Source organism: Oceanobacillus salinisoli (genome assembly GCF_009733865.1).
GTDB classification, from domain to species: domain Bacteria; phylum Bacillota; class Bacilli; order Bacillales; family Amphibacillaceae; genus Oceanobacillus; species Oceanobacillus salinisoli.
The window spans coordinates 115,344-173,014 of sequence record NZ_WOFB01000012.1 but is presented as its reverse complement, the minus strand read 5'-3'; the positions used below and the strand labels follow the sequence as shown (position 1 = coordinate 173,014).

The window sequence follows — 57,671 nt, the reverse complement described above, 5'->3', positions numbered from 1 at the left end:
TAAGTACAAATATCACATCTTAAACCTAAAATTACCTTTAGTTTACGTATATTCCTTCTCAAAGTTACTTATACATTAAAACTTCTGTTGCGTAGTAATTGTCTACTATGCATTAAGCAAATGGCGATTTTCTTGTCCACATAACTGTCTCTGGAATCAAAGAGAGCGAATGCCCTTGTTAAGCATTCGCACCCGTTAATTTAAGTACAATACTTCACAATCTTTTCCTTATCCTGATTAATATCTAATCTCTTAAATGTGCTGAGGCATTACCAAAAGACGCAGACGCTCTCTTATTAAAGAAAAGCGCTCGATTACAGAACTAATCATCAATGTATTTCCCATCTTTTTTATTTGTTATTTCTTCACCTTTTTTATTATTATACCTTATTACATAAACATTGTCCGAATCAGTAAGTCCAATTATAATTACTCTTATGAGAACATTCTCAAGTTTTTATACTAATACCAACATCTTACCTCTTCAACTAGATAATCATTTTATAATAATTTATTATGTTAATCCTAAATGTTCACGGAAGGTATGACCTTCATATTTCTTTCTGAAAATACCTCTTTTTTGCATTTCAGGAACAATTAGTTCAACAAAGTCTTCTAAACTACCGGGTAATGTAGGAGGCATAAGATTAAATCCGTCAGCCACACCAGCTTCAAACCAGACTTCCATCTGATCCACAATTTCGTCGGGGGTACCGATCAGCGTGTGATGTCCACCGCCTGCATTAAGATATCCTAATAATTCTCTTACTGTAGGTTGTGTATCATTAATAATTTCTAGTATCGTTTCGTAACGTCCAACTGGACCAGTAAATTCTTCTACTGGGGGTAATTGAGGTACTTCTTTATCAATTTCCCAATTAGAACAGTCTTGTTGAATAAAGAAACTCAACCGTTTTAAAGCTGTTTCAAGAGGTAATTGCTCATCTAATGCTGCTTTTTTGGCTAAAGCTTCTTCATGAGTATGACCTACATAGGTTACTAAGCCTGGAAATACTTTAATATGTCTATTGCTGCCTTCGCTTCGTTTAACTTGATCATCTAATTTTTCACGGAATTTTTTTGCTTGCTTTAAGTTCCACGACACTGAATAGACTGCATCGGCATATTTTGCTGCTAATGCAATGCCTTGTTTAGATGCCCCTGCTTGCATTGATACTGGTTTGCCTTGCGGACTTTGTGGCGTAGTGGACGGGCCATACACTTTAAAATAGGTACCTTCGTGATTAAAAGGCTGAATGTTTGAAGGATTTATCAATTTTCTTTCTTCACGATGATGTAGAAACTCATTACTGTCCCAAGAAAGAAATAACTTATTCATTAAAGCAGCGAATTCATCTGCCTTCTCATAGCGTTTGTCATGAGAAGGTAGTTCTTCCATGCTATGATTTAACGCCTCTAAATCAGTCATTGACGTAACGAGGTTCCAACCAACACGTCCTTTTGTAATGTGGTCTAAACTTAATAGTTGTCGTGAAGCTGTGAAAGGATTAGAAAAAGTACTTGAAATTGTTGGAACTAATCCCACATGATTTGTCACTTGAGAAATAGCAGTTAAATTGACTACTGGATCAAACCAAAATGCTGGCATATCACTAGAATCTTTACCTTGAAATGATTGATTATCAGCAAAGAATACTGCGTCAAAGTAACCTTTTTCTGCTAACCGCGCTAAAGATTGGTAATAAGAAATGTCTCCAATACGTTCAACGCTTGAGTCAGGCATTAACCAAGCAGCTTGATGGTGTCCACAACCATACAGCAAAACACCTAAGTGTAGTTGTTTTTCTTTAGTTTTTGTCATTTGTTTACACCTCAAAATACATCATTATTAATTGTCTTGTATACTCCTTTTTTTTGAAGGATTATCTATGGTAATTTAAGCTATTAGTTCATTGTCAAACCGCCATCTACTGTGAAATTTTGACCTGTAATACCGTTCGCATTTTCCGAAGATAAATAAGCGACCATATTGGCTACATCTTGAGGTGTGGTCACCTTCTTCAATGGCGTTGATTGAGCAATTAAATCGAATACTTCTGGTGTTGTAACAGCACTGGCGTCAGTCGTTTTTAATAATCCACCTGAAACTACATTCGCTTTTATACCATATAGTCCTAATTCAGAAGCGATATTACGTGTAAAACCTATTAATCCAGCTTTAGCTGTTGTATATTCGTGGTAGGGTACAACAGGATTTTGATATAAATTAGTACCTATACTTATAATACTTCCATTTTGTCGTTCAATAAATTGAGGTATGACGCTTTGAACTACATTAAATGCTGCTTTTAAAGTACCATCCAGTTGTTTTTGATAATCATCCCAAGTGAGTTCTGTAAAGGTTTTCTGTTTGTTTGGATCAAATTTGAAGTCTACTAATGCATTGTTGACTACAACATCTATTTGACCAAAATATTCCGTTGCTTTTTTTATCAATTTATCTACTTCTTTACGATTTGTTACATCAGCCTGAATTGCAATAGCATTCTCTTCACCAATCTCAGAAGCGAGCTTCTCAGCAGCATCTTTGCTTTTAAAGTAATTTATAACCACTTGAAATCCTTGTTGTGCCAATGTCTTTACAATAGTTGCCCCTAAACCTCTACTACTACCTGTTACTAATACTGTTCTAGTCATCATAACAACTCCTATATTTTTAATTTTGATGAAACTTAAATAATAAAATGATAGATAAAATAAAAAATACGCAACCTTCCCATAGGAAAATTGCGTAAAAACAAATAACTACATATTAAGAATAAGGCACAATCACTCTTTAAGTATGTATTAGAGTTACACTTTCCTACGCTAGTTTCAGCTAGTTCAGGTTCAAAGGGTTTGAGGTAATACTCATCTCAGTTAAATAACACCCCTAGTGCATATATTTAAGTTATATTCAATGTTATGGTTTTAAGAGATTTATGTCAAGGAAATATGGCTAGTCAAAGTATTTCTATAACTTTGTTATTCTAAAAATAACATGTTATATCTGCTTTTATAACTAATCTATTGAATCTGCTTCCCCATCGGCTGTTAAGGAATGGTTTCATATTGCCTAACCATTACCTTTTTCTTAATCTGATAGATCTCACGCATTTCTTTCACATATGTTCTGACAGTACTTTCCCCAATCACCAAGTCAGGATAACGCTCCAGGAGTCAATCTCTGATTTGTGCTTCACTAAGGTGCGGATACTCTTCCAGTCAGGCAATAATCCAGTCTCGATAAGGTGCTAACCTTCTAGGTTTTCGATGAGGGCCTTCTAAAAGTTTTTTTAGCCTATTCTAGAAAATGCCCGTTTATTAAATAAGAGCTAAAGAAGATTCTTCAACTAAACTGCCTTTTTAACACAATAGGTTCTGACCGCCATCGACAACTCCTTGTTGAGCAATCGCACCCGTTTGTTGAATAATAAGTTTAATATTCGACTGTTTTTATATCGAATTTCATATTGTCTAAATCCCAGATATCAGCATCAGTATTAGAAAAGACAGTTATTTCAAGTTTCTGCCCAATGCTATATTTCTCCACATCATCAACAGGTATTTCATATACATTTCCGTCTTTTCTACCTTCATCAACCCCACCATATTCTTTAATAACTAACATTTCTTCTTCAACAAGTATCTCCTTTACTACTCCTGTGAAAGTAAATTGTTCCTGATAATCAGAACAGCCCGCAAATAAAAGAATCAATAACAAAAAACTTATTGTAATCTTATTTTTCAACAGAAACACCCCCTTGAAAAATTTGAAGCATAAACGGCTTAAAGTATCCAATTGATTTTCAACTAACCTGCCCCTTTAGTACAATAATTTTGACGTAAAATAGCGTTTATCCTTCTAGAATTAATGCACCCGTTAGTGAAAAATCACCTTTTAACTACTCTCCAAATTTGTTTAGCGATTGGCAAACACTCTTCTTTTGTGAAATTCCAATCCAAAGCCTTTGTAAAAATCATTCCAATACCATCTGAAAGTGCTTCAACTGTATCTACCTTATTAAGTAAAGCAACAATTTTAGCTATCTCAAACTCATATTCATCATCAGGGGCATAAGGCAAAACACCGATAGGGTCCCATTCATTTACTACTTTTTTAACCACATTAAATATTTCATTGTATTTATCTTTAGACAATGAAAGTCACCCCTTTTTCATTCCGTTGTTCAACTCTTGCACCCTTTAGTTTAAGAAAAAACATCTTTGTTATTTCAGTCATGCTGCCATCCTACAAATAAAAAATTTTAATTTGTAATTTTCAAAGCTAATAATTTGAGAGTTTTTCCAAATAATAAACATAAAGGCAAATTTAAAAGGAGATATACTATGAAACAAGAAGAAAAATTGAAAACGGCTGCTATCTCAATGGCGAGCGATATAAAAGTACAAACCTTTGGCGGTGCTGAAAAAACAACTGAAACTGTTGCGGATATGGAAATGGTTCAAACGATTATTAATAATTGGAATGCGATGTCCAAGAAATCGGCAGAGCTTACAATTGAACAATATGGCCCCCCAAACGAAGCGATTCCAAGCAGATTAATCTGGTACAACAATGGACCATGGAAGCGAACCATTGTTTATCGTGATGAAATCCCACACGATTTTCCACAACCCCACACGGATGTAATTGAGCAGGTTATTGATTATAGGGTTCCTCCAGAGATGTTCAATGAGCTTGCGAAGTTTGACGGAAGTTTAATTGTTGAGAAGACAAGGGGTGAGGTATCTTCCCGCTGTGATATGGAAGCTGCTAACTTTACAGCCATTAATGTAATGAATGATATTTGCACAGGAAAGTTAACCGCCGAAAAAGGGCGCAATCTCCTCTGTGAAGTGATGTCTGCTTATATGATGAATAGACCAGCACCATATGCAGAAACGTTCCAATTCAAAGTATCAACAGGAGAAACATTCGATACTGACAAAGTAATCATTGCCGATGAAATGTTACATCAAGCAACCGAAAAAGTTGAGGATATTATCGAAAGTGATTCGAGTAATCGTACTATATAATTAGGTTCATCCTTCTAAGCTGTCGAACCCCTCGGCAGTTTTTTTGTTAAATTACATATTTTATTGTTTCTTATTCAACTATACTGCCCATTAGTTTAAGTGCATTTCTTCACAAATTCTATATTTATTCTAACACCTGTAAGATTTCAAAAAATCCATTGTAAACGTTACGATTATGCTGTTATTTTGTATGCGAAAAGGAGTGCTATTTGCCCCCCTTATAACGATGTTTATTTACCTTTTGCACTCCAAAACCGAACCCGTTAGAATCACTCTGAACTTTTTTTGCTATAAGTATTTCACTGTTGTTCAGCTAAACTCATAAACAACCGAAGATCCTACAACATGATAGCCAATTTTTTGATAAATGTTATTGGACGTAGTATTGTCACGATCCGTATATAGACTGCAAAATTGATAGCCTTCATCGAGCAGTTTTTGGCTCAATGCAGCAACTGCACTCGTTGCATATCCATTTCTTTTAAACTCATTTGGTGTAAACACCGCATTAATCGTTGCACCATGTTTTGTTTTCCTCGATTGATTGACCATAGAAACCGGTTTGCCGTTTACTTTCCATAAATAGATCGTACTATTTTCAATATATTTTGTCGCCATTTGGCTTGCTTTTATTTCGGAAATAGCCTCCCTCGCCTCTTTACCGAATTGAATTAACCAGCCTTTAATTAACGAGTGGTCCTTCTTCAAACCTTTGACCAACTCACCTTCAGCCTCTGGTTTAATTTTGACTTCATCCAATTGATAGATTAATTGATTCATATGTATAGAGGCATTCGTTTTCTTAAGTTTCTTCCACTCGTTCACAAAGGCTTCTACATAGGAAATCGGACCCAACACCCCTGGAACTTTCAATGCTTTTTTATAAAGAAAATTTGCAACACTCGTAATCACCTGTTCATCTATACCATCAACGTCTGCCAGAATCCAATTGTTAGGAGGCGTTTGCATAAAGGCAAATATAATTTCTCCGTTATCTTCCAAATACCCAAAATGAACATCTTTCGTAATGGTCGTTTTAAAATGATCCAATAGTCCAAGCATGAGGTTATTGGAAGCCTCTTTTCTTAATAACAATGCTTCCACCTTTTCCATATAATCTGTTATGGAAGAGGAAAATGCGATTTTCATTGGTAAACCTCCATTAATAATCATTGTTGTCCTGCCATTATTATAACGGATTTTCTTGTTTTATAGGATAGAAAAGGATAAAATTTTAACAAGGAAGGATTTGACGTACTAAAATTTTAACATACCGAAATTACGAGTGGCTCTTTTCGTAGTTCTGGAGTTTTATCTACCGCTACGGAAATACACTTCGTTAGTTTTGTGCTTGTGCTTTTATTCCCTACATTTAATTTAGCTAAAGAAATTCTTAGATTATCGAACCACTATTAAGGTGGTTGATTGGAGCGGAGGGAAGGCGACTACTACTAAGGGATCACACGTGTCTAAAGACCTTACAACGAGGTTTTTTCTTGATTAAGCACCTTTGTTTCCTTGCACCGAGAAATTATTACTCCATAACGAAATCGGGTATCAATATTTTATGTCGGAGTTTATGAGTATTGAGGGAAAACAACATTTTTTAGAAAACAGCCTTACCATTCCATGAAAGAGATTTTAAGCTAGACTATATATAAAGGAGGATGTAAAACATGTCGAAAAAAGAATTGGAAGCAAAATTAACTGAATTAAAATCCGATTATGTCCGCATTCAGAGTGACTTAGATAAACTGGAGTATGTGAAAGGTCGAGTATCTTCCGCACAGGAGCAATTAGTACGCCTGGAAAAAGAAATTGCTGAAGTGAACAGGCAGCTTGATGAGTTGGAAGAATAATCCTATTTCGATCATACTGTATTTCCGGAGCGGTAGAACCTGGTCCAACAGTAATTTTTCCAGCCCCTATCTGTTTAGAAAACCTCGCATACGCTAGTTTTTTGTACTTAGAAGAAAAAGAGTGAAATCGATTTGATTTCACTCTTAATTCATGGATTTTACACGTTCCTTGTCCAATCTAGCTTGAATTTTTTCCTTTTCTTTAAGTGGAGGGGTTAAACTGACAATTACATCCCCTGTTGCCGGAATCGTCCGCATCTCCTCTGAGAAAAATTTTAAAACACCATTTGGTTTAATTAAATAGAGGAATACAGTCGATTCATCCTTATCATCCAGGTATTGTTTCAGTCCAAATTGTTCCGTCAGTGTCGTCTTTCGGAAAACATAACCACTTTCAATTTTTTCATTTAAGTCATCCCATGAGAATTTCCTGTCAAACAGGATTCTTCCTCCGACCTTTGAAACAACTCCACTGGAATAGCCATCCTCAAAATGGGTATACGGACTAATCTTAAAGACATTGGTTCTTCCGTATTCAGGCAGAAAGGTTGTACATGTTAATGCATTATAGGAATGGTCATCCGTAACCGCGAGCAAATAATCGTACGGAATCGTGTCCAGCATATGCTCGGTTTGTTCGGAGAGCATGTCTCCAAGGTAAAACGGTACACCTGCTTTACGTGCAAGACTTAGATTTCCCCAAGATGAGTCTACAATAATCACAGGGATATTCGAATTCTTTAATGATTCTGCCAGCCGGACCGTAAATGGATTGCTTCCAATAATCAATGCACCAGGATGTCCTCTCTGTGACAGGTTCAGCTTTTTTGCTAACCAGCCAATGGTAAACCCATGGGCAAGTACCGTTGAAAAAACGAGAGCAAAAGTTAAAGTAGTTAGAATTCGTGCATCCTCATAACCTTGCGAAAGTAAAACAGAAGCAAAGTAACTGGAGACCGTTAAAGCAACAATTCCCCTTGGTGCAATCCAGCCAAGCAGTAATTTCTCATTTAATGATAAACCAGTTCCAATCGTAGACAAAAAGATGGACAATGGTCGTACTATAAACATCATTAACAAAACATAGCCAATAATGTTCGGACTAAAGATATGAAGCAGTGTTTCTATCTCTAGAGAAGCGGTTAACATAATAAAAATTGTAGAAATAAGGAGCACGGAGATATTTTCTTTAAAATGCCTCATATCGGAAATGGAGCTTATCCCCATATTAGCTAACGTAATCCCCATTGCTGTTACGGATAACAATCCTGTTTCATGCATGACTAAATCAGCCGCTGTAAAGCAGAAAATGACCACAACAACTACAGCAGGTGATTTTAGGAATTCCGGGATATGACCAGTTTCAAACATCCAACCTAGTCCTTTTCCTAACGCCCAGCCTAAGATGACAGCAAAAATCGAAGCCACAAAGAACATAATAAGCTGATCACCATTTGGATTTTCTGCTGTAAGTACGGCAATGATTTCAAAAGCAAAAACTGCGACTAAAGCACCAATAGGGTCAACGATAATCCCTTCCCATTTTAATACCTTAGCTGGTCTTGGGTTTAATTTTGCCTGTCGAAGTAATGGCATAATAACGGTTGGTCCAGTTACAATGAATAGCCCCCCAATGACAAAGGCAACTGCCCATGATAATCCAGCTATGTAATGAGCCGTCAATGATCCTAAAATCCAGGCAATAAATGCCCCTAACGTGGAAATTCGAAAAACAGGTTTTCCTATACCCTTTAATTCCTTAAAACTTAAATTTAAACTACCTTCAAATAGGATAATGGCAACCGCAGCTGAAATAACCGGGCTGAACAAATCGCCAAAATCTCTTTCCGGATTGATTATTCCCAAGATTGGTCCTACTAATAAACCGGTAATCGACATAATGACAATCGCCGGCATACGATAGCGCCAGGCAATCCATTGCGATCCGATACCTAACATACCAATAAGAGCAATCTCAAATAGTAATGAAGGAACCATCTCATCCCTCCTTAGTTAAAAGTGTATAGGGTTATTTTATAGATGTAGACGAGGTATGTAAATGAATTAGGCTCTGTTGTAATAAGAAGTAAAGATACTTGTAGTTCTAGTTCCATTACAGTATGGCTCTATTAGTTTATACCTATTAGTGTGTCCTATTATCAAAATTCTAAATTTCGATATAAGGGGCCAATTTATATAAATTTATGGTAGGATTAATCTATTGTAAGTTATAAAATGGGCTCCAAAAATAATACAAAGGAGGATTGTATTCATGATTACAAAAGAGGAGAAAATTCTGCAAACCTATTTTGGTTATGAGTCTTTTCGTCCAGGCCAGAAAGATACGATTGAGCAGATTTTGCATTTGAACAATACACTTGCTGTCATGCCTACAGGTGGCGGGAAGTCCCTATGCTACCAAATCCCCGGTTTATCCATGGATGGAACAGCGATCATTATTTCCCCATTAATCTCATTAATGAAGGACCAGGTGGATGCACTGAATTCTTATGGTATCCCTGCTACATATATTAATAGCTCCCTCAGCCCATCGGAACAGCAAACGAGATTAAATGACGTTTCATCTGGCCGTTATAAGTTTGTCTACGTAGCTCCAGAACGATTTGAATCAGGGATTTTTGTGAATGTAATAAAACGTATTCAAATTGCCCTGGTTGCTTTTGATGAAGCACATTGTATTTCTCAATGGGGACATGACTTTCGGCCAAGCTATCGTTCCATTGTTACGAATTTAAAAGGATTTCAAAACATCCCTGTCTTTGTAGCCTTAACCGCTACGGCAACAGAAGAGGTCATTTCCGATATCCAGCAACTACTGAACATCCACCATGTAGTGAACACCGGGTTCGAACGGGAAAACTTAGCTTTTCATGTCGTCAAAGGGAAGGATAAGGCAAGTTATATCCGCTCCTTTTTAAACGAACATACGGATGAGTCAGGAATTATATATACGGCAACCCGGAAACAGGCAGACACCCTTCACGACCAATTGACCCGACGTGGTGTATCCGTTGCAAAGTACCATGCTGGAATGTCCGAAGTGGATCGGAAACAAGCACAAAGTTCTTTTATTCATGATGAAACAACAATCATGATAGCGACCAATGCATTTGGTATGGGTATTGACAAATCCAATGTGCGATATGTCATTCATTATGCGATGCCAATGAATATTGAATCCTATTATCAGGAAGCTGGGAGGGCCGGCCGTGACGGGGAGCCAAGTGATTGTATCCTATTGTTCTCCGCACAGGATGTCCAACTGCAAAAGTTTCTCATTGAACAATCGATGATGGACGAGTCTTCTAAGCAAGATGAATACCGAAAACTTCAGGAAATGATCAATTACTGTCACACCCACAGTTGTCTGCAGGCTTTTATTTTGGATTATTTTGATGATACGAAGCCAGTAAATGGATGCGGACGCTGCAGCAATTGTGTCGAGCGACAGGAGAAAAGCGATATTACGGAAGAGGCGCAAAAAATCCTATCATGCGTAAAAAGGATGGGAGAACGATTCGGCGTTACGATGACTGCCAAAGTTTTAAAGGGGTCAAGGGACAAGAAAGTGAAGGAATTTGGGCTAAATAAACTGACCACATACGGCATCATGTCCGCCTACACCGAAAAGGAACTTACCGAACAGATTCAATTTCTCATAGCCGAAAGACTGCTTGCAACCGAAGAAGGTAAATATCCAACATTAAAGCTGAATCAAAAATCTGTGGATGTTTTAAAGGGAAATCAGCGGGTTGAAATGTTTACCACCACCATTCCGGCCAGTGAGGAAGCAGATTATTTTGAAGACCTGTTCTCCGATCTTCGTGCATTACGTAAAGAAATTGCTGATGAGAAAGGCGTTCCACCATACGTCTTATTTTCCGATGCCACATTAAAGGAACTAAGCCGCTACTTCCCTACTGAAAAAGAGGACATGCTTGAGATTAAAGGTGTCGGAGAGAAGAAGTACGAACAATATGGGGAAGCCTTTTTAGATGTTATTCGAAAGTGGCGGTCTGACCATCCGGATGTAAAGAAGCGGGTTCGTATCACCGATTCTTCCACCCCTAAACCTAAGCCAGGGAATCCCGATGATGATCGGCCCAGCCATTTGATTAGTTATCAAATGTTTCGGTCCGGCAAATCGTTAAAAGAGATTGCAGCTGTCCGCGATATGTCGAAGCAAACAATTGAGAGTCATATATTCAAAGCTTACAAGGATGGACACCCCCTCGCATGGGAAATCTTTTTTAATAAAGAAGAGGAAGCAGCCGTTTTAGCAGCCAGAGAGGAAATAACCGAACAAAGGCTGAAACCTTTGAAAGAAGCTTTGCCGGAAGAATATGATTATACAAAAATAAAAGCTGTACTAATTAAAAATGAATTCATGTAGGGTTTTATCCGCTCCTTGGGATGGAGCGGATTTTTTGTTTTTAAGAGATTGGATAGGGCCATTGTTTCACAGCCAAAATTCGACAAAAACCGGGAAGTGACAGGCACCTCTTAGGTCCAGGTTCCGTTGCGGAAGACTGGTTCGGTTGTGCCGTCCTGTTTAATGCCGTCGATATCCAGTTTTTCTGAGCCAATCATGAAGTCAACGTGGATAAGGCTATCATTGACACCATGCTGGTCCAGTTCCTCATCTGACATTGCTGAACCATCCTTCACGTTAGTTGGATACGCTTTCCCGAGAGCGATATGGCATGAAGCATTTTCGTCAAATAACGTGTTGTAAAAAATGAGACCAGATTGTGAAACCGGTGATTCATGCGGAACAAGGGCAACTTCTCCCAATCTACGTGCACCTTCGTCAGAATCAAGCAGATGTTTTAACACTTCTTCTCCCTTTTCCGCTTTGAAATCAACCACTTTCCCATCTTTAAACGTTAGGCTGAAGTTATCTATGACACTTCCCCCATAGTTCAGTGGCTTCGTACTGGAAACCGTTCCATTGACACCATATTTATGCGGCATGGAGAATACTTCTTCTGTTGGCATATTCGGATTAAATACAACTCCCGATTCCGCTACTGCAGAACCACCTTTCCAAACATGACCCTCAGGAAGCTCCAATTCCAAATCGGTACCCGGCGCTTTAAAAATTAATTTCTTATAATTCTTCTCGTTTAATTCTTCACGCTTGGATTTTAATGTGGCATTATGCTCATCCCAAGCAGCAACAGGATCATCCTTATCCACACGGACAATTTTCAGAATGGCCTCCCAAAGACTTTGCACCGCCTCTTCCTTTGATTGATCCGGAAAGATTTTCTGTGCCCAGTCCCCAGAAGGAATGGAAATAATCGACCAAGGGATTTTGTCGTTCATCGTATATTTGCGGAAGTTCTTCATTGCTTCCGCTGATGCTTTGTTTGCCATCGCTACCCGTTTAGGATCAATATCCTGCAGTAAATCCGGGTTAGTAGAACGAATGCTCAACACAGCTGCTCCATCCTCTGCATACATGTCATAAAGCTTGACTCTCCAATCCGGGAACGAACCAATCACTTCATCTGGTGCATTCTCATATTTCAACAATGTCAATTCATCATCTGACCAGTTGATATGTACGTCTTTTGCACCTAATTCATATGCTTTTCTTGCAACAATTCTTGTGAAATCAGCACCCTCTATCGGCGCATTAATCATTAAAGCCTGATTCGGTTGCAAACTAACCCCCGTTTTTAAGGCTAATTCTGCATATTTTTCAAGGGTTTTCTCATCTACCATCCTATTTACCTCCAACCATTTATTTCGTATACCGTTATTATTCCACAAATATATATAAATTACCAAACATACTCACACAACTTGAAGTACCGGAAAATACTGGTAACCCCGGTAAGATTCACCTTTTACTTTGGATTTCAGCATCGATAACGCGCTGTTATAAGAGAGTCCTATCTAGGGCAAATTTCTATTACTATTTACTCAAAGAAAAGAATTTGATAATATAATATTAAGTTACTTTTTGTAATTAGCATGAATTTAGTATAGATGAACCTAGTAGAGTGAGGTGATCAGAATGGAGAATTTATGTCCACGATTTGAAAAAGCAATGGGACTTCTAAGCACACGCTGGGTTGGACTCATTTTATTTGACTTATTGGAAGGAACGAAGCGCTTTTCTGAGATGGAAGCAGATTTGCCAATTAGTGGGAGATTACTCTCTGATCGTTTAAAAATGCTAGAAAAAGAAGGTATTGTTGAACGGAATATTTATTCAGAATTTCCTGTACGGATTGAGTATTCTTTATCAGAAAAAGGCAAAGCGTTAGAACCCGTCATAAAAGAAATTCAAAACTGGGCCACTGACCATGTTACACATGAAGAAGTAGAAAAATCACATGAATCATAAAGGACTGTGAACTCCCGCAGTCCTCTTTCTTGTTCTTCATTGTAAAAATAATTCGAAATCATTAAATAAAAGCGGCTATTATGAGAGCAATAATTGCCATTAAAACAGCAAACACTATTTTTAAAATCGACATAACCGCTTTATACCCTTTTTTATCTGCTAACCGATTGAATGTATCCTTTAGGTTTTTGAACATCATCCATATACTCCTTCCCCTTTAAGTATACCGATAAATGCCCTTCCACTTCTACAAAATCCAGCAAATTTCTTCACTTACTTTTTTCACTCCATTCCAAATTCCTCTGCAAATTCTTTGGAACGCTGTCTTCTTTCTTTTCGTTGCTGTGCCCGTTTTGGTCCGCTTTCATGAAGTCTTTTTTCATGTTCTGTTTCTGGATAAACCGGTGGTACTGGTACAGGTCTGCCACTTTCATCAATAGACACAAACGTTAAGAAAGCTGTATTGCATACTTTCTCCTCTCCGGTCAATAAATTCTCGGTTACAACTCTGACAAAAACTTCCATGGATGTACGATGTGTCCATGTTACAAATGCTTCAATGTTAATGGTTTGTCCTACTGTAACTGGGGACAGAAAATCAACGGAATCTGTAGATGCTGTAACAACAGGCTGTCTCGCATGTTTGATGGCCGCAATCGATGCAACATCATCAATATGAGCCAACAGCTTACCACCAAAAAGGGTACCATGATTATTTGTATCAGGTGGGAAAATGAGTGTTGTTTTTACTGCTTTTGATTCAGAACAAGCTTTTGCTTTCATATTGCATAAATCCTCCTATGTTATAGCACTGGCGAAATTAATCGTGATATCGATTCTTTAAAACGAATTCCAATGGTACGTCTATCATATAATTTTTTCGTCATTTGTGTGGAGAGCTTAATATCGTCATTAAACGCTGCAACGAGTTTTTTTGAAATCCCCATATCATACAAAAAGGCATTTACTTCAAAGTTCAGCCGGAAACTGCGCACATCAATATTGGCGGTCCCTACTGAAGCTATCTTTCCATCTACGACAATCGTCTTCGCATGCAGAAATCCGTTTTGATAAATATAAACTTCTGCCCCCGCATCCAATAAATCCCCACAATAGGAAAGGGTTGCCCAGTAGACAAAGGGGTGATCCGGTTTGTTCGGAATCATCAGCCTCACCTGAACACCAGAAAAAGATGCAATACGCAAAGCATCAAGAAGGCTTTCATCCGGAATAAAATACGGTGTTTGAATACAAATAAATTCTTTAGCTGACAGGATCATTTTAATATATCCGTTTTTGATTTGCTCCCATTGTGAATCTGGGCCACTGGATACAATTTGCATCCCAACATTTCCACTCGGCAAAGGATTATAATACCGTTCCTCATATAGAATATCTCTTCTGGAAGCATGGTTCCAGTCCAATACAAACCTCGTTTGCATACTTTGGACGGCATGGCCCCGGACTCGCAAATGCGTGTCGCGCCAATAACCGAATCTTTTCTTCTTTCCTAGATACTCATCACCAATATTAAATCCGCCAATATAGCCGATTTCCCCATCAATAATTGCTAATTTGCGGTGGTTGCGGTAGTTAATCTCCAAATTAATATGAAGAAACCGCGAAGGAAAAAATGCTTCAATTTGTATACCTTCTCTACGCAGTCTTTTTAAAAATTTACTGTTTATCGATCGGGATCCCATATCATCGTATAGAACCCGAACTTCTACCCCTTCTTTTGCTTTTTTTATTAATGTCTCAGAAATTCGCTTGCCCAGTTCATCGTTTCTTAAAATATAGTATTGCAAATGGATATGATTTTTTGCATGTTCCATATCATTCAGCAGTGCATCGAATTTTTCCAGGCCATCTGTAAAAATTTGGACGTCATTATCCTGAGTAAATACCGCTTCATCATTTCGAAGGTGTAAATAAGCGATACTTGCATAGTCCTCCATTTCCTTATTAAAAAAATCTAAACGTTTTTCCTTTATAGCCTGAAGCTGCTGCTGAACCACTTTCTTTACCTCTGACCGGCTTTTATTATCCCATGTAAAAATACGCTTTTTATTTAGCGTTCTTCCAAAGATCAAGTAAAGAACGAAGCCTAATACCGGAATAAATAAAAGAACCATTAACCACGCCCAAGTAGCGGTGGCGTTTTTCCTTTCAAGAAAAACAATAGAAATACCCAATAAAATATTAAATACAATAATGAATCCTAATAAGAATGTCAGTATTCCCATTGTTGAACTCCCTTCATATCTATAAGGAATAATATACCAATATTATACTACCTCTAGCATAGCATAAGTATTAATTTATCGTGAAAAATCAATTAGTTATTATATAATTAGGAATGAGGAGGAGAACATTGATGAAAAAGAAATGTGCATTGGTTATTGGCGGTACTGGAATGTTAAAGAATGTAAGTCTTTGGTTAGCAAATAATCAGTATGAAGTCCTAATCGTTTCACGGCAAAGAAAAAAATTTGAAAGCGTGAAGGAAAATGCCTTATATCCTGAAAATCTCCATCCCATATTAGTCGATTATCACGATGATCAGCAGCTAACCAAAAAGTTAACATCTGCTTTCCATACGTATGGCTACCCGGAAATCGTCGTCAGTTGGATACATTCCACGGCCCCAAATGCATTACCTACCATCATCCACTTGATTGAATCTAGAGGTTTTAGTATTCCATGGTACCTGTTCCATATACAGGGCAGTGCCACGTACCTAAAAAAAGAAAAAGCGCCTGTTCCAGATACATGCCGGTACAGACGGATATATTTAGGATTTGTGATTGAAAATGGCCACTCACGCTGGCTTAGCCATGATGAAATTTCCCAAGGAACGATTACTGCGATAAAGTCCGATCAAAAGGAAACCGTTATCGGAACATTGGAGCCTTGGGAAATGCGTCCATAACTTGTTGGAGGGGCGGGCAATTCGGGCAATTCTGTGTAGTCCCTCACCTATTGCCTATAACTGGTCCAATGCCTGCTCCAAATCTTCCCATATGTCTTCCCATGCTTCCAAACCGACAGATAAACGAATTAGCTGATCCGTAATCCCCATCTTCTTGCGGGATTCATCAGGAACAACAGCATGAGTCATCGTTGCAGGATGTTCAATCAATGTTTGTGCATCTCCAAGGCTAACGCCAATTTTAATAAAATAGAGATGGTTTAAAAACTGCTGTGCGTCACGTTTCGTTCCATTTATCTCAAAAGAAATCATTCCCCCGCCTTTTTTCATCTGTTTTTTACCAATCGAATAGTGTAGATTAGACGCATCATGAGGGTAATAGACTTCCCCTACCTTTGGGTGAGCTTTTAGCTGTTCGAGCAGTTTCTCCGCATTTTCGCAATGCCTATCCATTCGAACGGGAAGTGTTTTTAAGCCTCTGATTAAAAGCCAGGCATCAAATGGAGACATCACCCCACCTACATCCTTTTGTGTTGTTGCGGCAACTTCATTCATAAATTCCTTCCTCCCAATAGCCAGACCGCCAATGACATCACCATGGCCACCAATATATTTTGTAGCACTATGAATGACGACATCACAGCCTAATTCAAGGGGCTGCTGAAGATATGGGGAAGAGAATGTGTTATCAACAACAACGGGAATATCATACTCCTTGGCAATTTTGGCAACCATTTGCAAATCAATTAACTGCATCGTAGGATTAATCGGTGTCTCCACATAAATTACTGCGGTTTCCGGCTTAATCCTTGATCGAACATCCTCCTCAGTATTCATGTCAGAAAAATCAAGGGAAATATGATATTTCTCCTCCATCATCGCAAGCAGACCGAATGTACAGCCATATAAACCTGAGGAACACAATATATGGTCGTTTGCTTTCGTCAAGGCAATGAGAACAGCTGAAACAGCAGCCATCCCTGAGCTGAAGGCTAACCCGCGTTCACCATTTTCCAGAGCGGCCATTTTCTCTTCCAAAACCGATACCGTTGGATTTCCTAGCCTGGAATACATATACCCCTCTTCTTCTCCTGAAAAACGCCGCTCCCCCTGCTCAGCTGAATCGAATGTATAGGTTGACGTTTGGAAAATTGGCGGTGTTAAACTTCCCAACATGGTTTTATCATCGTATCCATCATGAATGACTGCAGTCTCAAAATGCTTATATTTCTTTTTCATGCTTTTCATCCTCCCACTTTTAGATAAACTCGCATTCGCTCGTCCTTTAGCGAATGTGCTAGTTTTTCTTATAATTAGTACATTAAAATTTTTACTACGTCCCTTCCTGCTAAAATTTTATACTTTCCTAACGTGTGAAAATATAACGCCTTAACCCCATTATATGCGTTACCTCCACATAATTGGAAGCGTTTTCCGCTAATATTAGATATTGCTTAATTTCCCGGCTGGCTCTAAAATAGGATTAATTTCATTTGCTTTTACGTTAGACTAAGATTGGAGGAGGTGCTGAATGGAGCATCAGGAAAAACTGGCCATAATATATACAGTAGGGGCCTATCTGTTATGGGGTTTCCTACCCATTTATTGGAAGATCATTAATCATGTCCCTTCTGGCGAAATACTTGCTCACCGGATTGTTTGGTCTTTCGTATTCATGCTTGTTATTATTTTAGTTGTACAAAAGTGGCGGTCTTTTGTAGACGAGTGTAAAGATATCCTGCGACACCCGAAAAAATGTCTCAGTATTGCACTGGCCTCTTTTTTAATCAGCCTTAATTGGCTTATTTTTATTTGGGCAGTGAATAGTGATCATGTCATCCAGGCAAGCCTTGGCTATTACATTAATCCGCTGATAAGTATTTTATTTGGCATTATCGTATTAAAAGAAAAATCCACCAGAAGTCAAAATATCGCCTTTCTTCTTGCTGGAATCGGTGTAATTTACTTAACCTTTAGCTTTGGCGTATTCCCTTGGGTCTCTTTATTATTAGCTTTTACATTTGGATTTTACGGGTTACTGAAAAAGACGGTTAACATTAGTTCGATGTTTGGATTGACAATCGAGACAATGATGGTCACACCAATTGCACTTATCTATTTTATTCTCTTACCTGAAAATACGTTTGCGTTTGGTGAAATGTTCTCGATGACGAATGTCTTATTAATTGGGGCTGGTGCTGTTACAGCCGTACCATTGCTTTTATTCGGAAGTGGTACAAAGCATATTCCACTGGCAATGGTCGGTTTCCTGCAGTACATTGCACCGACCCTTATGCTGGTGATTGGAGTATTTCTGTATAACGAAGTGTTTACAAATGCACATTTGATTGCTTTTCTATTTATTTGGGCTGCGCTTATCATCTACATGGCTTCTCACTATAAACGTCCTGTCAGGGAGCATAAGGCGAAAAAGCGAGGGGCATAGAGAGGGCTCATAGTCGTTGGACATGATTTTAGCTCCTTTATAACTTTAGTGCGCCTTTTAGCCCTCGGCGTACATATGAAGTGGATTCTCCAATCAGTAGGTAGGGGGCTTACAGTAAGTTAATCACATCATAAATTGCAGCATAACTTAGGATGATAATTGGTATCTTATCTACCGCGGATATACACTATACGCACCTTTGTGCAGCTGGTGAGTATCCGTAGCGCTGCCATAAAAGCCACAGAAAAAGAGACTGGAACAAAATTGTTCTCGTTAAAGAAAATTCCGAACGATGATTCAAAATTCTTTAGCTAGAATACTAATTCGTTCGGATTTTTTTCCGAGGCTGTTTTCTAATGGCGTATGACGTAAATAAGGCACACTGTCAGATTCCGCCCCGGGCACTCGTTTTCCGCTGGTACCGCTTCACCCTCCTCTGCTGAAAACCACTCCTGCTCAAGTCTAGACACATGCTTTTCCAGCAGGAATCGACTACCCTCCACTATAAACAACCATCATGAGAAATCGTAACTGTATCTGTATCATGAAATCAATCGCCTTTAAAAATGGTGTTTTAGTAATGCCCCCAGCCTTTTTTCAGTAGTATCGTGAAGGTAACTTGTTCCATCATGTCACCTAGAACCTTTCTACGTTTCCTTTTGATTGTTTCCTGAATTCATTCGGGCACCTAGAACCTTTCTACGTAACCTTTTGTTTGTTTCCTAAATTCTTTCGGGCACCTAGAACCTTTCTACGTGACCTTCTGCTTGTTTTCTGAGTTCTTTCGGGCACGTAGAACCTTTCTACGTGCCATTTTGATTGGTTCCTGAATTCATTCGGGTGCGTAGAGTAGATCCATTCCAAGGAAGATCCAACGTTGCCCTAAGGTGTGCGACTGCCGGAGCGGAATCAGACGGTGTACTCTCTTATATCGCAATCTATCAGCAAGATTCATAATCTCATAAAACAGCCTGAAATTATTTTAATTAAAATATTTCCTTAAATCTGTTGACAAACAAAATTCTGACGATTATACTAGGCATTAATCAATTGAATTAGCTCTTATCAAGAGTGGCGGAGGGAATAGGCCCTGTGAAGCCCGGCAACCTCAAAGCAAGGACAACCTAGCTTTTGACGGTGCTAAATCCTACAGGTCATCACGATCTGGAAGATAAGAGGAGGACCGGCTATTACATAAATAGAGCCCTCTTCTTAGGAAGAGGGCTTTTCTTATCTCCTCTCTTCCACCAGATTTGTTAAGCAGAAGCTATACAGTATATATAAACCCAAGGAGGAATTTTTCATGTCTAATTTTCATTTACAAAACCCGGAAACACTATTACTTCACGCAGGTCAGGAGCCTGATCCTAGTACAGGATCCCGCGCGGTACCAATCTATCAAACTACTTCCTACGTTTTTCGCGATACCGAGCATGCTCAAAATCTATTCGGATTAGCTGAATCAGGAAATATCTATTCACGAATTATGAATCCTACTTTAGATGCATTTGAACAGCGTATTGCCACATTAGAAGATGGAGTTGGTGCACTAGCTACTTCATCCGGAATGGCTGCTATTACATTAACTATCTTAAATATTGCTGGCACAGGCGACGAAATTGTAGCAGACAGCAATTTATATGGTGGAACGTATAATCTCTTTGCCAACACGCTTCCTCGCTATGGAATCACAGTCAAATTCGTTGATGGAACGAATCCAGAGGCAGTGAGGGCAGCAATCAATAAGAAAACAAAAGCTGTTTTTGGTGAGATTATTACTAATCCAAGCTTAAACGTATTTGATGTAGAGACCATCGCTGATATTGCTCATGAAAATGGAATTCCATTAATTATTGACAATACGTTTGCAACGCCTTATGGAGCCAAACCATTGACATGGGGTGCGGACATTGTCGTTCACTCTGCAACGAAATGGATTGGTGGCCACGGTACTACCATTGGCGGTGTCGTTGTCGACGGCGGACGTTTTGATTGGGGTAACGGCAGGTTCCCAGGATTCACAGAGCCTGATGAAAGCTATCACGGGCTAAAATATGTTGATCTCGGTCCTGCTGCTTTTATCACAAAATTACGTGTTCAATTATTACGTGACATTGGTGCATGCCTAAGCCCGCAAAATGCTTTCCTATTCTTACAAGGCTTAGAAACACTGCACTTACGTATTAAACGTCATACGGAAAATGCACTGGAAGTTGCTCAATTCCTGAAAAATCATCCAGCTGTGGAATGGGTGAATTACCCAGGACTAGAAGAGCATCCTTCCCATGAAACAGCGAAAAAATACTTTAAAGAAGGACTTGGCTCGATTATTACATTTGGTATTAAAGGTGGACGTGATGCGGGAAGAAAACTGATTGATCATGTTACATTATGGTCTCATGTGGCGAATGTTGGTGATGCGAAATCACTAATTATTCATCCGGCTTCCACTACCCATCAGCAGTTAGGTGCAGAAGACTTGAAGAAGAGCGGCGTTACCGAAGAGCTTGTTCGTCTATCAATTGGATTGGAATCAACCGATGATATTCTAGCAGATCTTGACCAAGCCATTGCAAAGGCTACAGGTGAAGCTCCTGTTATCCAGGAAACAGAGGAAGATGCTATTAAGTGGTTGCTTTCATCCCCATTTGACCGTGCAGGAGGAGCTATTCGAAAAAAAGTAATTGCAAGCACTGGTTCAACTTGCGAAATTGCAGCTAAACTAGAAAAATTAGGATACCAATTGATTCCTTTTGGAGACGGTCAGGAGTATAAAGCATTGGCAGATATTCCAGATAACATTGATGCGGTTTGGATTAAAGGTGAATCGCTACCTTCATCAACAATTGAGGAGTTTATCAATAAACAAGGTAAACTACTTTGGGTAGAAAATAGTGCCCAGGCTGACGAAACCGTAGAAAATGCAAAGGCTGCCGGAATTACGGTAATTACGAATAAAAATCCATTTGAAGAAGCAGATCGCTTAAGAGGAAATACAGAGAGTGCAGCAGCTCTTGTATAAAGGTAATAGATTGGGTGCAGGCAGAAGCCTTGCACCTTTTCCTTTTGTTTTTCGTTTAGAGAAATGAGTTTTCATTTCGGGATTTCAGCTTTCATTCTGGGAATTCAGCTTTCGTTCCGAGAATTCAGCCTTCGTTCCGGGAATTCAGCCTTCGTTCCGAGATTTCAGCCTTCGTTCCGGGAATTCAGCTTTCGTTCCGGGAATTCAGCCTTCGTTCGGCTCCGACATAAATAGTAAGCATTCATTTGATGCAATCCTTCCAGTAAGTGGTGATCTGAATGGATTGTTTTTGCACCCCCATTTTTTTCTTATATGAATTCGAAAGTTTTAATACAACATGTATGATTTAAAACTCGCATTGGGAAAGAAGGAGTATATGCGAGTTTTTTATCATTACTTTTTTGCTAGGTGTTTAACTTTGTATGTTATTGATTAAAATATTAGGGTATACATAAAATAGATAAACAGCTTCAATAGTAATATAAATTCGAGGAATTTTTTAGTGGACAATTGACTCATATAGCCATAATATATAGTAAATCAACATAGGTGTGATACACATGAGACGCAAGTATTTTTATATAACCGGATCAATTTTATTATGTATAGCCATTATCCTAATCATCTATTCAGTTGGATCCGATGAATTTGTAAGCCAGCAAACATTTTCTGAAGAAACAGAAATAGAAGAGGAAAATGACATAGAAATAACCGAGGAACACGGGGAAGCTGAACCTCCAAAAGAAGAAATACATGAAGAAGAACCAAAAGCTCTTCCCGAAATCATATCGGAAGCTGTTCAGAGCACGATTAACTATTTTCAAAACAACCCTACCAATATTGTGGCAATCGGTGATTCCTTGACACAGGGTGTTGGTGACAGTACGAACCAAAACGGTTATATTGGCATACTCGAACGGACGATTAATGCCAATGGTGAAGTGGCTCAATTTGAGAATTTTGGAAAACGTGGTCTGCGTTCTGTTCAGTTATTAAACCGTCTGGATGATGAGGAAGTTAGCTCTGCGATTCAAGAAGCAAATATCATTTTAATTACGATTGGCGCCAATGATATTATGCAGGTTGCGAAAGAAAATATTATGAATTTATCGCTTCACGATTTTATTGAAGAACGGGTAAACTTCGAAAATAACTTACGGGAGGTTATAGCTAAATTAAAAGATTTAAACAAAGAAGCAAATATTTATCTAGTCGGATTTTATAATCCATTTGAAAAATACTTTCAGGACATAGAAGAATTGAATATGATTGTGGAAACATACAACAGCACATCCGAATCCATTGCCGATGAAAACGAAAAGGTTACCTTTATTCCTACGGTGGATTTATTCAAAGACGAAGATATTAATTTGTTTGCTGATGATAATTTCCACCCAAATTATCAAGGATATCATCGAATCGCTGAGCGTGTGCTGAACTATATTACGAATGAAGAGAGTTGAGTGATGTGACCGCTCGTAAAGAATTGAAGAAACATAATAAGTGGAAAAGATTATTTTATAGTTTGCTAGGTTTCAATATTTTCATCTTTGCCATTCTTGCTGCCCTCATTTTTTGGCCTGTATCTGAAAATAAGATTTCACCTGTTCCAGAACCAAATACGCAGGATAGTTCGGAATTTGTTGTACGGACAACGAAGCAAAATTTAAACGAATTGATTAATGCGTATATTGACCAGTTGCTCGTTGATTCCAAACATCGCTATTACATTTTTCTTGAAGATGATGTGCACTTGATGGGAGAACTTCCTGTATTTAGTACAACTGTTCCGCTTTCTGTTCACTTGGAACCCCTTGTCCAGGATAATGGAGATATCATTCTGAAGCAGCGTTCCATTTCCATTGGTTTATTGGAACTACCCAACCAAAAGATTATGGAATACATGGATAAATACTTAAATATGCCTGAATGGGTTACGATTAATCCGTTAGAAGAGGAAATCTATGTTGCTGTAACTGAAATGGAAATGAAAAGTAATTTTACCGTTTCTGTCGAGCATATCGACCTTGAAGCAAATAATCTAGCATTTCGAATCAAAATTCCATATCAGTCATTAGGTATTGATACACTTGACCTTGACTGAGTGTAATTGCAAAATTTAAATAAACTCCGGACTAATTCAGATGATATTGGAGCTTAATCTACCGCTATGGATATACACTACGCTTTCCGCGGGTGACCATAAAGAAGAAGATATCAACACAACGGGTGCACATATCAACCAGTGTATGCGGGATATCAACCATTAGAAGGCATTTTTATTCGTACCTAGACTTTAGCAGTGCGGTTACTACTGGTAATCTTCTTTGTTCCCTTACGCCGAGTAAGCCTGCTACGGAGCGTTAATAGAAGGCTAGAGGCGCACTTATGGTTTTCCTGAGGCTTTAGGTCGTGCCCACGAACGACCCCCGTAAGTATTCTGCCGGAGAGACTGCATGCACGCTGTAATCATTAGAACAAGCGAGAGCATCACAAAAGAATTGTTTTACTACGTCGGACTTTACACCAATTTTACAATAACTAATTATAAATACGCTGTTATATAATATGTGATGTTTTACCATTTGACGTTTAGAGCTAAATAACGTAAGCTAGCTTTGATTACTTATTATATTTAATGGAGGAAACTCATTTCATGATTAATGTTACGAATGTAAGTTTACGATATGGTGATAAAAAGTTATTTGAAGATGTAAATTTAAAATTTACTCCTGGGAATTGTTACGGGGTGATTGGTGCAAATGGTGCTGGGAAATCAACCTTTTTAAAGATTTTATCCGGTGAAATTGAACCCCAATCTGGAAATGTATCCTTATCCCCAGGTGAACGCCTCGCTGTACTAAAACAGGATCACTTCGCATATGAAGAACATCAAGTTATGGACACGGTACTAATGGGACATGAACGTTTATATCAAGTAAAACAGGAAAAAGACGCAATCTATATGAAAGGTGACTTTTCCGAAGAAGATGGAATGCGTGCAGCGGAACTGGAAGGTGAGTTTGCTGAATTAAATGGCTGGGAAGCTGAATCTGATGCGGCAGTCTTATTAAAAGGACTTGGAATTGATGAATCGCTTCATTCAATGAAAATGGCAGACCTTGCTCAAGATGATAGAGTAAAGGTATTACTTGCCCAGGCATTATTCGGAAATCCTGACATCCTCTTATTGGATGAGCCGACAAACGGCCTTGACATTCAAGCGATTCAATGGCTGGAAGAGTTTCTCATTAACTTTGAAAATACGGTTATCGTCGTTTCCCATGACCGTCACTTTTTAAATAAAGTATGTACGCATATTGCAGATGTAGACTACGGGAAAATCCAAATCTACATCGGAAACTATGATTTCTGGTATGAATCCAGTCAGTTAGCTACGAAAATGGCACAGGAAGCAAATAAGAAGAAGGAAGAAAAAGTCAAAGAACTGCAAGCCTTTATCGCCCGATTTAGCGCAAACGCATCTAAATCAAAACAGGCGACATCGCGTAAAAAACTATTGGAGAACATTACTCTGGATGATATTAAACCATCCTCCCGTAAATATCCGTACATTGCCTTTACTCCTGAAAGAGAGATCGGTAATGACCTGTTACGTGTAGAAGGGTTAACGAAAACAATTGGTGGTAAGAAAGTGCTGGATAATATCAGCTTTACTTTAAATAAGGATGATAAAGTTGCCTTTGTTGGTCCAGATGATATTGCCAAAACCACTTTATTCAAAATTTTAATGGGAGAAATCGAGCCGGATGCCGGTAGCTTCAAATGGGGCGTAACGACATCACAATCTTATTTTCCAAAAGATAACTCCAAGTACTTTGAAAATAGTGATCTCACTTTAGTCGACTGGCTTCGTCAATTTTCACCAGAAGATGAAACAGAAACATTCCTGCGCGGATTTTTAGGAAGAATGCTATTTTCCGGTGAACAAGCACTGAAAAAGGCAAATGTTCTATCCGGTGGTGAAAAGGTTCGCTGCATGCTTTCCAAAATGATGCTTTCCCATGCGAATGTATTATTGCTGGATGAACCGACAAACCACTTAGATTTAGAATCCATTACAGCACTAAATAATGGATTAATCAAATTCAAAGGTTCGATTCTGTTTACATCCCATGACCATCAATTTGTTAACAGTATCGCGAACCGCTTAATTGAAATTACACCAAGCGGATTAATAGATAAAGAGATGAGCTATGATGAATACGTTCAGGATAAACAGCTGCAAGGTCAAATTAAAGAAATGTACGCCAGTTAATGGTTAGATAGCTAGGCACTCCCTGTGCGGAGTGCCTTTTTATGCGTTTAGAAAAGTATTCAAGGAGTTACTTTTCTGATAGACGAGCGTATTCTAAATCTCTATCCATTTTTACGGTTACTCCATTTAAGGGATTTTCTCCTTCATTATTGGATTCCCTCACCATTTATGAGCTTTTTCCCTTCATTTCGGAATTCTTGTTCACCATATTCTCTTCCACTTTTCGTAGCATATCTTCTGTCGTTTTATCCAAATCATATTTAGCTTGAAAACCCCATTCTTCCTTGGCGGCTGTGCAATCCAAACTGTCTGGCCAGCTTTCTGCTATGTTTTGGCGAACTAGGTCAATCTGATAATCCAATTTAAACTCAGGAATATATTTACGGATTGCTTTAGCAAAATCCTCCGGCGCTACAGAGAATGCTGATATATTATAGGAATTGCGATTCACCAACTTCTTAGAATCTGCCTCCATCAGTTGAATAATGGCATCCAGTGCATCAGGCATATACATCATGTCCATACGTGTCCCTTCTGCAATACATGATATATACGCCTTCTTTATGACAGCGTGATAGTACATATCTACCGCATAATCTGACGTTCCCCCGCCCGGTGTGGTAGCGTGAGAAATTAATCCCGGGAACCGGATTCCTCTTGTATCGATTCCATAACGATTAAAATAATAATCACAAAGCAATTCTGCTGTTACTTTATTAATTCCATACATGGTAATTGGTCGCTGAACGGTAACTTGTGGTGTATCTTCTTTTGGGGTAGAAGGGCCAAACGCACCAATAGAGCTAGGGGTGAAAAATTGAAGGTTCATTTCTTTGGCTACTTCCAACGCATTAATCAATCCTACCATATTTACGTGCCAGGCCTTTAATGGCATGGTTTCCGCCTTTGCTGATAGAATGGCAGCTAAATGGATGATGGTGTCTACATTATGCCTTTTCGCTGTAACAGACAGCTTCATTCCATCTGTAACATCCAACCGTTCAAAAGGCCCATTCTCTCTCGCTTCCTTCAATTCACGAATATCTGCAGCAATAACATTGGAAATGCCATAAATCTTTCGCATCCTGTATACAAGTTCTGAGCAATCTGTCCAAGTGAACCAGTAATCAATATTCTTTTCATATTGAGACTCTCCTTGTTTTTAATAAAATTCGCATTCATAGTGACGATTAGAAAGCAACAAAAACCTATGAAAATAGCATGTTTTTACCCGTAATACTGTTTGGTTAAGTTAAATTAAGCCCATTTCCTTTCCGACCTTCTCATATGCGATAAGTGTTTGGTTGATCATTTCTTTCGTATGGGCTGCAGTTGGCATGTTGCGTACACGACCGGTTCCTTTGGGGACGGTGGGAAAAACGATGGATTTAGCGTAGATTCCTTCCTCGTATAGACGTTTACTGAATTCTTGTGAGGCCTTCTCCTCACCAATAATACATGGTGTAATCGGTGTTTCACTGTTTCCAATATGAAATCCCAGCTTCTTTAAGCCCTGTTTTAAATCATTTCCATTTTTCCAAAGCTTCTTGTTTAAATCCCCAGAATCCATTAGCAATTCGATTGCTTTTGTACTTGCGGCCGCATCTACAGGTGTTACCGCTGTTGAAAAAAGAAATGGACGGGACCTTACTTTCAACCAATCTATGACATTCGCTTTTCCGGCAACATACCCACCGACCACACCGATTGCTTTCGATAAGGTGCCAATTTGAAAATCGACTTTCTCCTGCAGTTCGAATTGTTTCACGGTTCCATAACCATCTCCTGTAACCCCGGTTCCATGGGCATCATCCACGTACGTTATTAAGTCCAATTCTTCTGCGATTTCCACAATCTCCGGAAGTTTAGCAATATCCCCATCCATAGAAAAGACACCATCTGTAATCACCATAATTTTGTTATAGTTACCAGATGATACCGCCTCTTTCGCTTTCTTCCTTAAATCATCAATATCCGAATGCTCATATCGGATAATCGTTGCTTTCGATAACCGGCATCCATCAATGATAGATGCATGGTTTAAAGCATCTGATAAGATTACATCGTTTTGATTCATCACGGCTGAAATGGCAGCCATATTACAATTAAAACCAGATTGATACGCAATGGCAGCTTCTGTACCTTTAAATTCTGCCAGCTTCTTTTCTAACTCTACATGCAGACTAAATGTTCCGTTAATTGTCCGTACTGCTCCGGAACCAACTCCATATTTCTCAATTGCATCCATAGCAACCTTTTTAAGCCTTAAATCTGTTGCTAATCCTAAGTAATTATTAGATGATAAATTTATGAAGCTTTTCCCATTGATATTTATAACCGGACCATTTTCACTCTCAACCGTATCCACCTCATTGTATAGTCCCTGCTGCTTTAAAACCTGCAAGTTTTTATTTAAAAAATCATGTAATGCCGCACTTGTCATTTTTACTTCCCCCTTATATTTTAATATATTAATAAAGCGCTTACATTTATCATAATTTGAATAATTTTTTTCTTCAAGAATATACATAAACAAAATAGATACATTTTCATAATATGCAAGATTTCCCTGTGGTTAATTTGCATTATTTTTATTATAATGACAGTAGAAACAATTGATGGAGGGCATCAGGAATGCGGAAGGTTTTATTCGGTCTGTTTGTAATGGTCATTTTAGCAGTTGGAACCGTTGGAGTCATAAAATCTACAGATGAACCGGTTGAAGTCATTGAAGAAAACGGTGTCTCAACAGAAGTTCATTTTTAATGTTTTATACATGTTAAAAGAAGGAATACATCCTACAAGGGTGCATTCCTTCTTTTTTATTCTACAATTGTTATATCAACTTTACGGTTGCCCCAAGCTTTAGCTTCATTTAAGCTTGGAATAAATACATCAATCTTATTGCCTTTAATAGCACTGCCGATATCTGCAGCAGTTGCATAACCATAACCTTCTATATATACCTCGGATCCTAGTGGGATGACATTCGGATCAACGGCGATCACTTTTGCATTTGGATTTTCATTCAAGTCAACACCTGTATATGTTACACCAGAACATCCTTCACAGCTGGCAGTATACGCTGTTGCTGTTACAGTCATTGTTTTCCCTTCAGGCGTATTATCAGAGGTATTTACTTCCACTGATTTAGTTTCTTCTTTCTTCTCTGTTGATTGCTCGGATACTACCTTTTCACTTTCTTCTGCTTGCTCGACAGTTACACCTTTAATATCTAATTCCTGTCCAATAATAATTATATTGGATTCGAGATTATTCCACTTCATTAAGTCATCTACAGATACATCGTATTGCTCGGCAATGCTGATTAACGAATCACCACGTTTTACTATGTATCTCTCATTAAGCAGTAAAACTTGTTTTGGATGGATAACCGTTGTTTTTAAATCATTTATATCTATTAACTCCTCGACAGATGTATTCGTTTCTTTTGCAATCCCCCAGAGGCTATCTCCTACTTGGACTTCATATTCTTCTGCTGAAACTGTAGTTACAGCTGTAGTTGCCATAATGATTGCAGCAACAACAATTGTTACTATTTTCCTCATATGGATTCCTCCTTTAAATTCTATGAACAATCCTATCACAGGTTGATAGAGAAAACAGTAACAGCATCATTAAGAGTCTATTACAACCATTACTAAATTCTATTAAATTGTTTCAAATGTAATAGATTTGATACATTCGAACTACATACAGTGAAAATTATTACAAAAGTAACATCTTACATGAAAATGTAATACTCGACTCTTTAAGTTCATATACTTTTTTTTACACTATCCTTCCATCATTGCTTTGCCATTACAAATTAATGAAAGTTGAGCAGGGTTCTTTAAAAATCCCTTCGAATAGGGTAATATTTAGAGTATCGAAATAAAATTTACTGAAGGAAGGGAAATACCATCGTTGATTCATCAGACATAACGGTCAAACGAAATTTAGCAATCATGTGGTTTGCTAACTTTTTTATTGCCGGAAGCATGACAATGGTCATTCCGTTTATCTCCCTTTACATTGACTCCATGGGGAATTATTCTGATGCCTATGTCCAAACATGGTCAGGGCTGACATTTGGAGTCACTTTTGTTACAGCATTTATTTTTTCTCCAATTTGGGGAAGAATTGGGGATAAGTATGGCAGAAGATATATTCTCATCATATCTGCTGTAGGTGTTGGGTTATCCGTTTTCTTAATGGGATTTGCTACAACGGTTTGGCAGCTTTTTTTATTGCGTTTATTTATGGGAGTGGTTACTGGATTCATTCCGATGTCCCAAGCATTCATTTCTACCCAAACTCCAAAGGAAACTGCCGGAAAAGTTCTCGGGACATTACAAACCGGAAATATTACGGGTTCACTCATGGGACCGATGCTGGGTGGTGTACTTGCTGATACATTTGGCTATTCCAGTACATTTAAATGGATTTCCCTTACGATTTTTATCTCAGCACTACTGGTAATGCTTGGCATTAAGGAAGTGAAAGTAAAACTCTCCGACGATGCAAAGGACTATCAATCATACTCAAGTAAAGAAGTGATTATACACATTTTGCGCAGTCCTATACTGCTTGTTGTTTTACTTTTATCCACACTTGTACAGGTAGCTCATTTCAGCATTCAACCTATACTATCCTTGTTTGTGGAAGAAATTCATGGACCTGTAAACATTGCATTTTTTGCGGGATTAGCATTTTCAGCAGCCGGTCTCGGAAACTTACTCATGTCCAGAAGCTGGGGCAAACTTGGGGATCAATTTGGCCATATTAAAATATTAATTATCCTTTTATTTGTAGCAGGAATTGTTTACCTTCCTGGTGTATTCGTAACAAATATTTGGCAGCTGGTTATATTAAGATTTTTATTAGGGGTATCCATAGGTGGAATTATTCCTGTTCGAATGGCTTACATTAGAACAGCTGCACCACTTTCCATGCAGGGGGAAGTTATTGGCTATAATACGAGTTTACGATTTTTAGGGAATGTTATTGGGCCCGCGCTCGGTGGATTATTAGCTGCACTATTCGGATTTTCAACCGTATTTTTCGTAACTAGTTTATTGCTCATTATAAGTGGTTTTCTCATGCTTGTTACGTGGTATAAATTTGAATATGCACCACAGCATAAGCATGGAAAGTCTATTTCTACTCGATCGACGCATTCGCATTAAGTAACCTTTATAGGCCGAAATGCTTCGGTCTTTTCTTTTATTAGGGGCTTTTTGCAAGCTCTGTATCTTTTAACTAAGCTTTTGATATTGGACGTAATTTGTGCACTGTTGATTTCCGGGGCGATTGATTGGGTCCAGCCATCACCCTTAATCGCTTCAAATTACGTAGGACTTTCTTTCTTTTGCTCAAAAATATCTGGTGTAACAATAAACGCAGTTCCAAGTTTTAGAATGTAGCGTTTATTTACAAATTATTTTCAGGGAAATGACGTTTAATAACATATTAGCTGGACCATTCCGTAAGCTTTGCTGGTTTTCCCTCGCAGTAATTATAAAGTTCGACATAAGTGAGTACACTGTTAAGTTATAGTTCATTGCGTGCAGCAGGTGATGTGATATTCCCTGTCTACACTGACACTCACTCTATGTGGGGAATTTAGTGTTGCATTTGCCTGGTTCTTCGGTATTTTTTAGGCCTGGGGTTAATTGGCATTTGGATTGCGTTTATTGCTGATGAATGGCTGCGTGGCATTTTCATGCTCCAGCGCTGGAGAAGTTGCGGCTGAATGTCCATGAATGTTGTTCACAAGGAAAATGTATAAAAAAGAACCAGCCTTCCTTTCTTGAAGGTGCTGGTTCTTGTTTTTCTGCCATCATTCGAATATTTCCCCGGAAATATTGTCGAATGATGTATTTTTATATTACAAACTGGCTTTGTAAATTTCTATGGAATCCTGTTTCGTTAGTTTTTTAAATCTCCCAAACTCTGGTCGGGCAGTAACCGTCTTTTCTGCCATCACTTCTACAGTAGACTCGTCAATATCATAATCCGCTAGCCTTGATGGGGCACCAATACTCATCCAGAATTCACTTAGTTTATCGATGCCTTCAAGGGCCACTTCTTTATCGGACTTTCCAGAAGGATCCACATCGAATACACGAACGGCTAACTGTTTGAAACGGGCAACATTTTGTTCATCCAATACATGTCTCATCCAATGAGGGAATAAAATAGCTAATCCACCACCATGTGGAATATCGTGAACAGCAGATACAGCATGCTCTAAATTATGGGTTGCCCAGTCACCTGCATAACCCATGTTCAGCATATTATTTAATGCTAAAGTACCGGCTAGCATAACCGTTTCCCGATGTTCATAGCTTTCCAGGTTGTCCAACAATTTTGGTGCAGTTTCTATAACTGTATTTAAAATCCCTTCACAGAAACGATCCTGAATAGGTGTATTCGTCGTTTGATGGAAATAATGCTCTAATACGTGTGACATCATATCAACCATCCCATAGATTGTTTGATCACGAGGAACCGTCATCGTATGCTCTGGGTCAAGAATTGAAAATTGCGGGAATGTGTATGGCGCTGCTCCCCATCCATGCTTTTCATTGATTTCCCAATTCGTAATAACAGAACCAGCGTTCATCTCTGAACCTGTAGCAGCTAATGTCAATACTGTGCCAAATGGTAATGCATCTGTAGCTTTTTCCTTTTTCGTTACGACATCCCACATATCCACATCTGTTTTGGCGCCAACCGCTATGGCTTTTGTACAATCAATCGTACTTCCGCCACCTACAGCTAATATAAAGTCAATTCCCTCGCTTTTACAGATCTCTACCCCTTTTCGAACTGTAGAAATGCGAGGATTCGGTTCCACTCCAGGAAGCTCAAAAACCTCTGCATCGATCTCGGCTAGTTTTTTCAATACATTGTCATAGATGCCATTCCGTTTTATACTTCCGCCACCATATACCATTAGCACTTTTTTCCCGTGCGCTTGTACTTCTTTTGGCAATGCATCTAACTGACCTTTACCGAAAATCAATTTTGTTGGATTATGGTATGTGAAATTTTCCATACAAACATTCCTCCTAATTATTTGGTGTATGCCACGACATCCATTTCCACCAGCACATCTTTAGGCAATCTACTAACTTCCACCGTTGCCCGTGCAGGATATGGCTTCTCTAAATACTTCCCATAAATTTCATTAACGGTAGAAAAATGATCCATATTTGCGACAAAAATCGTAAACTTAACTACTTGATTGAAGTCTGTTCCTGCTTCCTTTAAAATTGCCTGCAGGTTTTTTAATACTTGCTCCGTTTGGTTCTCAATACCTTCCACAATCTCTCCATTAGCTGGATTAATCGGAATTTGCCCCGAAACATAAACCAAGTCTCCTGCCTGAATCGCTTGTGAATATGGTCCAATTGCTTCTGGTGCGTTTTTCGTATGTATTTCTTTAATCATTTTTAATTCCTCCCTATAAAATGTACTTACCCTTATATTACCAGTTTCCTTTGGTTATTCCAAAGCTAATACATCCCTGTATTCCATGACGGATTTCACATAATAAATATCTCCATAACAGGCATTATATTGTTTGGCCTCTTCCCTTAAACATGTATAGATTGACTTATTTGGTGCTTTTTCATACATCTCCTGTGAAAAGTCAATGGCAATATCCTGTGTATATCTTCCTGATTCCTCTAAGACATAATCAATAAAACCTCTGCCAAAATTATATGACTGAATAGCTAATTCCAAGTCCCCCTCAGCATCTTTTAAAACCTCGGAAAAATAATAGATTCCTTGTTTAATAGATAGTTCTGGGTCATTAATACAGCCAACTTCTCCACAATAACTTTCTGAGGATTGCATCGGATCATCCCCTCTTCCACCTGATTCCTGCATCATCATCGCCAGAAGCACATCCACATACTCCGTTACGTCGTATTCCGCTGCATACTTTTCCACAAGTGGACGGTATTGTCGGACTTCTTCTGAAATTTGTGGATAAGTCCTGGATTCTTCTGATTTATACTCTTCCATTGATAGAAGGGAAATCATGCAAATTGCCGTAAAGAGCAGAATTCCAATGAATAACACTTGATAGATTGCTTGTTTTGTTCTCTTCCTCATTTTCATAGCCTATCCATTCCTTTATGACTTTCCTTATGTAATTGGCCTAACAGTACTCCTACAATAACTCCATATATAATATGGCCGGAAACCCAGTAACTAAAAGCTACAACCTCAACCAATTCGGGAGTTCGCACAGAAAAAACCGTTGTTGGATAGAGAATGATACCAATAAGACTACAGATTGTTACACACCATGTGAATATCCTGTGGATATTTTTGTTATTTATCCACAGGAATAATAAGATTATTAATAAAGTAGAAACGATTAGATGAAGGAAAAATTCCATTCCCTCCGTCCGCGGTAAATCTTGTAAAACCGGTATATAATCCACATTTAAAAGTAAAGTATACACTCCTTTACCAGTCACATGCTGAATAAACTTAAAGAATTCACCTAATATAAAACCTGAAATCACACCAATTACTATTAGTTTTATCCACAATTTCATCAACTTATCCCCAATGATAGAAATTTATCCATAAGTTATGAACAGTTTACACACAACTTAACTACTTTCCTCAAATAATTCCTTTTTCCTCCATTTCCCATAACGGAAATATAAAAAGGCAAATACACTGCTAATTAGAAAACTTGAACCCATACCAATCGCGATACCTACATCCCCAAAAATGTTGGAAAACAGTGCAGTTAAAGGGTAACGCAGTATCCAAAACGAGATAATATTTAAAACGAGAACTTGATACATAGCACCAGCCGCACGAACAATACCATTTAAAACAAAATTAATTCCCAGAAATGGATAACATAAGGCGATAATCTGCAAATACATCGTACCAAATTGAACGGCTTCTTCCTCGCGAATGAACAGTTTAACCCCATATTCAGCTAAAAATACGACCAGGATTCCTACTAGTGCCATTACAGTAAGATTGTATAAGACACCATACTTTGCTATTTGATTGACCCGATTCCAATTCTTTACTCCAATATTCTGCCCCGCCATACTTCCAACTGCTGTACTTAAAGCATGTGCAGGGAGTAATAGTAAGCTATCAAGCCTTTGCGCCGCACTGAATCCCGCGACCACACCTGCTCCAAAGCTCGTCACTACACTCATAATAGCTGCAGAGCCAGCAGATATGACCGACATTTGCAGTCCTGAAGGGATCCCTAAATGTAAAATCAAATGAACTTCCTTCCATGATGGCAACTTTGGTAAAGTAAATGGGGCAAGTTTTCGATATAGAACATGAATTATTCCATAAAGAAAAGCAGTTCCTTGGGATACAACGGTAGCGAATGCAGCACCTTCTACTCCCCAACTAAAAACGGATATGAAAAGTGGGTCCAGCATAACGTTCAGAATCACTGCAATCATTACAAAATGCATCGGTGTTTTACTGTCACCAAGTGCACGAAGCACCGTACTGATAAAGTTATAACCAAACAAAAATAAAATACCAAGGAAGTTAATACGCAGATAACTTTTAGCTTCCTCCATCATCACTTCAGGCGTACCTAAAATCGTTAAAAATCCCTCAGCAAATATAAATCCGACCATACCTAGGAAAATTGCTATAAAAGTTAAAATGACAACAAACGCGTTTAAATACCTTTTTAACCCATCATCATGATCTCGGCCCTTTTGCTGGGATAGAATCGTCAATGCAGCATTATTTAGACCAATAACAAAGGAAAGCACCGTAAATATGATGGTACTCGATACTGCAACAGCCCCTAATGCATTTGCTCCTAGCAAATTACCAATCCATAAACTATCAATAAATTGATAGGAAGTCTGCAATAGATTAGCAAACATGATAGGTCCAGAAAAAACAATCAGCTGTTTTAAAATATTCCCTTCCGTAAAATCATGCTGCTTTTTCATAATAAATGCCTCTTTCTATTAAAAGATAGTTATAGGATGAACGTCAGAGAAACATGTTTAAAGACATTTTTTTATGTTTGTTGCTCTTGAATCATCCTTGTAATTGAAAAATATAACATAACTTACACACTGTTCTTCTACTCCTTCAAAAACTCACTTCGTATTGCACTTTGCACCATGTACATATAGATAGAATAAACAGAGTTATAGCACTATAATTATTCTAGCACATCGAAAATCAATAGACATTATTTCAGGCTGATTCGTAAGCAATGTAAATCAATGTCTGTGTTACAGAAAATCGGGACTTCAATATGCTTTGGCTACTCACTTATAACCCATCCTATTAAGCAACAAACTAAAGAATAAAACCAAATTAAAAAATGACCAGAAATAAATCTGATCATTTTTTCTAGTTGTCTTAGCTGATTCTTTAGCCATGTGCTTGTTGTTTCTTGTCTTCTGCTTTTCCTTTTGTCATAAACTGTATGACAAGTAGCACAACAAAGATAACAAAGCCAAACAGGTCGGTATTTCCTTCTGGGTAGATGAGCATTAATCCTGTCACAACCGTGATGATTCTTTCTATCCAGTGAAGTTTTCGATACCAGAAACCTATCAGTCCGGCTCCAATCGCGATCATTCCAACTATGGCCGTAATTAGTGAAAACGTAATTTCTCCTGCTGTTGCATCAATCATCAATAATTGTGGATTTAATACAAACATGTATGGAATGATGTAAGCTGCAATCGCAAGTTTCGATGCGTTAAATCCTGTTCGAATTGGTTCCCCGCCAGAGATACCGGTTGCAGCAAAGGCTGCCAGTGCTACCGGAGGCGTAATATCTGCTACTATACCAAAGTAGAACACAAACATATGTGCTGCCAGGATAGGAATAGCAATTGGCAACTGATCATTTAATGCTAGAATAGCAGGTAAAGCAATGGTCGAAGTAATAATATAGTTTGCAGTTGTTGGTGAACCCATTCCTAAAATGATGGAAGTTATCATCGTAAAGAATAAGGTTAACAGCAATTGCATCTCTATGGAGTTTGCAATTGCACCAGCAATATCCACTAATCCATTTCCCAATTTCAAACCTAGGCCTGTTTTCGTTACGACCCCAACGATAATACCAGCACAGGCCGTTGCTGCTGCAACACCTAATGCAGTACGAGCACCAGAAGTTAATGCATCGATAATTTTACGAATTGTAAATTTGCCTTCATGTAAGAACATATTGGTTTCTTTACTAAACATGCTGACTAAAATTGTAATACCAATCCCGTAAAGCGCTGTTCTTTCAATACTATATCCTTCAAATAGCAAATAAACAATGGCAACGATTGGTAATAGTAAGTAAATCTTCTTAAACACAGCTTTTCGGTTAGGCATTTCCTCTTTGGATAGTCCTATCAAACCCAATCGTTTTGCTTCCAAGTGGGTCATAATCCAAATGCCGGAAAAATATAGAATAGCTGGAATCAATGCAGCTTTAGCGATGTCCCAATAGCCCACACCAGCAAATTCAATCATCAGGAAGGCTGCAGCACCCATAATCGGTGGCATAATCTGCCCACCAGTCGATGAGGCTGCCTCTACTGCACCGGCAAAATTAGGTCTGTACCCTAACCTTTTCATCATCGGAATCGTGTAGGAACCGGTTGTTACGGTGTTGGCAACCGAACTTCCGGAGATCGTTCCGTTTAATGCACTGGAGAAGATCGCCACTTTAGCTGGTCCACCTACACGTCTCCCGGCAATAGCAAGCGCCAAGTCATTAAAATACAGCCCGACCCCACTTTGCACTAGAAATGCACCAAATAATAGAAACAGGAAAATATAGGTAGATGATACTTGTAATGGCGTACCTAAAATACCTTCTGTTGTAAAGAACATAGAATTAATTAACTGACTAAGACTTAATCCCCTATGAGCAAGCATTCCCGGCATATATGGTCCGAAATAGGCATAGATCAAAAAGAGCATGGCAATAATTGTTATCGGAAGACCTACTGCACGTCTTGTAGCTTCTAATACTAGTAAAATAGCTAATCCACCAATCACCATCTGTGCTTCATCGATTCCGCCAATTTGCTGAACTAACGTATCATAAAATACTGGCCAGTAACCTGCAACAATGATCGATAAAATGACAAGAATCCAATCATACCAAGCAACATAATTCTTACTTATTCCCCTCTTAGCCGGGAATAATAAGAATATTAGTGATAATGCAAAACCTAAGTGAATCGTTCGTTGAATATAAGCAGTATAGGCACCAAATGCCCCTGTATAAAGCTGGAATAATGAAAATGCAATTAATCCCAGGAAGACCAGCCAGCCAGCAAAACCTGTAAGTTTACGTGTATTTGCTTCTGCGTCATACTTTTCTAGCAGTTTCTGTTGTTCTTCTTCGGTTAATTGCTCTTTTTCCTTATTTTGACTCATGAATCTTCACTCCTTTCATGTATTCCCAAAGTGAAATTCTATCCACTTTCACAGTAAACCATGCACCTGGTTCAAAATATTCATTAAACCAGACCAAATGCTGTTCTTCGTTATCTTCCGTACCCCAAATCAAGCGATGTTCTGAAACGGTCTTCCCATTTCGGACATTAATCGAGGGAAAAACATTATCCATATTTCTTATATGATATTTTCCATCTTCATATACAAATGTTTCTCCTTCTTCTGCATTAGAAGGCATTCCAATTCCAAATTCCTCATAAACAAACTCATACTGCTCTATTTCGAGATTATTGGTTACTCTATATTTTTCAACAACATCGGTTAAATGAATGGAATGCTTAAAGATAATTTGGAAAGTGTCTCCCGTATTAATAGGCAAAAAAGCTTCTATGTTCGTTGTGTTTTCGTCATAAAAGACTAATGCGGTACGATAGGGAACGAATAAGACGGTGAGTGTGCTGAGCAGAGCGATAAAGGAAAGTAATAACTTATTTAATTTCATAAAACAGTCCACCTATTCAATACCTTATAAATAGTTATGTAGTGAGGGCCATTTATTATTATAGCATAAAATGACCGGCAGCAAACACCTATACAGGATAGGATTGACAGCCGGCCTTTTATGTTTATTTTCTATTGCTTTTTTAGAGGATGTTCAAAAATCTTTATTGACTTATTCCTTCTTCATCAAAGTATTTTTGTGCCCCAGGGTGCAAGTCAATACCAACACCATCTAAAGCAGATTCTTTTGTAATAAATTCACCCTTAGCATGGGAAATAGTGTCTGCATTATCAAAAATAGCTTTTGTAATGTCATAAACAACATCTTCAGAAAGCGTATCTGTAACAGCTAGCATGGCAAGTACAGCTACTGTATTGACATCCTCATCAATTCCACCATACGTACCTGCTGAAATAGTGTCCGCAGCATAGTACGGATATTGTTCAACTAACTCATCTACTTTATCTTGAGAAATTGGAATGATGCTTACGTCTGTAGTCGCTCCTAAACCTTCCACTGCACCAGTTGGAGTACCAGCTGTAATGAATGCTGCATCAATATTTCCATCTTGAATCCCACCAGTAGATTCACCGAAGTCCAAGTTCTGTGCATCAATGTCATCCATTGTTAAGCCATGTACTTCAAGAATTTGCTCTGCATTAATATATGTTCCAGATCCCGGTGCACCGACAGAAACTTTTTTCCCTTCCAAGTCTTCTACCGATTCAATTCCGGAATTCGCAGTTGTAACGATTTGTATGGTTTCTGGATATAAAGATGCGATTGCTAAAACATTATCGACTGGATTACCGTCAAATGCATTAATTCCTTCTACCGCATTTGCCACAACGTCAGTTTGAACAAATGCCAGCTCCGTTTCCCCATCTTGTAAGGCAATCACGTTATCCGCTGATGCATTGGAAGAAACTGCATCGGTTTGAATACCCGTTTCATCCGAAATAATGTTAGCCATTTCTCCACCAAGCGGGTAATATGTACCACTTGTTCCACCAGTATACATACTCAAGAATTGTGGAGTGTCTCCACCTTCATCCCCACCTGCACCAGTATCGCCTTCATTATCGCCGCCACCGCAAGCTACTAATACCATAGATAGAATGAGTAGCATAGCAAATGATAAAATTGTTCTCTTTTTCATATAAAATCCCCCTTTTTTTCTCATAGTTACCTGTCAACATTCTATTACACTTATACATCTATTGTCAAACAATTCTTCATTTAGAAAGTATTGCTAAAAACGACATGTCCCAGAACAACTACATATATTGGAACAGAACATAATAACTCAACAAATAAATTATTTGTAAAATAACCCTGCTACTATACATCATAAACCGCATTCAGCCTTCACTGTTTGGAAGATGAATAGAGCCGGTATTTACTGGCTGGTCCCCACTTACAACTCCTTTTGAAGCAGTAGATACACAGCCAGTTAATTGGAAACTTAGTAACAGACCCATCCATTATTTAAGTTCTTTTTTATACTGTTCAAATTCCTTCGATGTACAGCGTACCCAGTGTCGAGGGCTGATTTCTCGAAACTCAGGCTCTTCACTCGTATCATGTACGGTTGGGTCATATGGTACTCGTATGCGATTACGCTCATATTCCGGGTCAGGTAATGGTATAGCAGTAAGCAATGATTTCGTATAAGGGTGAATCGGATTGTTGTAAAGCTCATCACTATCCGCAAGTTCCACCAGGTTACCTAAATACATCACACCGATACGATCACTAATGTATTTCACCATCGATAAGTCGTGGGCGATAAATAAATAGGTTAAGCCACGGTCTTTTTGCAGCTTCTTAAGCAAATTAACAACCTGCGCCTGAATGGACACGTCCAGTGCGGAAATTGGTTCGTCAGCAATGATAAGGTCCGGCTCTACCGCTAAAGCACGAGCAATACCGATACGCTGACGCTGCCCGCCACTGAACTCATGCGGGAACCTGTTTGCATGTTCTTTATTTAAACCAACGACCTGTAATAATTCTTCAACGCGCGCTTTTCGTTCTTTTTCATTTTTAACTAACTTATGAATATCCAAGCCTTCTGCAATAATGTCCATTACGGTCATACGTGGATTTAGAGATGATGAGGGATCCTGGAAGATCATTTGCATTTTACGATTAAATTTTAATAATTCTTCCTTTGATTTTTTCCCATGTACATCTTCCCCATTAAATTTCACTTCTCCGCCTGTCGCTTCATACAAACGAATAATCGTTCTTCCTGTTGTGGATTTCCCACTACCGGATTCCCCAACTAAGCCGAACGTTTCCCCTCTATAGATATCAAAGGTTACACCATCTACAGCCTTAACCGTTTTATGACGACCTGCATGAAAGTGTTTCTGCAGATTCTTTACTTCTAAAATCTTATCTTCTGCCATTATTGGTCACCTCCACTGTTTGCGAAGCCTTGCATTCGTTTTTTCACCGATTCAGGAGGTTCGATCTTTGGAGCATCTTCATGCAGAAGCCATGTCGCCGCATAGTGCGTGTCGGTAACTTTAAACATAGGCGGCTCCATCACAGCATCAATTTCCAGCGCAAATTTATTTCTAGGTGCAAATGCATCTCCCTTTGGCGGATTGAGCATATCAGGCGGACTCCCGGGAATGGCGTATAATTCCTCATCAGCATTGTCCAGGGTAGGCATCGAACCAAGTAGTCCCCATGTGTATGGATGTTTTGGATTATAAAAAATATCATCCACTGTTCCATATTCTACAACCTTACCTGCATACATTACCGCTACACGGTCGGCGACATTCGCTACAACACCGAGATCATGGGTAATAAAGATAATCGCACTATCGGTTTCCTTTTGAATATTCTTCATCAATTCCAAAATTTGCGCCTGAATTGTTACATCAAGTGCTGTTGTCGGTTCATCGGCTATAAGCACTTTAGGATTACACGCCAAGGCAATTGCAATGACCACACGTTGACGCATCCCACCGGAAAACTGGTGCGGATACTGGTTTATACGAATTTCAGGATTGGGAATTCCTACTTGATCTAACAGCTCAATCGCTTTTTTCCTCGCATCACTGCGATTCATATTTTGATGCTTTATCAAGCCTTCCATAATCTGATTCCCAACTTTCATCGTCGGGTTTAACGATGACATCGGATCCTGAAACACCATGGACATGTCTTTACCACGGATTTTCTGCATCTCTTTATTTGATTTTTTAACTAAGTCCTCTCCTTCAAAAAGGATCTCACCAGACTTAATCACACCTTGAGGCTTAGGCAAAAGTCCCATTAGCGCACTTGTTGTCACCGATTTACCGGAACCGGACTCCCCAACAATTGCTAATGTTTCCCCTTTATTTAAATCAAAGCTAACACCACGAACAGCTTGTACCTCACCATTGTAGGTGTTAAATGATACAGCTAAATCTTTGACTTCTAATAATTTACTCATTTAAGGACACCTACCTTTATTATTTATGCATTTTCGGATCAAATGCATCACGTAATCCATCACCAATTAAGTTAAATGCAATCATAATGACCGAAATTAAAATAGCCGGAAATACGAGCATGTACTGATATAGCATAATATTGTCAAAACCTGTATTTATAAGCGTACCTAATGATGCTTCTGGCGGAGTGATACCTAATCCGATAAAGCTAAGAAATGCTTCAAAGAAGATCGCATCTGGAATATTAAACATCGTGTTAATAATGATGATTCCACTTATGTTTGGCAATAGATGCCTCATAATGACGTTTCGGTTGGTTTGACCTAAGGTTCTTGCGGCAAGCACATATTCCTGATTTTTCTGCTTCATGATTTCCCCACGGACGATACGTGCCATACCTGTCCAGCCTGTAATCGTAAGTGCAACAACAATTGAGGTAATACCTGGATCGAGGACTAGCATCATCAATAGGATAATAACAAGATTCGGAATTCCTACAAGAACCTCTAAAATCCGCATTAATACGTCGTCCACTTTGCCACCATAGTAACCAGCAATACCACCATAGGCAACACCGATCAACAAACTAATAATGGCAGCGACAAATGCGATAAGCAGGGAAACTGTTGTCCCTTCCCAAAGTCTTGTCCACTGGTCACGTCCTAATGTGTCTGTACCTAACCAGAAGTACGTATCTTCCATATCCTTTGCTTCATAGATATGATACGTCGCTTTTACTTCCGCAGAATTTTTCGTTCCGTCCCCTTCGTCAAGGACTTTAATGTCAATAAATTCCTCGTCACTCTTGTATCTGGAAAACGCATTCTGTGTCGCGTGATCTGCTGTGTCCCCTTTAAATGTATCACTAAGAACACCACTAAAACCCAACCACGATATATCTTCCAGCACAGGTACACGTGCTGGCATTTTTGCAACAGATAAATCCTGGTCGTCTATTCCATGTTCATTCATTCCTGGACCAGTAAAACTCATTAGAATAATAATAACTAGGACAATCATGCTTGCTACTGCTAGTTTATTTTTAAAGAAGGTACGTCTTGCATCCTGCATGAACGTTCTGCTTGGAGCAGATATTTTTTCACTTGTATCCTCTTTTTGCTTCATAAGGACAAGTAGTTCTTTTGGTATATTGTTATCTTTTCTATCCATAATCAACTATCCCCTCCGCTAATTCTAATTCTAGGATCAATTAGTCCATACAGAAGGTCGATTATCAAAATAATGGTAATGAACAATGCCGCAAATAGCAGCGTTGTACCCATTATGGTTGGGTAATCATTTACCATAACCGAGTTTACAAACTGCTCCCCAATTCCAGGGATAGCAAATATTTGTTCGATAACCATGGATCCAGTCATTAAACTAACTGCCATCGGACCAATAACGGTTACTAATGGTATTAAAGCATTACGTAAACCGTGTTTAAATACGATCCCCGGTTCACTTACACCTTTTGCACGAGCAGTTGTAATAAAGTTTGAACCTAATACCTCCACCATTTCTGTTCGCACAAAACGAGCAGCCGTTGCCATCGGGAAGATCATTAAGGCAATGGTTGGCAGTATCGTATGTTTAAAATCGCCCCATAACGCAACCGGGAACCATTCCAATTGCGCAGCAAACACAAACTGGAGGAGACCTGCAAACACGAAGTTGGGGATAGATGTACCTAATACAGCGATAACAGTTGAGGTATAATCGAGAAAACCATTATGAGATATAGCTGCAATCAGACCTAGGAGAACTCCTAAAATGGTCCCTACCACCAGTGCTTGTGCACCTAATTGTGCGGATGGTCCTATTCGGTCCATTAATATGTCTGTTACTGGTGTATTACTAAACGCAAAGGAAATACCTAAATCCCCTTGCAATAGACCACCAATATATTTAACATATTGGACAGGAACCGGGTCATTTAATCCGTATTTTTCCAGGACAATTGCCTGTTGCTGTTCACTTAATTTATCTTCAGCATTAAGCGGGCTTCCTGGCAGCATCTTCATTAGAAAGAAAGATAATGTTGCAATTATAAATAATGTAACTAACATATACATTACCCGTCGTAAAATATAACGAACCATTCTCGCACCTCCCAATTATATAGTCAAACCAAAAAATAAGAATGTTCATTATTATGAGATACTTTACCCATAATGGAACAAGAGAGCATGTTTCACGACATACTCTCCTGTTTTATTTTGCATGGTATATGCTTTTTTTAAACGAATTTATTTATTCTGCAGAATTAACACTAGCCCATTTGTATTCATAGTCTGCTCCGAATGGATTTCTAATTACACCTTCTACTTTAGGAGAAATCAATTGTGCTTGAGCACGTTGGTAGATTGGTGCAATTGCTGCGTCTTCAAATAAGATTTTTTCTGCTTCTAGGAAGTTTTCATAACGAGCAACGTTGTCTGCTGCAAGTTCCTTCCCGGCTTCATCAATTAACGCATCATATTCTGAGTTGGAGTAACCCATTTTATTATTTCCACCGTCTGTGACAAATAGGTTTAAGAATGTGTTCGGATCAAGATAGTCCGGCCCCCATCCCGATACTTGCAAATCATAGTCCATATCTGTATCTAAGTCTAAACGTTGTTCAAATGGAACTTGTTTAATTTTAACAGATAATCCTGGTAAATTAGTAGATAATTGGTTTGCAAGGAACTCAGACATCAATTTAGCTGTTTCACTATCGTCACCAAGTAGTTCAATTTCTACTGTGTCTGTTCCAAGTTCTTCTAAACCATTTTCCCAGTATTCTTGAGCTGCTTCTATGTCGTATGTTACAAGGTCCCCATTGACATCACGGAAATCTTCATTCGTTTCTGGTAACGTAACAAAGTCTTTCGGAACAAGTCCGTTTGCCACGATAGAACCGTTATTTAGAATTTGATTTACAATACCTTCTTTATCAAAAGCTCTACTTATCGCTTTACGAATGTTATCGTTTGCTAAAGCTTCATTACTAGTTTGATTCATTTTGAGGTAAAACACTGTAGCTTCTGGTGTTACATTATAATCATCGTGTGTTGAATATTGATCTACAAGGTCAGAGCTTAGACCAGCACGATCTACTGAACCTTCTTCATATAGTCTTACCTGTGTTGTAGCATCTTTAACTACAACATGGTTAATGCGATCTAATTGTACCGTTTCTGCATCCCAGTAGTCCTCGTTCTTCACAAGATCCCATTCATTTGCAGTACTTGTCCAATTTTCTAGAGTAAATGGACCATTAAAAAGTAATGTATCTGTGCTTGTTGCAAAGTCGTCACCTTGTTCTTCAACAAACTCTTGATTTAGTGGTAAAAAAGTACCGAATGTTGTAAGTGATTCGAAGTATGGAACAGGCTGTTCTAGTTCAACAACTAGCGTGTAATCGCCTTCAGCTCTAACACCTAATTCTTCCACTTCTACCTCACCAGTATTTACTTCCTTAGCATTTTTAATAACATCTTCCATCATGTATGGACCATATTCAGATCCTGTATCTGGATCTACAGCACGTTGCCATGCATAAACAAAGTCATGAGCTGTTACAGGGTCACCATTAGACCAGGTAGCACCTTCACGCAGGTGGAATGTCCATGTAGTAGCATCATCACTTACCTCGTGATCAGTTGCGATACCTTCTACAGGTTGTGCATTTTCATCTAAGCGATATAAACCTTCCATAGTTGATCCTAAAAACTGAAACGCATATTGGTCCGTTGCCAAGGATGGATCCATAGTAGGAATAGTATCTCCATTAACGAAATTAAGTACTTGTTCCCCTTCTTCAGCCGGCTTAGACTCTTCTGTATCGCCACCACATGCCGCTAATACAGTTAATAATAAACCTAGCGCTAATAATAACGCCCAATTTTTCAGCTTCATTCTGCATCCTCCCTATAGTTGTTTTTTTCTGAATTTTCCATAAATAGAAGCCATACAATAAATGTTACAAGAAAAATTATACGCCCCATACTTTAATTTTGTAAAGGTTTTTTTAAGAAGAATTACATAAAATTTTACAAGATACGACAAAATCTGACATTTTACGACATGACTTACTCAGAACGTTTTCGAATATTATTAAGTTTGTCATAAATAAATAAAAGTAGATTTAACTGCAATTTGCGAAGAATTTCGTCTTTAATTTTAACACTACTTCTATAAAATTGAAATTACGATGAAGTTCTAAGAATTGGAAATTACAAATTAAAACTGTATTATACACAACACAAATGGTAAAAAAAGCCCGACGTAACTGAAATGATATTCTTGTACGTTTCACTGCTCCGGAAAACACTGCGCACCCCTAAGGATGCAACTTGAAGACCACGGGATGACGTTTTTCCTCGAGGAGGCTAAAAGCGCGGGCGTGCCCCTAACGTGCGCTACTGCCCGTAGCGGAAATCTACGCTACACTACACTTATCTTAATGTGAAGGAAAAAAACAAAATTTAAAATAAAAACGGGGAAATGCACTTTTTTATCATGCAAATCCCCGTTTTTTTATCCTTCTTTATTCAGAGCCAACACTAGCCCATTTATACTCGTAAGTCGCTCCAAATGGATTTACAAATACCCCTTCTACTTTAGGAGAAACGAGCTGTGCCATGGCACTTTGGTAAATTGGTGCTATTGCCGCATCTTCAAACAAGATTCTTTCGGCTTCCAGGAAGTTTTCATAGCGAGCCTCATTATCCGTAGCAAGTTCTGTTGCTGCTTCTTCAATTAAAGCATCATATTCAGAATTGGAATAACCCATCTTGTTGTTTCCGCCATCAGTTACCCATAAGTTTAAGAAAGTATTTGGATCAAGATAGTCAGGTCCCCATCCTGCTACTTGGATATCATAATCCATGGCAGTGTCTAAATCCAAACGCTGTTCAAATGGGACATTTTTCAATGTCACGTTTAGCCCTGGTAAGTTGGTTGATAATTGATTTGCAATATATTCATTCATTACTTTAGAAGTTTCCGTATCGCCACCCAATAATTTCAGTTCGACTGTATCTGTTCCAAGCTCTTCCAGTCCTTTTTCCCAGTATTCCTGAGCAGCTTCCACATCGTAAGTTACCAGGTCCCCACTTGCTTCACGGAAGTCCTCACCAGATTCAGGCATTGGAGTAAAATTAGCTGGAACAATACCGTTTGCAACGATTGATCCATTGTTTAAAATTTCATCTACTAATGCTTCTTTGTTAAACGCTCTGCTTATCGCTGCACGAATATTTTTATTAGCTAACGCTTCATTTCGAGTTTGATTTAATTTGAGATAGAACACTGACGTTTCCGGAGTCACTTGATAGTCCTCATGGGTTGAGTATTGATCAACTAAATCGGACGAAATGCCAGCCCGGTCTACCGTTCCTTCTTCATATAGCCTTACTTGTGTTGTCGAATCTTTTACAACAGTATGATGAATTCGATCCAACTGTACTGTTTCTGCATCCCAATAATCTTCATTCTTCACAAGATCCCATTCACTTGCCGTACTTGTCCAATTCTCTAGTGTGAACGGTCCATTGAATAAAAGAGTATCGGTACTTGTTGCAAAGTTATCTCCTTGCTCCTCAACAAACTCCTCATTTAGTGGTAAAAATGTTCCAAAAGTAGTTAATGACTCAAAATAAGGGACAGGCTGCTCCAGTTCTACCACTAACGTGTAATCATCCTCCGCTCTTACACCCAGTTCTTCCAACTCTGCTTCCCCTGCATTTACTGCATCGGCATTTTTAATAACGCCACCCATCATGTATGGACCATACTCTGATCCCGTTTCTGGGTTAACTGCACGCTGCCAAGCATAGACAAAGTCATGTGCTGTTACAGGATCACCATTGGACCATGTAGCGTCTTCACGTAAATTAAAAGTCCATGTTAATCCGTCATCACTTACTTCATGACCTTCCGCAATCCCTTCTACAGGTTCTGCATTTTCATTTAAGCGGTACAATCCTTCCATCGTCGCTCCTAAAAACTGAAATCCATATTCGTCTGTTGCCATGGATGGATCCATCGAAGGAATGGTATCGCCATTAATGAAATTAAGTACTTGATCCCCTTCTTTAGCCGCCTGGTTTTCTGTCGCATCTTCATTGTTTTCTTCTGCAGGTGTTTCCTCTGTATCTCCACCCCCACCACAAGCAGCTAAAACTAATACTAATAAGCATAGTAAAAATAGTATTTTGCCTTTTACATCCATAAATCGGATGACCTCCTCTTCAAAGTTATTATTTATTAGAGCATGTTCATTTGTACATATAACACTTGCTCTATTTTTAGCATCGGTTTATATTGTCTCCTGTTCAGGGGAAAATAATGTATCCGTTTAAGAGGATGTTCAAAAAGTTCGGTGAAAATGACACATCGAAATTCTTCGTTGGCTCGAACTTCTCGGTCCTTTTCATCCTCCTTTTTGAACACGCAATTTAAAGGTTCTTTCTACATTTCGGCAAAGTCCCTGTTATGGTATAATGACTACCGTTATAGGATTGTAAAAGACGATTAAAGGTGACTAAACATGAAAAAAAATAAAGGCTTCTACCTAATAATTAACTTGATTGTTATTATTCTCATTTATGTTATTTTTTCAACCGGGTATAACATTGTAAATCTCATCAATACGTTTTTTTATATCAGCTTCTTTTATCTAATTATTACGCTGTTCCTTTACACGAAACGAGGCGGCTTTTATGACGGAATAACATTTAGTTTTCGGAGATTTGCCAGTATCATGTCAAGAAACAAGGATTATTTGGAGGAATGGAAGGAAAAGCCACTCCCTTCCGAGAAGCGAAATGATACGTTTTATCATATTGTCAAATTTCAGGCTATTGTTTTTCTAATTATCTTCGTTCTGTTATTACTTCTGTATTATATGTAATAAAAGGCTGTTTTCAAAAAGGTGGGGACTGTAACTTATTATTTATGAGCGCTTTAAATGGCTCCGGAAATACACTTCGCTTTCCGCGGGGCGGCTGGTGAGCCTCCTCGTGCTGTCTTCTTTAGGGGTCTCACCGATGCCTTTCTTCCCGCAGGAGTCTCCGTGTATTTCCTCCGCTGGTTTTGTGTTAATCACCTTTCTATCTGAGGGCTGCTAATCGATGTTTAATCTGCTTATAGAACAGTTTTTTCTCTAAAACAAAAATAACTTCTTTTTGATGTAACACTACTCTGTTGGAAAATAAGTAATTAGAATTCTTACGATCAAAGGTGCACGACTGCTCGTAGCGGAAATCAACAGAGCACTATACTAAGTCGGAATTTATATCAATTACAAGGTTTCAACAACAAAATCTACAAAAGAGTCAATAAAAAGAGAGTAAGAATTGCCAATATGGCATTCTTACTCTCTTTTAAATAAAAGTTATTCCGTACCAACGCCCATTTATATTCATAGGTTGCTCCAAATGGGTTAACAAACACACCGTCTACTCTTTGAGAAACTAATTGTGCTCTGGATGCTTGATAAACTGGTGCGATGGCCGCATCCTCAAATAGTACTTTTTCTGCTTCAAGGAGATTGTTATAGCGTGCCACCTTGTCTGTAGCAAGTGTAGTTGCTGTATATTAAACTAAGTATTTTTAATAAACCCTTTTTCTGCATACTAACTTTCTTCACTTATTGTTTGTTATTTTAGAATATTTTATTTATTATAAATAAACAAACTATGATACAATTGATAATAGGAATTTCTATATTTCAAACAACTGCAAGAAAGGGTGAAGATAATGAGTGATCCTGTACAGATGATGAATAAGAGCAATTCTGTCATCAAACCTTCTAACCCCAAAACTAAAAAATGGATAGACATATTTGACAAGCTTAGAAAAAATAAGTCAGCTATGGTTGGTGCAGCTTTAATTATTTTTTTATTACTTGTCGCTATCTTTGGCCCCTTTTTTTCACCATATTCACCAAACACCCAAGACATGTTAAACAAACTCCAGCCCCCTTCCAGTGACCATTGGTTTGGAACGGATAACTTCGGGAGAGATATTTTTAGTCGGATTATTCATGGAACATGGATAACTCTGTTTGTGGGCTTTTCCTCTGTTGCTCTAGGTGCAACGGTTGGCACATTGCTCGGAATTATTTCAGGGTATTATGGTGGGAGGTTGGATAGTATTATCATGCGCTGTATGGATGTTCTGTTAGCTTTTCCTGGTATTTTATTAGCACTTGCTATCGTAAGTATTCTGGGCGGAAGTTTAGTAAACGTTATCATCGCGATTGCTATTTCATCCATTCCCATATTTGCCAGAATTACACGGGGATCTACCTTATCAGTTAAAAAACTGGAATATATTGATGCAATGAAGGCACTAGGTGCAAGTGACCGTCGTATTATTTTTAAGCATATTTTTCCGAATATTACATCCCCAATTATCGTTCAAGCAACATTATATATTGCTACAGCTGTTTTATCGGCAAGCGGACTATCCTTCCTCGGTTTGGGTGCACAGCCCCCAACACCTGAATGGGGAGCCATGTTAAGTGATGGTCGAAACTTCTTATACAATGCACCACATGTTGCCTTTTTTCCTGGAATTGCAATTGTCGTGGCAGTTCTTGCTTTCAATATGTTTGGTGACGGATTACGAGATGCCTTTGATCCGAAGTCAAAAGAATAAAGAGAGGTGATTTTAGTTGTTCAAATTTATCGTAAGAAGAATCATCCAAACAATTCCCGTGATTATCGGGGTAACTATCATCGTATTCAGCATGATGCACCTGGTTCCTGGTGACCCGGCACAAATTATGGCAGGAGAAAGCGCACCAGCACAACAGGTTGAAAATATTAGAGAAAGACTAGGCTTAAATGAGCCATTACCTAAGCAGTATTTAAGCTATCTCGGAAATGCCCTTCTAGGAGACCTGGGTAATTCCATGCGTAGTGGGCGTGCTGTTACAGATGAAATTAGTGCACGCTTTTGGGTAACAATTGAGCTGGCGATTTACAGCACCATACTTGCCGTATTTATTGGGTTAATAGCAGGAGTTATATCTGCAACCAAAAAATACTCACCTCAGGATACGATTATTATGCTTATCGCCCTTTTCGGCTTGTCCATGCCTAACTTCTGGCTGGGCCTTATGTTAATTCAATGGTTTTCCATCGGGATAGATTTACCGAACTGGTTTCCATTTATTAATGACACAAGCTGGTTTAAACCATCTGGATGGGGAAGCTTCCAGCAAATTGTTTTACCAGTTATTACATTAGGTACCGGCAGTGCAGCAATTATCGCTCGGATGACTCGTTCCAGCATGCTTGAGGTGATTGGACAGGATTATATACGTACAGCCAGAGCAAAGGGAATCAAGGAAAGAATCGTCATTTACCGACACGCACTTAAAAATGCATTAATACCTGTTGTAACAGTTGTTGGACTACAGTTTGGCGGTCTACTTGGAGGGGCTGTTCTTACCGAAACCGTTTTCGCCATAAATGGGATGGGGAAACTTGTCATTGATTCCATTGCAGCAAGGGACTTTCCTGTTGTTCAGGGCACCATTTTAGTTATTGCTCTCTTATTTGTTCTTGTCAATTTATTCGTGGACATTACATACCGGCTATTAAACAAACGAATTGATTTGGATTAATTTTTTAGAAAGGAGATTCAAATGAAAAACAACACATCGAAAGAATATGAAAATATATTAGAAATTAATCATCTCCAAACATCTTTTTTTACTAAAAATGCGGAAATTAAAGCGGTAGATGGATTATCTTTTACAATTCCTAAGAAAAAAACACTCGGTGTCGTAGGGGAATCCGGCTCCGGAAAAAGTATTACCTCCTTATCAATTATGCGCTTAATCGATAATCCCGGAAAGATTGTTGGTGGAGAGATTTACTTCAAGGGCGAAGATTTGCTTCAAAAAAGTGAATCAGAAATGCGAAAGATACGTGGAAACGAAATTTCGATGATTTTCCAGGAACCGATGACTTCATTAAACCCAACGTTAACAGTTGGACAGCAAATAAGTGAATCATATATTACCCATCAGGAATTAAGCAAAAAAGAGGCGAAACAGAAGTCGCTTGAAATGTTAAAGCTTGTTGGGATTCCATCTCCTAAAAAAAGGCTGAAGCAATACCCACATGAATTATCAGGAGGAATGCGGCAGCGAATTATGATTGCAATGGCACTTGCATGTGATCCTGATTTACTCATCGCTGACGAACCAACGACTGCTCTTGATGTTACGATTCAAGCACAAATACTGGATTTAATTAATGAACTGCAGGACCGCCTCGGAATGGGTGTCCTATTAATCACTCACGACCTTGGTATTGTTGCAGAAACATGTGATTATGTCGCAGTCATGTATGGTGGCCAGGTCATGGAGTTTGCTGATGTGAAATCATTGTTTACTCATCCTAAACATCCATATACAGTTGGATTAATGAAATCCATCCCTCCTCATGATCGTGATGTGGAAGGAGACTTAGATGTCATTAAAGGATCGGTACCGAGTCCTGTTGAAATGCCTAATGGCTGCCGATTTGCTCCCCGATGTCCATTCGCAACAGACCTCTGTCATCAAAAATTGCCAAATATTGAAACCGATTCATATGGTAATCAGATTCGCTGCTGGATTTACTCGGACGAATGGGATGGAGACCCGGAGGTGAATGTTCATGCAAAAACAACAGAAGGAACTACTTAAAGTAACAGAATTAAAGCAATACTTCCCAATCAAGGGCGGCATACTTGGGAAAACAATAAATTATGTAAAAGCGGTGGACGGGATAAGCTTTACCATCTATGAAGGAGAGACATTAAGTATAGTTGGAGAATCCGGCTGTGGCAAATCAACAACAGGTAGAGCGATACTGCGCCTGGATGAACCAACATCAGGAAAAGTAGAATTTAAAGGGGAAGATTTACTGTCGTACAGCAAAAAGAAAATGAACCAGGAACGAAAAAATATGCAGATTATTTTCCAGGACCCCTATGCATCGATTAATCCAAGACAAACCGTTCGGCAAATATTAAACGAAGCACTGGAAATACAAAATGTTGTACCAAAAAAAGAAAGAAATCAGCGAGTGATTGAACTATTAGAAACGGTTGGCTTGGGAGAACATCAGTTGGATCGCTACCCCCATGAATTTAGCGGCGGACAACGACAGCGAATCGGAATTGCCCGCGCTCTATCGGTTAATCCGGAATTAATCGTTGCAGATGAAGCCGTCTCAGCACTCGATGTTTCCATTCAGGCACAGGTTATTAATCTATTGAAAAAATTACAAAGAGAATTTCAATTAACCTACTTATTTATCTCCCATGACCTTGGTGTAGTACGCCACATTTCTGACCGAATCATTGTCATGTACTTAGGAAAAATAGTTGAAATTGCAGATAAAAAGTCTCTATTTAAAAATCCGAAACATCCTTATACTAAAGCATTGCTTTCCGCAATTCCGAGTACCGATGTCGAGAAGGAAAAACAGCGTATTATCTTAGGGGGGGATGTCCCTTCTCCTATTAATCCTCCAAGTGGATGCAGGTTTCACACGCGCTGTCCTTTCGCTACAGAACTATGTAAAACAGAAGAGCCAAAACTCAGAAGGATGGATATGATGAAAGAAGGACATCAAGCAGCCTGTCACTTCATCGAAACAGTAGAAGCAAATGAAAAACAGCCAATATTGTAGGATACATCTTACTGATTTTAATATATTACTCATAAGTGATGGTTTTGCGCTCAAAAACCAGGGATGAACGCTCAAAAGTGATAAATATGCGCTCATAACCTGGGGCTACACGCTCATAAGTAAAGTTATGTAGTACTTTTCATCAATTATCAGAATTAAAAAGCAGTAAAACCTAAGAAAGGATTTTTTAATATCATTTCCATTCTACGTCAAGTGGCATAGTCATAAAAATATCAAAATACCCTAGGATATAAGAATCCTAGGGTATTTTGATTACTCTTCAATTGTTACATCTTGCAGTTGCAGGATTTGCGTTGGCAGCTGAGTTAAACCCTTAACCGAATCATTCACACCTAATAAGTAGTCTTGGTGGTGTATATAAAGCATCGGTGCGATATCTACAAGTAATTCTTGAATTTCACTATAAATTTCTAAACGGGTATCTGGATCTGGTTCCTGTCGGGCTTGATCTAGAAGCTCATCCAGCTCAGGGTCTTTCGTAAATGTACGATTACCAGGTTCCCCAACATTATTGGAATGGAACAATGCATATAATCCATAATCGGCATCCCCAGTAACTGTAGACCACCCTAAGATGAACATATCATGCTCTCCATTTGCAGTTTGTTCTAAATACGCTCCCCACTCCACTACTTCAATTTCTACGTCGATACCAAACTCAGCAAGCTGCGCCTGGATATTTGTTGCTGTATCCATACGTTCTTGGTTATCATTTGTCCAAAGTGTTGTAGAGAATCCATCCTCATACCCAGCTTCAGCTAGTAATTCCCTTGCACGAACCGGGTCATGTTCCAATCCAGAAGCATTTGGATCATAACCGAAGACATCTGGAGCAAGTGGCCCAATCGCCGGTGTTCCAACTCCTTCATAAATACCGGTAATAATTTGCTCCTTATCAATTGCCATATTAATCGCTTGACGTACTAAGGGATCATCGAATGGTTCTTTCTCCATATTAAAACCAATATAAGAAAGACTTACACTTCCTTGCTGTGCTACATGAATTCCATCCGTTGCTTCCACTTGTGCCCTGTTATTCGGACTGATTGGATTGGCAATATGAGATTCACCGGTTTCCAGTTCAGCAACCCGTGTCAATGGCTCACTGACTACCTTAAACGTGACAGAATCTAATTTCGCATGCTCCCCCCAATAATCATCGTTTCTTACTAATCGAATATACGAACCGGGCTCCCATTCATCAAACACGAAGAATCCAGTACCAGTTGGGTTTTCATTAATCACACTTCCTGGCTCAGCCCCATCTTCCATTGCAGCATAATCCGCTTCAATTTGTTCCAAGGAAACCATCGCACCTCCACTATGCGCTAAATGGGCTGGAAGTGCAGAAAATGGATATTCTGTTGTAAACCGAACAGTATAATCATCCACTACTTCAATATCTGTAATCATTTCGTACAAAAACGATCTGGGTGACGCTACATCCGGGTCAAGCACACGCTCAATATTTGCTTTCACTACTTCCGCATTAAAATCAGAACCATCATGAAACTTAACTCCTTCACGAAGTTTAAATTCCCACACATTATCTTCCACTGCTTCCCAGGTTTCCGCTAAACTTGGCTGAACTTCCATATTTTCATCCTGCTTAGTAAGCGACTCATAAATGTTTGCTTGCACATCACTTGACGGAACATCATTGGAACCAGCTGGATCTAATGAAACGGCATCCGAATTATTAGCAATGACCAAATCCCCGCCTCCAGTTGTTCCACTCTCTTCATTTGAGGATTCTCCACTTTCATCTGTAGTTTCCTCTGCAATATCTTCCGTTTCTTCCAGGGAAACGCTGTCATCAGGCTCACTTGCACAGGCAGCCAATAACAGACTTAAAGAAATCGTTAAAGTGAAAAATAAAAACAGCTTTTTCATCTTCACAATCTAACCCCCCATTTTTTTTACTACAATTTTATACTACAAATAGATACTAAAAATATAACCCAAAATCAGAAATAATTCAATATAAATTATTTTCTAAATAGTTAGTTATAAGAAAAAAGCGCATAGAGTTAGCAAGACTTCTTGACAATATTATGAAAATTCAATATGATAGTAGTAATTACTATTGACTTTAAAGGAGGGTGAAAATGCCATTTTTTAGCAGCTAGAATCTTCTTCCCCATGATTTGATGTTTCATTTAGGAGCAAACTTTACCATTTTTATTAGGCCTGGACGGAGATATAACGATAAATGCTACAGAAGTTCAAATACTTGGTGAATGCTGTAGCTGCACTATCCATATATCTTTTGATAAATTTGTTTAATAATCTTATGAAAAGGAGTAGTGTCATTTATGCAAGTAAAGATTGCCGTGTTTGGGAGAGAAGATTCCATTGCCAAATTTAATCATTTAGCTGATAAGCAGAACGATGTAGAAGTAGTATCCTTTACATATGAAAAGGAAGAGGAAACGGTAGAATTAATTGAAAAGGCTTTCATGTGTGATGTTTATATTTTTACAGAAGCTATTTCCTTTTTATATGTAAAGCAAAAGGTTGAGAAAAAGCGATTACCAACGATACAAATTCCTCATGATGAACACATGGTTCTTACTAATTTATATCAGCTGAAAAACTCCGTTGGTCAAAATGTAAAACGCCTGTCTGTGGATATAGACAATAAGGATGTAGTCCATCGAGTCATTGATGAATTAAAGTTGAATAGCCAGGATATATATATCTATGATTATGGCCTGGATTTACAACCCTCCATTGAAAAAATTGTTAATCATCATGCTGGATTATGGCAGGATGGAAAAATTGATTATGTTCTTACTTCTGTTAAAAGCGTAGAGCGTCAACTCAAAGAGAGGAATATTCCTGTTAACTCCATGATTATTCCGGATATTAATTCAGAAGAAGCTATCAAACAGGCTAAATCCACGGTGAGACTGGATTTAAGCAAGAGCGCACAAATTGTTACCGGTTACATCCAAATCAAAGAACCTGATAAAACCAGAAACGAATACGGTGAACAAGGTCTAAAGGACATCATGTCAAAGCTAAGTGATATTTTAACTAAATTCAGTAAAAAGACAGACATCTCCATCTTTCCAGTCAGTGATTACAAAATAGTTTTAATTGGTACAAAAGCTTTAATTAACCATTTAACGAATCATTATCGTGATTTTCCATTGTTGAGAGAAATTCAATCAGAAGTAAACGTTCCCATTGATTTCGGCTATGGATTAGGGCTAACTGCAAAACAGTCTAATATCAACGCCGAAATCGCTCTCGAAATATGCAATAAAACGGATGAAAGCAAATGCTATATTGTCAATGAAAGACAGGAAACGATTGGGCCTATCGGTGTCAAAAAAGAATTTGATGCGTCTAAGCTCTATCACGCGCTCATTCACAAAGCCCGCTTAAACAATGAATTATCTTATAATTTCATTGATTTCATTCGAATCCGGAATAACGAACCTTTCTCATCCAATGATGTCGCAAAATATTATAATGTGACAAAGCGAAGTGCAGAACGAACCGTTAACAAGCTATTAAACGGTGATGTCATTAAAGTTTCAGGAGAAGAAAGACCCTATCAAAAAGGGAGACCAAGAAAACTA

Annotated in this window: 47 protein-coding genes, 3 pseudogenes and 2 riboswitches (1 of these 52 only partly in view); of the genes and pseudogenes, 19 read left to right on the top strand and 31 right to left on the bottom strand. The window is 38.5% G+C overall.

Features of this window, described 5'->3' with window-relative positions; translation table 11 throughout:
- Nucleotides 1-514: 514 nt before the first annotated feature.
- From GMJ66_RS09945 to GMJ66_RS09925, 5 genes and pseudogenes are all read right to left on the bottom strand, one after another.
- Nucleotides 515-1,822, bottom strand: coding sequence for an LLM class flavin-dependent oxidoreductase (locus tag GMJ66_RS09945; RefSeq protein WP_156290167.1), 1,308 nt, complete (start codon nt 1,820-1,822; stop codon nt 515-517).
- Between the two features lie 83 nt (nt 1,823-1,905).
- A complete protein-coding gene (locus tag GMJ66_RS09940) occupies nt 1,906-2,658 on the bottom strand; it encodes a 3-oxoacyl-ACP reductase (RefSeq protein ID WP_067724685.1) in 753 nt (250 codons plus the stop codon).
- Between the two features lie 146 nt (nt 2,659-2,804).
- Nucleotides 2,805-2,905, bottom strand: a riboswitch (TPP riboswitch).
- A gap of 152 nt (nt 2,906-3,057) precedes the next feature.
- A pseudogene (locus GMJ66_RS09935) lies at nt 3,058-3,279 on the bottom strand (IS21 family transposase); the annotation flags it as partial.
- 160 nt (nt 3,280-3,439) lie between these two features.
- Nucleotides 3,440-3,751: a hypothetical protein gene (locus tag GMJ66_RS09930; protein ID WP_156290166.1), complete on the bottom strand. Its 312-nt coding sequence runs from the start codon at nt 3,749-3,751 to the stop codon at nt 3,440-3,442.
- Nucleotides 3,752-3,894: 143 nt separating this feature from the next.
- Nucleotides 3,895-4,161: a DUF1871 family protein gene (locus GMJ66_RS09925; RefSeq protein WP_156290165.1), complete on the bottom strand. Its 267-nt coding sequence runs from the start codon at nt 4,159-4,161 to the stop codon at nt 3,895-3,897.
- A gap of 189 nt (nt 4,162-4,350) precedes the next feature.
- On the opposite strand from GMJ66_RS09925, the gene GMJ66_RS09920 reads away from it, so the two are divergent.
- Nucleotides 4,351-5,040, top strand: a complete 690-nt coding sequence (locus tag GMJ66_RS09920; RefSeq protein ID WP_156290164.1) for a hypothetical protein — start codon at nt 4,351-4,353, stop codon at nt 5,038-5,040.
- A gap of 309 nt (nt 5,041-5,349) precedes the next feature.
- On the opposite strand, the gene GMJ66_RS09915 is transcribed toward GMJ66_RS09920, so the two are convergent.
- Nucleotides 5,350-6,189, bottom strand: a complete 840-nt coding sequence (locus GMJ66_RS09915) for a GNAT family N-acetyltransferase (RefSeq protein WP_197046656.1) — start codon at nt 6,187-6,189, stop codon at nt 5,350-5,352.
- A gap of 527 nt (nt 6,190-6,716) precedes the next feature.
- Here GMJ66_RS09915 and GMJ66_RS09910 point away from each other — a divergent pair.
- On the top strand, nt 6,717-6,899 hold the full coding sequence (locus GMJ66_RS09910) for an SE1832 family protein (protein WP_156290162.1): 183 nt from the start codon (nt 6,717-6,719) through the stop codon (nt 6,897-6,899).
- Nucleotides 6,900-7,043: 144 nt separating this feature from the next.
- Here the strand turns inward: GMJ66_RS09910 and GMJ66_RS09905 are convergent, their stop codons facing one another.
- Nucleotides 7,044-8,897, bottom strand: a complete 1,854-nt coding sequence (locus tag GMJ66_RS09905) for a cation:proton antiporter (protein WP_156290161.1) — start codon at nt 8,895-8,897, stop codon at nt 7,044-7,046.
- A 274-nt stretch (nt 8,898-9,171) separates the two neighbouring features.
- Here GMJ66_RS09905 and recQ point away from each other — a divergent pair, with 274 nt between their 5' ends.
- Nucleotides 9,172-11,313 (top strand): DNA helicase RecQ, encoded by a 2,142-nt coding sequence (recQ, locus tag GMJ66_RS09900; protein ID WP_156290160.1) that lies wholly within the window; start codon nt 9,172-9,174, stop codon nt 11,311-11,313.
- Between the two features lie 110 nt (nt 11,314-11,423).
- Here the strand turns inward: recQ and GMJ66_RS09895 are convergent, their stop codons facing one another.
- Entirely contained in the window at nt 11,424-12,650 is a 1,227-nt protein-coding gene (locus GMJ66_RS09895) for an aminopeptidase (protein ID WP_156290159.1), read from the bottom strand.
- Nucleotides 12,651-12,945: 295 nt separating this feature from the next.
- Here GMJ66_RS09895 and GMJ66_RS09890 point away from each other — a divergent pair, with 295 nt between their 5' ends.
- Nucleotides 12,946-13,278, top strand: coding sequence for a winged helix-turn-helix transcriptional regulator (locus GMJ66_RS09890; protein WP_156290158.1), 333 nt, complete (start codon nt 12,946-12,948; stop codon nt 13,276-13,278).
- Nucleotides 13,279-13,339: 61 nt separating this feature from the next.
- Here GMJ66_RS09890 and GMJ66_RS09885 read toward each other — a convergent pair whose 3' ends face one another.
- The 3 genes from GMJ66_RS09885 to cls form a co-directional block, all read right to left on the bottom strand.
- The gene (locus GMJ66_RS09885) at nt 13,340-13,477 is read right to left on the bottom strand and encodes a hypothetical protein (RefSeq protein WP_156290157.1); all 138 of its coding nucleotides are present in this window, start codon (nt 13,475-13,477) and stop codon (nt 13,340-13,342) included.
- Nucleotides 13,478-13,560: 83 nt separating this feature from the next.
- Entirely contained in the window at nt 13,561-14,061 is a 501-nt protein-coding gene (locus GMJ66_RS09880; protein ID WP_156290156.1) for an acyl-CoA thioesterase, read from the bottom strand.
- 20 nt (nt 14,062-14,081) lie between these two features.
- On the bottom strand, nt 14,082-15,524 hold the full coding sequence (cls, locus tag GMJ66_RS09875) for a cardiolipin synthase (RefSeq protein ID WP_156290155.1): 1,443 nt from the start codon (nt 15,522-15,524) through the stop codon (nt 14,082-14,084).
- 131 nt (nt 15,525-15,655) lie between these two features.
- Here cls and GMJ66_RS09870 point away from each other — a divergent pair, with 131 nt between their 5' ends.
- Entirely contained in the window at nt 15,656-16,210 is a 555-nt protein-coding gene (locus tag GMJ66_RS09870) for a short-chain dehydrogenase (RefSeq protein WP_197046655.1), read from the top strand.
- A 54-nt stretch (nt 16,211-16,264) separates the two neighbouring features.
- On the opposite strand, the gene megL is transcribed toward GMJ66_RS09870, so the two are convergent.
- The gene (gene megL, locus GMJ66_RS09865) at nt 16,265-17,449 is read right to left on the bottom strand and encodes a methionine gamma-lyase (RefSeq protein ID WP_156290153.1); all 1,185 of its coding nucleotides are present in this window, start codon (nt 17,447-17,449) and stop codon (nt 16,265-16,267) included.
- Between the two features lie 292 nt (nt 17,450-17,741).
- On the opposite strand from megL, the gene rarD reads away from it, so the two are divergent.
- The 5 genes from rarD (at nt 17,742) to GMJ66_RS09840 (ending at nt 25,957) form a co-directional block, all read left to right on the top strand.
- Nucleotides 17,742-18,656: an EamA family transporter RarD gene (gene rarD / locus GMJ66_RS09860; RefSeq protein ID WP_156290152.1), complete on the top strand. Its 915-nt coding sequence runs from the start codon at nt 17,742-17,744 to the stop codon at nt 18,654-18,656.
- A 1,059-nt stretch (nt 18,657-19,715) separates the two neighbouring features.
- Nucleotides 19,716-19,834: riboswitch (SAM riboswitch) on the top strand.
- A 125-nt stretch (nt 19,835-19,959) separates the two neighbouring features.
- Nucleotides 19,960-21,678, top strand: coding sequence for a PLP-dependent aspartate aminotransferase family protein (locus tag GMJ66_RS09855; RefSeq protein ID WP_156290151.1), 1,719 nt, complete (start codon nt 19,960-19,962; stop codon nt 21,676-21,678).
- A 560-nt stretch (nt 21,679-22,238) separates the two neighbouring features.
- Nucleotides 22,239-23,141 carry a GDSL-type esterase/lipase family protein gene (locus GMJ66_RS09850; protein WP_156290150.1) on the top strand — a complete coding sequence of 301 codons (903 nt, stop codon included), beginning with the start codon at nt 22,239-22,241 and terminating at the stop codon, nt 23,139-23,141.
- Between the two features lie 5 nt (nt 23,142-23,146).
- Nucleotides 23,147-23,782, top strand: a complete 636-nt coding sequence (locus GMJ66_RS09845) for a YpmS family protein (RefSeq protein WP_156290149.1) — start codon at nt 23,147-23,149, stop codon at nt 23,780-23,782.
- A 552-nt stretch (nt 23,783-24,334) separates the two neighbouring features.
- Complete coding sequence (locus GMJ66_RS09840; RefSeq protein WP_156290148.1) at nt 24,335-25,957, top strand: ABC-F family ATP-binding cassette domain-containing protein; 1,623 nt, start codon at nt 24,335-24,337, stop codon at nt 25,955-25,957.
- Nucleotides 25,958-26,123: 166 nt separating this feature from the next.
- On the opposite strand, the pseudogene GMJ66_RS09835 reads toward GMJ66_RS09840, so the two are convergent.
- Both GMJ66_RS09835 and GMJ66_RS09830 read right to left on the bottom strand, forming a co-directional pair.
- Nucleotides 26,124-27,100: pseudogene (locus tag GMJ66_RS09835) on the bottom strand (NAD-dependent epimerase/dehydratase family protein).
- A gap of 109 nt (nt 27,101-27,209) precedes the next feature.
- Nucleotides 27,210-28,400, bottom strand: coding sequence for a glycine C-acetyltransferase (locus GMJ66_RS09830; protein ID WP_156290147.1), 1,191 nt, complete (start codon nt 28,398-28,400; stop codon nt 27,210-27,212).
- Between the two features lie 191 nt (nt 28,401-28,591).
- Here GMJ66_RS09830 and GMJ66_RS20910 point away from each other — a divergent pair, with 191 nt between their 5' ends.
- Nucleotides 28,592-28,723, top strand: coding sequence for a hypothetical protein (locus tag GMJ66_RS20910; RefSeq protein ID WP_269321874.1), 132 nt, complete (start codon nt 28,592-28,594; stop codon nt 28,721-28,723).
- A gap of 56 nt (nt 28,724-28,779) precedes the next feature.
- On the opposite strand, the gene GMJ66_RS09825 is transcribed toward GMJ66_RS20910, so the two are convergent.
- The gene (locus GMJ66_RS09825; protein ID WP_156290146.1) at nt 28,780-29,526 is read right to left on the bottom strand and encodes a 3D domain-containing protein; all 747 of its coding nucleotides are present in this window, start codon (nt 29,524-29,526) and stop codon (nt 28,780-28,782) included.
- Between the two features lie 432 nt (nt 29,527-29,958).
- On the opposite strand from GMJ66_RS09825, the gene GMJ66_RS09820 reads away from it, so the two are divergent.
- Together GMJ66_RS09820 and GMJ66_RS20665 are read left to right on the top strand one after the other, a co-directional pair.
- Nucleotides 29,959-31,146 (top strand): MFS transporter, encoded by a 1,188-nt coding sequence (locus GMJ66_RS09820; RefSeq protein WP_407939221.1) that lies wholly within the window; start codon nt 29,959-29,961, stop codon nt 31,144-31,146.
- Nucleotides 31,147-31,502: 356 nt separating this feature from the next.
- Nucleotides 31,503-31,712, top strand: a pseudogene (locus GMJ66_RS20665) (MATE family efflux transporter); the annotation flags it as partial.
- 135 nt (nt 31,713-31,847) lie between these two features.
- On the opposite strand, the gene GMJ66_RS09815 reads toward GMJ66_RS20665, so the two are convergent.
- From GMJ66_RS09815 to GMJ66_RS09750, 14 genes are all read right to left on the bottom strand, one after another.
- Nucleotides 31,848-33,020: an iron-containing alcohol dehydrogenase gene (locus GMJ66_RS09815; protein ID WP_156290144.1), complete on the bottom strand. Its 1,173-nt coding sequence runs from the start codon at nt 33,018-33,020 to the stop codon at nt 31,848-31,850.
- A gap of 17 nt (nt 33,021-33,037) precedes the next feature.
- Nucleotides 33,038-33,415: a RidA family protein gene (locus GMJ66_RS09810; protein ID WP_156290143.1), complete on the bottom strand. Its 378-nt coding sequence runs from the start codon at nt 33,413-33,415 to the stop codon at nt 33,038-33,040.
- A gap of 54 nt (nt 33,416-33,469) precedes the next feature.
- Complete coding sequence (locus GMJ66_RS09805) at nt 33,470-34,093, bottom strand: lysozyme family protein (protein ID WP_231514885.1); 624 nt, start codon at nt 34,091-34,093, stop codon at nt 33,470-33,472.
- Nucleotides 34,090-34,539: a hypothetical protein gene (locus GMJ66_RS09800; protein ID WP_156290142.1), complete on the bottom strand. Its 450-nt coding sequence runs from the start codon at nt 34,537-34,539 to the stop codon at nt 34,090-34,092. The genes GMJ66_RS09805 and GMJ66_RS09800 overlap by 4 nt, the downstream gene beginning before the upstream one ends.
- Nucleotides 34,540-34,596: 57 nt before the next feature.
- Nucleotides 34,597-35,940 carry an MATE family efflux transporter gene (locus GMJ66_RS09795; RefSeq protein WP_156290141.1) on the bottom strand — a complete coding sequence of 448 codons (1,344 nt, stop codon included), beginning with the start codon at nt 35,938-35,940 and terminating at the stop codon, nt 34,597-34,599.
- Between the two features lie 433 nt (nt 35,941-36,373).
- On the bottom strand, nt 36,374-38,392 hold the full coding sequence (locus GMJ66_RS09790; protein WP_156290140.1) for a TRAP transporter permease: 2,019 nt from the start codon (nt 38,390-38,392) through the stop codon (nt 36,374-36,376).
- Nucleotides 38,379-38,915, bottom strand: coding sequence for a DUF1850 domain-containing protein (locus GMJ66_RS09785; protein ID WP_156290139.1), 537 nt, complete (start codon nt 38,913-38,915; stop codon nt 38,379-38,381). The genes GMJ66_RS09790 and GMJ66_RS09785 overlap by 14 nt, the downstream gene beginning before the upstream one ends.
- Before the next feature lie 163 nt (nt 38,916-39,078).
- Nucleotides 39,079-40,074 carry a TAXI family TRAP transporter solute-binding subunit gene (locus GMJ66_RS09780; RefSeq protein ID WP_156290138.1) on the bottom strand — a complete coding sequence of 332 codons (996 nt, stop codon included), beginning with the start codon at nt 40,072-40,074 and terminating at the stop codon, nt 39,079-39,081.
- Nucleotides 40,075-40,399: 325 nt separating this feature from the next.
- On the bottom strand, nt 40,400-41,329 hold the full coding sequence (locus GMJ66_RS09775) for an ABC transporter ATP-binding protein (RefSeq protein ID WP_156290137.1): 930 nt from the start codon (nt 41,327-41,329) through the stop codon (nt 40,400-40,402).
- Nucleotides 41,329-42,372: an ABC transporter ATP-binding protein gene (locus tag GMJ66_RS09770; RefSeq protein ID WP_156290136.1), complete on the bottom strand. Its 1,044-nt coding sequence runs from the start codon at nt 42,370-42,372 to the stop codon at nt 41,329-41,331. Before GMJ66_RS09770 ends, GMJ66_RS09775 begins: the two co-directional genes overlap by 1 nt.
- A gap of 19 nt (nt 42,373-42,391) precedes the next feature.
- Nucleotides 42,392-43,543 carry an oligopeptide ABC transporter permease gene (gene opp3C, locus GMJ66_RS09765; protein WP_156290135.1) on the bottom strand — a complete coding sequence of 384 codons (1,152 nt, stop codon included), beginning with the start codon at nt 43,541-43,543 and terminating at the stop codon, nt 42,392-42,394.
- A gap of 2 nt (nt 43,544-43,545) precedes the next feature.
- Nucleotides 43,546-44,475: an oligopeptide ABC transporter permease gene (opp3b, locus tag GMJ66_RS09760; RefSeq protein ID WP_156290134.1), complete on the bottom strand. Its 930-nt coding sequence runs from the start codon at nt 44,473-44,475 to the stop codon at nt 43,546-43,548.
- Nucleotides 44,476-44,626: 151 nt separating this feature from the next.
- Complete coding sequence (locus GMJ66_RS09755) at nt 44,627-46,276, bottom strand: peptide ABC transporter substrate-binding protein (protein ID WP_156290133.1); 1,650 nt, start codon at nt 46,274-46,276, stop codon at nt 44,627-44,629.
- Nucleotides 46,277-46,907: 631 nt separating this feature from the next.
- The gene (locus GMJ66_RS09750) at nt 46,908-48,593 is read right to left on the bottom strand and encodes a peptide ABC transporter substrate-binding protein (protein ID WP_156290132.1); all 1,686 of its coding nucleotides are present in this window, start codon (nt 48,591-48,593) and stop codon (nt 46,908-46,910) included.
- 318 nt (nt 48,594-48,911) lie between these two features.
- Between GMJ66_RS09750 and GMJ66_RS09745 the strand changes: the two genes are divergently transcribed.
- Nucleotides 48,912-49,274: a DUF3899 domain-containing protein gene (locus GMJ66_RS09745; RefSeq protein ID WP_156290131.1), complete on the top strand. Its 363-nt coding sequence runs from the start codon at nt 48,912-48,914 to the stop codon at nt 49,272-49,274.
- Nucleotides 49,275-49,687: 413 nt separating this feature from the next.
- On the opposite strand, the gene GMJ66_RS09740 is transcribed toward GMJ66_RS09745, so the two are convergent.
- On the bottom strand, nt 49,688-49,930 hold the full coding sequence (locus tag GMJ66_RS09740; protein WP_407939218.1) for a hypothetical protein: 243 nt from the start codon (nt 49,928-49,930) through the stop codon (nt 49,688-49,690).
- A gap of 192 nt (nt 49,931-50,122) precedes the next feature.
- On the opposite strand from GMJ66_RS09740, the gene nikC reads away from it, so the two are divergent.
- Genes nikC through GMJ66_RS09720 form a run of 4 tightly spaced genes read left to right on the top strand, consistent with a single transcriptional unit; the run spans nt 50,123 to nt 54,060 of the window.
- Nucleotides 50,123-51,025, top strand: coding sequence for a nickel transporter permease (nikC, locus tag GMJ66_RS09735; RefSeq protein WP_156290130.1), 903 nt, complete (start codon nt 50,123-50,125; stop codon nt 51,023-51,025).
- Nucleotides 51,026-51,041: 16 nt separating this feature from the next.
- Nucleotides 51,042-51,998, top strand: coding sequence for an ABC transporter permease (locus tag GMJ66_RS09730; protein ID WP_156290129.1), 957 nt, complete (start codon nt 51,042-51,044; stop codon nt 51,996-51,998).
- Nucleotides 51,999-52,019: 21 nt separating this feature from the next.
- A complete protein-coding gene (locus GMJ66_RS09725) occupies nt 52,020-53,069 on the top strand; it encodes an ABC transporter ATP-binding protein (protein WP_156290128.1) in 1,050 nt (349 codons plus the stop codon).
- The gene (locus GMJ66_RS09720; protein WP_156290127.1) at nt 53,041-54,060 is read left to right on the top strand and encodes an ABC transporter ATP-binding protein; all 1,020 of its coding nucleotides are present in this window, start codon (nt 53,041-53,043) and stop codon (nt 54,058-54,060) included. The genes GMJ66_RS09725 and GMJ66_RS09720 overlap by 29 nt, the downstream gene beginning before the upstream one ends.
- A 273-nt stretch (nt 54,061-54,333) precedes the next feature.
- On the opposite strand, the gene GMJ66_RS09715 is transcribed toward GMJ66_RS09720, so the two are convergent.
- Complete coding sequence (locus GMJ66_RS09715) at nt 54,334-55,980, bottom strand: glutathione ABC transporter substrate-binding protein (RefSeq protein ID WP_407939217.1); 1,647 nt, start codon at nt 55,978-55,980, stop codon at nt 54,334-54,336.
- A 416-nt stretch (nt 55,981-56,396) separates the two neighbouring features.
- Between GMJ66_RS09715 and GMJ66_RS09710 the strand changes: the two genes are divergently transcribed.
- Nucleotides 56,397-57,671 carry the 5' portion of a hypothetical protein gene (locus GMJ66_RS09710; protein ID WP_156290126.1) on the top strand. 18 nt of this gene lie beyond the right edge of the window, so only the first 1,275 of its 1,293 coding nucleotides appear in the window; it begins with the start codon at nt 56,397-56,399; its stop codon lies beyond the right edge, outside the window.

Bases quoted from the DNA above. Each gene is read 5' to 3' on its own strand.
- GMJ66_RS09945 (WP_156290167.1), bottom strand. From the start codon at position 1,822: ATGACAAAAACTAAAGAAAAACAACTACACTTAGGTGTTTTGCTGTAT.
- GMJ66_RS09940 (WP_067724685.1), bottom strand. From the start codon at position 2,658: ATGACTAGAACAGTATTAGTAACAGGTAGTAGTAGAGGTTTAGGGGCA.
- GMJ66_RS09920 (WP_156290164.1), top strand. From the start codon at position 4,351: ATGAAACAAGAAGAAAAATTGAAAACGGCTGCTATCTCAATGGCGAGC.
- GMJ66_RS09915 (WP_197046656.1), bottom strand. From the start codon at position 6,189: ATGAAAATCGCATTTTCCTCTTCCATAACAGATTATATGGAAAAGGTG.
- GMJ66_RS09910 (WP_156290162.1), top strand. From the start codon at position 6,717: ATGTCGAAAAAAGAATTGGAAGCAAAATTAACTGAATTAAAATCCGAT.
- GMJ66_RS09905 (WP_156290161.1), bottom strand. From the start codon at position 8,897: ATGGTTCCTTCATTACTATTTGAGATTGCTCTTATTGGTATGTTAGGT.
- recQ (WP_156290160.1), top strand. From the start codon at position 9,172: ATGATTACAAAAGAGGAGAAAATTCTGCAAACCTATTTTGGTTATGAG.
- GMJ66_RS09895 (WP_156290159.1), bottom strand. From the start codon at position 12,650: ATGGTAGATGAGAAAACCCTTGAAAAATATGCAGAATTAGCCTTAAAA.
- GMJ66_RS09890 (WP_156290158.1), top strand. From the start codon at position 12,946: ATGGAGAATTTATGTCCACGATTTGAAAAAGCAATGGGACTTCTAAGC.
- GMJ66_RS09885 (WP_156290157.1), bottom strand. From the start codon at position 13,477: ATGATGTTCAAAAACCTAAAGGATACATTCAATCGGTTAGCAGATAAA.
- GMJ66_RS09880 (WP_156290156.1), bottom strand. From the start codon at position 14,061: ATGAAAGCAAAAGCTTGTTCTGAATCAAAAGCAGTAAAAACAACACTC.
- cls (WP_156290155.1), bottom strand. From the start codon at position 15,524: ATGGGAATACTGACATTCTTATTAGGATTCATTATTGTATTTAATATT.
- GMJ66_RS09870 (WP_197046655.1), top strand. From the start codon at position 15,656: ATGAAAAAGAAATGTGCATTGGTTATTGGCGGTACTGGAATGTTAAAG.
- megL (WP_156290153.1), bottom strand. From the start codon at position 17,449: ATGAAAAAGAAATATAAGCATTTTGAGACTGCAGTCATTCATGATGGA.
- rarD (WP_156290152.1), top strand. From the start codon at position 17,742: ATGGAGCATCAGGAAAAACTGGCCATAATATATACAGTAGGGGCCTAT.
- GMJ66_RS09855 (WP_156290151.1), top strand. From the start codon at position 19,960: ATGTCTAATTTTCATTTACAAAACCCGGAAACACTATTACTTCACGCA.
- GMJ66_RS09850 (WP_156290150.1), top strand. From the start codon at position 22,239: ATGAGACGCAAGTATTTTTATATAACCGGATCAATTTTATTATGTATA.
- GMJ66_RS09840 (WP_156290148.1), top strand. From the start codon at position 24,335: ATGATTAATGTTACGAATGTAAGTTTACGATATGGTGATAAAAAGTTA.
- GMJ66_RS09830 (WP_156290147.1), bottom strand. From the start codon at position 28,400: ATGACAAGTGCGGCATTACATGATTTTTTAAATAAAAACTTGCAGGTT.
- GMJ66_RS20910 (WP_269321874.1), top strand. From the start codon at position 28,592: ATGCGGAAGGTTTTATTCGGTCTGTTTGTAATGGTCATTTTAGCAGTT.
- GMJ66_RS09825 (WP_156290146.1), bottom strand. From the start codon at position 29,526: ATGAGGAAAATAGTAACAATTGTTGTTGCTGCAATCATTATGGCAACT.
- GMJ66_RS09820 (WP_407939221.1), top strand. From the start codon at position 29,959: ATGACAATGGTCATTCCGTTTATCTCCCTTTACATTGACTCCATGGGG.
- GMJ66_RS09815 (WP_156290144.1), bottom strand. From the start codon at position 33,020: ATGGAAAATTTCACATACCATAATCCAACAAAATTGATTTTCGGTAAA.
- GMJ66_RS09810 (WP_156290143.1), bottom strand. From the start codon at position 33,415: ATGATTAAAGAAATACATACGAAAAACGCACCAGAAGCAATTGGACCA.
- GMJ66_RS09805 (WP_231514885.1), bottom strand. From the start codon at position 34,093: ATGAAAATGAGGAAGAGAACAAAACAAGCAATCTATCAAGTGTTATTC.
- GMJ66_RS09800 (WP_156290142.1), bottom strand. From the start codon at position 34,539: ATGAAATTGTGGATAAAACTAATAGTAATTGGTGTGATTTCAGGTTTT.
- GMJ66_RS09795 (WP_156290141.1), bottom strand. From the start codon at position 35,940: ATGAAAAAGCAGCATGATTTTACGGAAGGGAATATTTTAAAACAGCTG.
- GMJ66_RS09790 (WP_156290140.1), bottom strand. From the start codon at position 38,392: ATGAGTCAAAATAAGGAAAAAGAGCAATTAACCGAAGAAGAACAACAG.
- GMJ66_RS09785 (WP_156290139.1), bottom strand. From the start codon at position 38,915: ATGAAATTAAATAAGTTATTACTTTCCTTTATCGCTCTGCTCAGCACA.
- GMJ66_RS09780 (WP_156290138.1), bottom strand. From the start codon at position 40,074: ATGAAAAAGAGAACAATTTTATCATTTGCTATGCTACTCATTCTATCT.
- GMJ66_RS09775 (WP_156290137.1), bottom strand. From the start codon at position 41,329: ATGGCAGAAGATAAGATTTTAGAAGTAAAGAATCTGCAGAAACACTTT.
- GMJ66_RS09770 (WP_156290136.1), bottom strand. From the start codon at position 42,372: ATGAGTAAATTATTAGAAGTCAAAGATTTAGCTGTATCATTTAACACC.
- opp3C (WP_156290135.1), bottom strand. From the start codon at position 43,543: ATGGATAGAAAAGATAACAATATACCAAAAGAACTACTTGTCCTTATG.
- opp3b (WP_156290134.1), bottom strand. From the start codon at position 44,475: ATGGTTCGTTATATTTTACGACGGGTAATGTATATGTTAGTTACATTA.
- GMJ66_RS09755 (WP_156290133.1), bottom strand. From the start codon at position 46,276: ATGAAGCTGAAAAATTGGGCGTTATTATTAGCGCTAGGTTTATTATTA.
- GMJ66_RS09750 (WP_156290132.1), bottom strand. From the start codon at position 48,593: ATGGATGTAAAAGGCAAAATACTATTTTTACTATGCTTATTAGTATTA.
- GMJ66_RS09745 (WP_156290131.1), top strand. From the start codon at position 48,912: ATGAAAAAAAATAAAGGCTTCTACCTAATAATTAACTTGATTGTTATT.
- nikC (WP_156290130.1), top strand. From the start codon at position 50,123: ATGAGTGATCCTGTACAGATGATGAATAAGAGCAATTCTGTCATCAAA.
- GMJ66_RS09725 (WP_156290128.1), top strand. From the start codon at position 52,020: ATGAAAAACAACACATCGAAAGAATATGAAAATATATTAGAAATTAAT.
- GMJ66_RS09720 (WP_156290127.1), top strand. From the start codon at position 53,041: ATGCAAAAACAACAGAAGGAACTACTTAAAGTAACAGAATTAAAGCAA.